This window comes from Vibrio sp. 1727 (assembly GCF_033344415.1).
Lineage (GTDB): Bacteria > Pseudomonadota > Gammaproteobacteria > Enterobacterales > Vibrionaceae > Vibrio > Vibrio alginolyticus.
On record NZ_JAWPOT010000018.1, the window covers coordinates 57,672 to 115,342 of the forward strand.

Below are 57,671 nucleotides of genomic sequence, written 5' to 3' on the forward strand. Positions count from 1 at the left end.
GAAACTAAGAATTGAATGAAAAAGCGATTTTATTTCTTGATAAATCACCTTGATTTCATTTTTTGGAATTATTGAACCCCACGTATTGTATAATCTCAGCAGGTCACTTGCCCATGAAGTGGATCCATAACTTTATCTTTGCTCTTTCTATTTGCACTATCAGTTTGGTTGCCCTTTATAGTGTGCTTGGCGATACGCGAAAGCTGACCATTACACCTGAGCATTTCAATATCTATGCAACTAAAGATGCCAGTGAAGGAGGTGTGAGTGAGGCAGATATCACATACGATCGGCAAAGCCTAGTTCTTAGCTGTGAACTAAAGCAGAGCTCGTATGCTTGGCCTTATTGCGGAATCTCGGTTTATACCGATTCAGCAACGCCAACACAGGGTATTGACCTTTCCAACTACCATACGATTCGATTGAAGGTGCGATATGAAGAGGCAGGAATAGGGGCTAACCCTAGCCACGACCTACGTTTGTATCTTCGCAATTATAATTCTGAGTATTCCAAGCCGGACGACGAGTACACCATTAAATATAATGGCATGCAGTTTTCTCCATCGGGTTCGAGCGATATTGTCGAAATTCCGATTAAAAATCTTCAGGTGATGACCTGGTGGTTAGTAGATAACGGAGTCGCGATTGAACACTCTGCACCTGAATTTTCAAACATCACACGTATTGATATTGCAACTGGGTCTGGTGCGGCACTTGGTAAACATAGAATTGTGATTGATAAAATTGAGTTTGAAGGCGCTTACCTTGCGCAAGAAACATTGTTGTATGCATTATTACTCTCTTGGATGGCGCTTGGACTGGCTTTTTCACTGCATGAGTTACGAAAAAATAGAGTGGCTTATGAAAAAGCGCAAAAGCGTCACCGTCATTTGGAAAAGGTGAATGATACTTTGCGAGCTCAAAACTATGAGTTTGCAGAGCTAGCGCATCGAGATGCTTTGACGGGCGCGATGAACCGATATGCTGTGCAACACTGGCTGGAACAACAATCTCGTCAGGTTCGCTGGGGGCATAACACCTTCAGTATTCTCTATTTGGACTTGGATAAGTTTAAAAAGGTGAACGACAAATTTGGGCACCAAATGGGGGATGACATATTGCGCGAATTTGTCATGGTGGTAGCGACTTCTATTTACTCAGACGATCGACTCGTTCGTTGGGGCGGCGAAGAGTTTGTCGTATTTTGCCCTGATACCAATATTGAACAAGCGTTAGAGAAGGCAGAAATGATTCGCAAAAATGTGGAGGATCATTTGTGGGTGCACGGTGAATCATTAACTTGCAGTATTGGCGTTGCCCAAATGCAGAATGAACGCGTCTCAGAAACCATGGCGAGAGCTGACGAAGTGCTGTATCAGGCGAAGCGCAATGGTCGCAACCGAGTGGAAGCTCATTATGGTTTACTTGCTTGCGAAAAGAAGCAAGCCTGATAGCCGTTCACTAAAAGGAAAGAAAAAAGGTGGCCAACTGGCCACCAAGAGGGAAACTGCTGAACACCACTTAGGGGGGAAGTTTGGGTTATCGATACGATTACCGTGAGCAGCAGTGTAGTGCTAATCGAACTTGCTATTTTTACCAGAACAACCAAGCGAAAAGCGTTAGTGCAGCAATACAGGCAATGTTTAATACGAAACCAATTCGCATCATTTCTTTTTGCTTGATATGACCCGTACCGAACACAATCGCGTTTGGAGGTGTTGCAACAGGTAACATAAATGCACAAGATGCAGCGACGGCAATCAGTGCAGAGAGAATAACCGGAGACATGCCTAAGGCTTCTGCAATGGTCGCAAATACAGGGACAAGTAGCGCAGCACTGGCGGTGTTACTCGCAAACTCAGTTAAGAAGACAACAAAAGCAACCACTGCAAGAATCGTTAAGAGAATACCGGCTTGCTCAAGGAAGCCTGACAAGCTATGAGCCAAAAATACGCTTGTTCCGGTTGCTTTTAGGACGTTACTCAGACAGATACCACCACCAAATAGGATTAACACACCCCAGTCGGTTGTTTTCTCAATATCTTTCCACTCGACGGCGCGAGAAGCACCAAGTAGAAGGATGGCGCCAATGGCTACAAGAGTATCGAACTTCGCGAAGCCACCCAGCATAGCGTTAATAGGCTTACTGAATATCCACAAAGTTACGGTCAGTAAGAAAATCGCCAACGTAATCATTTTGCCGTTTGTCCATTCGACTGGTTGATGGTCAAGGTCAAACTTGTGGCTAAGGTCAGGCTTAGTCATCGTGTACAATACGAGGATAGCGATTGGCATTAATACTAGGGAAATAGGTACACCAAACTTCATCCATTCAGTGAAGCTAAGGCCAACTTCAGCTGCTGCAATTGCGTTTGGTGGGCTACCAACCAGTGTTGCAATACCACCAATTGAAGCACTGTAAGCGATACCGAGTAGAACAAACAAAAAGGTGTTGTGGTTTTTCTTGGCGTCTAGCTTTGTCATCACACCCAGCACAAGCGGTAACATCATCGCGGCGGTGGCGGTGTTTGAAATCCACATTGACAGGCCAGCACTCACACCAAATAGCATGAATACAGCGACAGACATTTTTCCTCTTGCCAGCAATAGTACTTTATCTGCAATAGCTTGATCTAACTTTTGTTTATGTAGAGCCGCAGCTAGTGCAAAACCACCCAAAAATAGAAAAATGATGGAGTTGGAAAAGTTATTCAGTGCGGCTTGAGTGTTGAACACACCCAAAAATACCGCAAGTAGTGGTATGAGCAGCGCAGTAATGCTGACGTGAATCGCTTCGGTTAGCCACAAAATAGCAACAAAAACTAAGATGCTCAGGCCGGTTACTACTTGTGGTTCAAAGGGTAAGGTATTAAACAAGATAATGAACAATAGGATATTCGCGTTCAAAATCATGCTGTTGCGAGTGAAGAACCAATTCTTCAATGTCACAGCGAGTGCGGTCATGGGTAGTGCTCCTTTTGCATTGCCTTTTGTCGGTTTTTTTATGGCAAAGTAACTGACTTGTAGTTATTTATTGATGAAATGTTACTTTGAATGCGAAAAAGAGTTTTGCCTGAATCGTAGAGCAAATTAGAAAGTGTGATGTTGAGAATTGGAAATGGGTAGAAAACTACCCATTTGTTTTATAGAAATGTTACTAGGCTTGTGAGCCACGTTATTCCTCTATTCGACGGGGACTTGAAGAGGCTCGTTAGCTGCTTTATTTGGCTCTTTTACTGCGACGATAGGTTCTTGAGGGCCAAGAAACTTAGGCTGCGTATTGATAATGTACAGGTCTAAAAACGCTTTCACACGGGCTAGCAGTTCTCGAACACGCATCGATGTTTTTTGCTTGTTGGCCGTCGGCCCTGCTACCGCGAGACACTGCGCATCAATGCTGTAAGCATCAGCGATGAACAGTGCGCGTTCACAGTGAAAGCGCTGAGTCACAATCAGAAATCGCTCCGAAGCAAAAATTTTTTTTGCTCGTACAATCGAATCTAAGGTACGAAAGCCAGCATAATCAAGGTGAATCACTTCTTCAGGCACGCCTGCTTTAAGTAAGTCGCGTTTCATTGTCCACGGTTCGTTGTATGAACGGTGGGCGTTATCGCCACTCAATAAAAACTGTTTTACTTTGCCTTGGTTGTAAAGCTCAATCGCCGCATTAATGCGATGAGTGTAGTAAGTGTTGAGGATCTTTCCGATGTACTTACTGGTACCAAGAACTACGGCAACCTCATGTTGAGGGATTTGCTCGTATTCAGTGAAAATGCTCTCTTTGGCTTGTAAAACCACCCACCGGTCGATGGCAATAACAGAAACAAGCAGACTAAGTGCAGAGATCGACAAAATCAAAGCAAATCGCTTCCAGGAAAATTTCAGCTTCCACTTTGATCTTATGCGAGAAAACAACAAAACGTTTTATATCCTTAACTAAAAATGTAGTTCTCATCATATCTGATAGAAACAAAAAGAGAGAAGCCCATTTATGCCAAAATCTGGTTAGGATGATAAAAAAATAAAAGCCCCTACATGGTAGGGGCTAATTATTAAACGAATTGTCTCAAGCTTAGAACGCAGTGCGTTTGTAACGGCGGTAAACAGGTTGCCAGAACGACTGTTCAATTGCCACGTTCAATGCTTCATCAGTAATTTCTAATGCGACACCTTGTTCAATTGCCTTTTTACCAACGGCAAATGCGATTTTTTTCGATACTAAGTGGATCTCTTCTAGTGGTGGAAGTAGAGCCCCACGACCGTTGATTGCTAGAGGAGAACATGTTGCGAGCGCGCGGCTTGATTCCATTAGCATCTCGTCAGTGACACGTTTTGCATTGACAGCAAGTACACCAAGGCCAATGCCTGGGAAGATGTAGCTGTTGTTACATTGTGCAATAGGGTAAGTGCGACCTTCATGAACCACTGGCTCAAATGGGCTACCTGTTGCAACCAGTGCTTCACCATTTGTCCAACGAATGATGTCGTTCGGTGTCGCTTCCACGCGGCTTGTTGGGTTCGACAGTGGGAAGACAATCGGACGCTTACAGTGTTTATGCATTTCTTCGATGACTTCTTGGCTAAATAGGCCAGGAGCACCAGAAACACCAATTAGTACCGTTGGCTTGGCGTTACGCATAACATCGAGTAGTGAGAAGCCATTTCCTTCATTTTCCCACTCTTTCGTATTGGTATGCTTTTGCACCAAGCGTTGTTGGAAATCAAGAAGGTTAGGCATGCCTTCTTGTAACAGACCCCAACGGTCAACCATGTAAACTTGTGAGCGAGCTTGCTCGTCAGAAATTCCTTCCGATACCATTTGTGCGATGATCGCTTCTGCGATACCACAACCAGCAGACCCTGCGCCTAGGAAGGTAATACGTTGTTTAGAAAGCTGAGTTCCTGCTGCTTTACAAGCTGCAAGTAGAGAGCCAACAGTAACAGCTGCAGTACCCTGAATATCATCATTGAAGCAACACACGCGGTCTTTGTAACGCTCTAGAAGAGGCATCGCATTTTTCTGAGCAAAGTCTTCGAACTGGATCAAAGCATCAGGCCAACGGCGCTGTACCGCTTGGATAAACTCTTCTACAAATGCATCGTATTCTGCACCCGTAATACGAGGATGACGCCAACCCATGTACATCGGATCAGCTAAGCGTTGCGGGTTATTGGTACCCACATCAAGCACGATTGGTAGCGTGTAAGCAGGGCTGATACCACCACACGCGGTATATAGTGACAGTTTACCGATAGGAATACCCATGCCGCCGATACCTTGGTCACCCAAGCCAAGGATACGTTCGCCATCTGTCACAACAATCACTTTAACGTTGTGGTTTGCTGCGTTGTTCAGCAAGTCGTCAATACGGTCACGGTTCGGGTATGAAATGAACAGACCGCGACCACGACGGTAAATGTTAGAGAAGTTTTCACATGCTGCGCCAACAGTCGGCGTGTAGATGATAGGCATCATCTCAGAAATGTGATTTTGCACTAGGCGGTAATACAATGTTTCGTTGGTGTCTTGGATGTTACGCAGATAAATGTGCTTATCCATATCGCTTTCGAAACTTTTGTATTGCTGGTAGGCACGTTCCACCTGCTCTTGGATAGTTTCGGTCGACTCTGGAAGCAGACCTTCTAAGTTGAATGAACTACGTTCTTCAGCAGAGAATGCACTGCCTTTGTTCAAAAGAGGGGTTGCTAAAAGAGCCGGACCCGCATATGGAATATATAGTGGGCGTTTATCGTTGTTCATTGGGTGCCTTATGTAGGGTTGAAGGATGCGCATCAAATTTTAACGGGTTCACTATTTAGTTGTAAACATGCGTTGATGCACATCAATGTAATGTCGCAAAAAAATTCAGATACCGACGAAAATATCGGCAATATTGGTTGTTTAGAGATACCTAAAGCAGGATTTTTTTACTTGGGTATAATGTTTTGCATCATCAAATCAAATCCAATTTCTATGTTTCAACTACCTATCGACAGCCTGCAAGCCGAGTTTGACCATCATGTAAGCCTTAACCATCTTGTGGTGGAAGCCGAAACCGGGTCGGGTAAATCTACCCGCTTGCCCATGTGGGCGGCAAAACACGGACGCGTTCTGGTTATTGAACCACGTCGAATTGCTTGTACCTCGCTGGCTGAATTTCTTGCGGAGCAATCTGGAGGGCCAATAGGTCGCAAAGTCGGTTACGCGATCAAGCTTCATGCCTACTTTGATGAAAAAACCGAAGTTGTATTTGTGACTCCGGGGGTTGCACTGCGTTGGTTTTCGGAAAACAAGCTAGCAGACTTTGATGTCGTGATAGTGGACGAATTTCACGAGCGACGCTGGGATATTGATCTATTAACCGCCATTTTGAAGCAAGAAAATCAACATCGATTGATCGTCACTTCCGCTACCTTAGAAGGCGAAAAGCTTGCTCGTTACCTGAATGCTAAGCGCCTGAGTTCGGAGGGACGTTGCTTTCCAGTCACGGTGACACATCGTTCCACAGACAGCCGCTATTTACCGAACAAAAAGGGATGTGAACAGGAAGTTGTCGGAGCGGTAAAAGAAGCACTGGAAGATGAAGATGGCGATATTCTTGTTTTTCTCCCAGGACGTAAAGAGATCGCCCAATGCGCGCAGATGCTACAAAGCAGCAGTGATGTCATGGTGGTTAAACTTCATGCCTCGGTCAGTGATGAAGAACGACATCGTGCGCTGACGGTACAAAAGCAACGGAAAGTCGTATTGGCAACCAACGTCGCGGAAACCTCTCTGACCATTCCTAATATCCGTGTGGTAATCGATAGTGGTTTAGAGCGCAGAACTGTACAACGAAATGGACGTACAGCACTGACATTAACCAACATTTCTAAGGCCAGTGCCGCGCAGCGAATGGGGCGAGCAGGTCGCGTTACCGAAGGGGCTTGTATTCGTCTATATGGTGAGCACGCGCCTTTAGAGTTGGTGACACCTCCAGAATTACACAGAGAAGAGCTCGTCGAGCCCATGCTGGCAGCGGCTTGTTGTGGGTACCGTCTTTCAACACTCGATTTTCTCGACTCAATTCCTCCAAAGTCGCTAGAGGCATCTCATTCGACGTTGTTATCTATGGAAGCGATTGATGAGGATGGCAATGTCACGCAGCATGGTAGAAAAGTATATCCACTACCCATTGATGCACTGTTTGCCGATCTCGTTACCAGAATTCAAGCGAAGCCAGAGAAGGAAGCAATGATTGATTTGGCTGCCGCCTTATCTGTGCCTGCGCAGCTCTATCAGCGACAAAGAGGTGAAGTTGCTGAGCTTCTATCTCAAGAGGAGCCATACGGATGTGATGTCTCTTTGTTGATCCGTTTGGTTCGGGGGGAGCGACTTCCGGGCATTGTCATTGATGCCAGCGCACTCGAAGAGGCACAAGGTTTAGCGAAACAAATGCGAGAAGTATTTGAATTACCGGAACTTGACGTTGCCTCTCGATATAAACGTGAAGCGCTCTTTTTCTCCATCGCCTCATTGCACCCTGAGCTTGTGTTTGTCCGACGAGCTCGTCGAAGGGATGCTCTAGGAAATGGCGTAGTCGAGATGCTGGTTGGGCGTAACAGCCGCTTTCCTGACAAAGAAGAAGCGGCAATCGTGCTAGATAGCCATAGCGTGCCAGGACGAGGTGTTAAGCAAACACTAAACCTCGCATCGGTCATGATGCCTATCCCGCTGACATTATTACGCGAACTTGAATTTGGGGAGTGGCAACAAGGTGAGACGAATTATGAAGAAGAGACGCCAAGAGCAACAATGCATTTGGTCTACGCCGGGCGAACAATCTGTTCTGAACATCAAGCGTTACAAGGTGATGTTGCTGTTCAGTCTATTGTCGAAATGATAGAAGACGAGACACTGTTACCAGGATTTGCTTCTCAAAGAAAACAACAAATCCAACACTGGAAACTCTACAACGCATTGGGCCTTAATGTCGAAGGAGAAGAGGTTAACGACTTGGCCTCCTTGACATTTTCTAGCTGGTTAAAGGATCAGTTGGAAACATTAGGCGTTGAAAATGTCGATGATATGGCGTTGTTTGAACCGGAAGACTTAACATTTAACGGTGTTCCAGAATGGGAATACGACGATTTCACGGAGCAGTACCCTTTAGAACTTTCGCTGCCAGAACTCCAACTGGATGTTGAGTATTACGCGTCTCGCAAGCTAGTACAGGTCGTTTATCGAGAGGGAAACCGTAAGGGAGACCCGAAGCGTTGGGAGTTGCCACGCTGGGCTGGTTGGAAGATACAGTATAAAAAGGCCAGTCGAGTGATTGATGTGAAGTAGGTAGGCGGATGACGTTGTGACAAGAATTGATATTTTCTTGGTGAATCTATAATGATTTCATATTGATATCGTTACTTACGTGTTGTTTTTAGTTTCTTAATTGAAATATTAATCAATTGAATGCTTATATATGGCGAAGCTGTACATCAGTTGTTACAAAGCTGGTTTTAATATTTCCTTTTGCATGTAAATTAGTGCATAAAAGACGAATGTTTTATATCCCATTGCTATATCAAAACAGTTGAACGATATTTGGTATATCTCATTTTCGAGTGTCGGGGGCATAGAATGGATCAACAAGGAAAGACGTGCATTGAATTCGACTACACTAGCTTTTTAGGAGCGACAGGTAGTAAAAAATGGACCTTTTTAGAGGCATTTGCCACCATCGCGCCTATTTTCGGTTTGATGTGGAAACAGAACATTGCGGAATTGAGCAAGCCTGAAGATCGGTTGTGGGATGCCGCATTAAAATCGATGTCTTCTCGTAAAAGTGATGAATCCAATTTGGTCCGCTTAACCCAGCTAGCTAAACATGAAGGGATCAATGAATTGCGAGTCGTTATGCCATATTCGCTCGACGTTCAGCAAATCGAGTACATAGAATCTCGCAGTCAGTTGAAAGTGGACACGTCAGAACAAGATGTTCTTAACATCAAGTTTTAGGCTGAGTATTTCCACTGCATCGATGTACTACTTAACAATAGTGCAATGAAAAGCGACCTCAAAGTAGGTCGCTTTTTTATTTTGAGGTTTTTGTCACAGGTCTTGGAAATGTGATGAATATAGAGTATTTGCACTTAAATTAACAAAAATGTAACGTTTGGAAATGCAATTGTCATAACTAGCTTCTAACTTTGTGTTTTTAGGACAAATTACCGACTAAGTGGTTGGTACTGTAAGTTCGAATTAACGTCCCTTATTGGCACACAAGGATGATTGAGTCACCACGTCATTTGGGCATAAAAACAAGCACAATAAGAAAGGAAGTCAATATGTCTTTGTCTCGTCGAGACTTTATGAAAGCAGCCTCTTCAACTGCGATTGTTACCGGGCTGGTGGGCTGTGGTAGCGATGCTAGTGAATCTGTTGCGGTTACCTTTGAGCACGGAGTGGCGAGTGGAGATCCTACTCAAACACAAGTAATCATTTGGACTCGTGTTACAACCTCAGCGAGCTACGCAGATGTAAGCTGGCAAGTTTCATCTAACGAAAATTTTACTGATATCGTGCAAAGTGGCACTTTTGCCACAGACACGAGCCGAGATTTCACGGTAAAAGTCGATGTTCAAAATCTCAACGCAAATTCTCGCTACTACTATCGATTCATGGTTGGAGATGTCACTAGCGAAGTCGGGCAAACTCAAACATTACCAGAGGGTGGTGTAGAAAAGGCATCCATGGCCGTTGTTTCTTGCGCAAACTATCCTGCTGGTTATTTCCATGTGTATCGAGAGATTTTAAATCAACATGAGCAAGACCCGTTTGATGTGGTGCTTCATCTCGGTGATTACATTTATGAGTATGGTGCTGGTGGCTACGCTAGTGAAGATGCTGAGGCACTAGGGCGAGAGCCAAGCAAAGGCACTGAATGTATTACCTTAGATGATTACCGAAAACGGTATGCGCAATATCGCCAAGATGCTGATCTGCAAGCGTTACATGCGAGCCTACCAATGATTGCTGTCTGGGATGACCATGAGCTTGCAAATGATACTTGGAAAAATGGTGCGGAAAACCATCAAGAAGAGGAAGGCAGTTTTAATGATCGTCGTGCAGCTGCTGCCGCCGCGTGGACAGAATGGTTGCCCGTTCGTGAAAACACTTTCTCAAACATGCTGATTTACCGTCAGTTTTCGTTTGGAAGTTTAGTCAATTTGATGATGCTCGACACGCGACTTGTGGAGCGTGATAAACCGTTGGATTATTTCTCGCTCAGCTCACCAACGATGGAAGCTATTGGCGGTTTAGTTGCTCAGTCGCGCAGTCAAGACCGAGAGCTGTTAGGCGGTGACCAACTCGCTTGGCTGATGGATGCGTTCAGTACGCACGACGCAACTTGGAATGTGCTAGGGCAACAAGTGTTAATGTCTCGTATGGAGTTGCCAAGTTCGGTTATGACCGCGATGTTTCAATTGTTTACTGCCACTGAAGAACAAAAAACAGAGGCGTTATTAGCGGTAAACTCTGCGATTACGGGTTATCTCTCTGACCCAAGTTTAGATAACATTGCTTTGCCATATAACCTAGATGCATGGGATGGTTACTACGTTGAGCGAGAGAACGTTTATCAACTGGCCAAAGCCAGCAGTGGTAACTTTGTCTGTTTGGCAGGAGATACGCACAATGCATGGGCAAGTGAGCTTAAAGACGTATCTAAGCATCCTATCGGGGTAGAGTTTGCGACTAGCTCTGTGAGTTCCCCTGGGTTAGAGGCCTACCTCGCGTTAGACCCTGTCGCGATCGCTCAAATGGAATACACGCTGCCGCACTTAGTGTCAGAATTACAGTGGGCAGACATCAAACAGCGTGGCTTTATGCGCGTTATTTTTACGCCCGACAAGGCAGAGTCGACCTGGTATTTCGTATCAACGATTAAAGACAGAACATATCAGGTGACGACCAAGTCAGCCTCCACAACAGATGGCACTACGTTAAATATCGGCTAAACTTAGCCTAATACGAAAAAAGTCCGCAGGCTATTGCGGACTTTTTATTGGAAAGCGTTTAGCTAATCTAGCGACAGTGCTAGTCAATCAATCCGTATTCTTTGCTCAGTACTTCGATGATTTCCGCTTTCGGATTCTCACTCAAATGAATCGGCTTTCCTGTAATCTTCTCGGCAATACCAATGTAGGTGCTCGAAATCGCCATCAAAGATTCGACGGGTAAAGCATTATCACGAGCGAGTGCTTCGCGCTCTGGCATACGTTCTTTATTTAGCAAGATATCTGGGTCAGGGAAGTGGTTAAGTAGGAACTGGCGGAAACCTTCTTTTGAGTTCTCTACGATGTGACCTGCTTGGTATTCTTTAGCATCCCATATACGAGACGAGTCTGGTGTACCCACTTCATCCATGTAAATCAGCTTTTCATTGCCAGCAGCATCATGAACATAACCAAATTCGAATTTGGTATCGACAAAGATTTGGTCGATTTCTTCTAACGCTTGGCTGATAACGTTAAAGCCTTCTTTCAGCAGTTTTTCGTAGAGTGCGATATCGTCGGCACTTGAGAAGTTAAATGCTTCGTAGTTGTCTACGATATTTTGACGAGTAATATTAACGTCATCCGCTTCTGGCACACCGGGAATACCTTTTAGAATGCCTTTTGTGGATGGGGTCATTAGCAACTCTGGCAGTGCTTTGTCTTTTCCTAACCCTTCAGGAAGTTGGATTCCACAAAACTCGCGCTCGCCATTTGCGTAAGCGCGCCACATCGAACCCGTGATGTATTTGCGGCAGATGGCTTCGATTTTTACCGGTTTGGCTTTTTGTACAATCCAAACAAAAGGGTGAGGAATGTCTAGAATATGGCTATCTGCTAAGCCATTTTCTTTGAACAGTTTGAACCAGTGATTAGAAATCGCATTAAGCGCAGCCCCTTTACCCGGGACACCATTAAGACCACCTTCAGCATGCCAAATACAATCGAATGCAGAGATTCGGTCGCTAATCACCATGATAGCCAAAGGCGCATCTGGAGCGACATTGTATCCTTTTTCTTTGATCAGTCGGGCGCTGTCTTCTTCAGTTAACCAGTAAACTGAACGAACTTTTCCACTATGAACGGGGTTATGGGTGCGAATTGGCAGGTCGTCATTGACGGCAAGTACTTGATTAGCAAGGCTCATTGCGACATTCCTATCATCTTAATCAAACGTCAGAAAGAGAAGATATTCAGCAAAATGTGGGCGCTGAATAAATCGAATGTGGGCATCATACCAGAACTATTTTAACTCGCCAGAGAAAAAGCAAACGTTTGCTATCGATTGGTGTGATTTCTTATGAAAGAGCGTAGAGTTAAGTCTTTCTTAGTAAGACATTTATTAAATAGTAGAGGACACCTGTAATATCGTAAGTATATATTCAGGGTAACGCAGTAAGTTGAAGGAGACTCAGAATACTTTGACTTTTAGACAAGAAAAGAGCACTAAAGAAAACACTGCATATAATTATAGTTGTATCATAACGAGGATAACTTAGCTTAATCTAATTAATTTAAATCTAAATTATGTTGGCATCACTCTAATTTAAGAATGTTATGCAAAACCATATTGTTTTTTTTGTAAATTAATTCATAAATAAAAACGATTGCGCTCTAAGTTATTAATTTTTTTTGTGTTTTTTTTTACAGTTTTTTGACATTTTGCTTTGTTTTTTTTTGAATTTGTGTAGAATTTTCTGCTTATGTAATTCTTAATTAACACTGAAGTGATTGAATTTTTTGCTAATTTAGTAAGATGGAAAATGAAATTTTAATAGATTCAAGTTGTCAATATACAGTGATAAAGACGAAGTTTCTATCTTTGTATTAGCGTATTTTTAAGCTCTGTTAAGTGAAGTGTCAATAAGTGTGCCTTTATTTAGTCATTAAGGCTTCTTCTGGCATTATTTTATTTTTTATATTAAGAATGCAGGGTGTCCTTTTATTTTAATTATGTTTAAAATTTTGATTTTATAATGAAAAAAGTCCTGGTTTTTACTCTTCTAATCCTACTTGCCCCGACAGTTTACGCAGTTAGTTGGAAGTGGAGTGGTTATGTCTATATACAGAAAATTTACCCAAGTTCCGATGGGTTGAAATTTTTTCCAAATTATAAAGATGATTCTGTTTCCGCCTGTGATGGTGGCTCAAGATTCATTTTACCTCTTTCCACGCCAAATTATGAAGTAAAAGCAAGTGCATTGATTGCAGCTTTTATGGCTAATAAAAAAGTAACAATTGCTTATAATACAAAGCAAACAAAATCTTGTTCCGCCATTGTAGATAGGTTTATGGTTTCTGGTTAGTCTAAAATAACAGAATAAGTTAGAATTTTAATTTATATATAGGATGACTTTTCTAGTCTTATTTTTATACGGAAATAATCATGAGCTTAGATAATTAGTTAGAGTCTCGTTGCTAGAAAAATAAATAAGGTTCCCACATGTTCAAATCAAAGAGGTTTGGAATTTTCTCCATGATATTACCACTTGTTTTATCAACAGGGTCTGCTTATGCGAACATCCGAAAAGATATTGATATTATTGAGGTCGGACTGTCTAAAAACACTGGTAGAGTGTTTGTTAAGAGCTCAGTACAAGCTACAGATACAAACTGTTCAGATAAAGCACTATACGCAATGAAGTCAGGTACTCCCGAGGCTTACGTTTTTTATAGTGCCGCTTTGTCAGCAATGAAAGATAGAAAAAAAATGCGCATCCAATACGAATCGGATCAATGTCTCGAACAAGCCCCCAAGATCGATGTGTTTTGGAATCTAAGCTACTGAAGTGTAATAGCTTTAAAGTTGAATTCTAATGCAAATGATAATTATTGTTTTTTACAGTTGTAGGTATATGAGATATTTCTCGGTTCGCAAATCCGTAAAAATTGCGTTTCTCTCGCTTATTTCAGCGAGCCTATTTACAGGCCATGCGTTGGCATCAAGTTACGGTCTGTCAAGCAGGACTGATACTCAGGTGCGTCAGAGCTCCTCAAGCAACTTTGATGTTCTGGTACCTGCAAAAGCAAAAAATGGCATTTCCTACAATGTATTCAGTAAGTTTGAGTTAAGCGGCAAGCCTCTTACTGTTGTTAATACCGATGATACATCTGGTGGAGTGCGCGGTACGGGCAAAGCGGATTTAATTGTTATTGAGTCCAACAATATCTCCTTAAAAGAGCAGTTCTCGATTCTTGGCTCTCCGGTAGACATTCTATTTATTACACGAAGCGCAAGTGGCAAATTAACTTGTGAACAGTGTAGTTTTGATAATGTTGGTCGCGTGACAATGGCAGCCGCTTCGCCAAGTTACTCATCGAGCGCAAAAACTGTGAATAGCATTGGTGATTTAACCACGGTCGGTGGTGGAAAAGTCACGGTGAAGAGCTTGGTGTCACCGGGCCTTCAATCCTTGGAATTGATTGCAGATACCATTGATACCTCTGGCACAATTGATACTAACTTACGTGCGGAAAATCACCCTGAGTCAGGCATGATAATTGTCGATAGGGGGAGTAAGGTAGTAGGCGCAGGTGGCATCAACATGTTTACCGGTCGCCTTAAAGTCAGCTACGAAGATTTAGCCGTGAAGTCCGCAACATTGAGCTCTGCCTGGTCGACGATTAAAGGTAAATTCCGAGCAGCGACTATTGCGATTGCTAGCCCGAACAATATTGCGATAGATGCAGACATGAGCACCATGTCTGATGCACTAAGTACCAGTCAACATAACGGTAAACTTTATGCTCCGACTGAAGGTGTTTTTGTTCAGAGTTTGGGCAAATATAAGAGTAAGGAATATCAGAATATTCATGTAAAAGCCACTGCTAAATTGTCGTCAGATAATCACCTTTCGTTAAAAAGCTTGAGCAATATACACATACTAAAGCAGGGCAATAAGCAAGCAAAAGTGATTGGTGGTGATATGACTTTGATTGCTCGTCATGATGTGCATCAACAGGGTTATGTTGCTGCGGATGAAGTAAAAATATCTGCAAACCAGTTCATCAATACTGGCTTGGTAGAATCAGCAAACATTGATGTAGAGACGGAAGAATCTATTTACAACAGCTTTGGCGGCAAAGTGTTGGGTAAGAACGTGACACTTTACTCAAAGTCTGGAGCCGTAATTAATGGTTCTCGCGCAGATAAAGCCGTGTTCCTTGACAAGGCATTAACCATTGGCGGCGAAGGTTATGAGGTCAAAAAACAGTTTGGCATTTGGCAGGCGTTACAAGAAGATCCAAAAACAAAATCAAGGATAGATAATGCAAACAGCGCCAGTACTGTTTCCGCTTCAATTCTTGCAGATAATTTAGACATACAAGCGAAGATAATTGAGAATATCAATCCGTATCGCCTTAAAAAAGCCGACAGTGTCAACTGGGATGCGGGTATTCGAGTCAATGGCATCAAAGCTGACCAGGTCGCGATTGAGGCTGAGCGAAGCCTAAGACTGAAAGCCAGTAAATACGTTTTGAACTCATCTGCCATTATGGGGTTGAATGGTGGTGGCGAATTTTTAATTAACTCTCCGATTTTTAGTAACGAGCGTTACGAAATCAGTTTTGAGTCTTATCCTTACCGTGTTGTTGAATACAGTAAAGATGACAACAAAAAGAACGAGAAAAGTTACTACAAGTCTGGTACTGAAACAAAAATATTGACTTACTCACCGCCGGGGCGTGTATTTTCATTTGGTGACTTTCAGTTTAGTCGCGGTGGAACAAGCGACCCGAAAAAAGTGCAAAGCAGTAAGCTGTTTAACGAGGTTTCTTACTTCCAAGCATTTAAAGACGCGCGCTTCTTTAATAGTACGATTAAAAGCATTGGTTTAGAAATAGGTACAGACACAGAGAATACTGATTTTGAAGGTATGACGTCATGTTTGAACTATCGACGTTGTAATAGAGAGTACGTCACAACAAGAACAGAGGCTGAAACATTGCTTGCTTTTGAGGGGAATGTTTACGGTTTAAATGGAGAAATAGAGAACTCTACGGATTTGATCATTGATAATTTAAATTCATTATCAGAAATAGACCAGAAGGCTATTATCCATGATCTAATTGGTAGTTTTATAGAAGACAACAGGACGAGTCTAGATAAATATTACTTTCTCAATTCTTCAAATAAATTTGATACTTTTGTTTATGAATATAGAATTGATGATGTCAAGGTTGTAGGTGATTATATAAAAGGAAGTGTGTCTAATTATGTTGGATACTCAGAAAAACCTACAAATTGGCCGAAAGGTTATACATGGTCTGATGACTATTTAATTTTAACTAAATACAACTTTATTAAACCATATTCTTTTAGTATTAACTGGAAGGAGATTTATGATAAAAAAGAATCGGAAAAAGAGTTGCGTAGTAGTGGATATACATTAAAACAGTTAGATAAAGCCGCAGAAAACTACGCGAAATTACTAGATAATATAGAGGCAGAATATGCATCTTTCTCTAGAAATAACTTGGATAAAATAATTGACTACAAATTGTACCTTAATAAATACACTGCTAAATCATGGCCAGATATAGATGTAAGAAATGTCAATGTTACATTCAAAATTACTGGAAGCTACGACGAAGGGTGGGGGGACGCAGAAGGGGTTTGGACTTTTAACCATCATCTAGAGAGTTCTCTCCCTTTTTCTACTTTAAAAAAATTCATACCTCATGAAATGTTAAGTGATGGACAGCTAAACTTATACGAAACAAAAGTATTGAGTAAATATGAGGTACAGGAAGCAGCTGAAAACCTTATGTATACTAGGCTTTGGATGCCAAAGAGCACTATTAGTGCTCATCATCCATTATACATATGGATAAAGCCTGAATATGTGTCATATAAAATGGAAAATAATTATTACAAGGTAAATTATCAATATGCCTATAAGTATAAAGGTAAATATTACAAATCTGACATTAAAACTATTGCTGTCAGTAAGTTAGAGCTTGCTCACTATTTATAGTGAATAGGGATTATATTAATAACGCATAAATGGCTAATTTTAAGTTGTTCGAATATATTTTATGAAAGATAAAGAAATAAAGGTTAATCTACCACCTCCGTTATGGCAAAAGTGTACGTCATACCTACTAAGTTTTGTTATGGTCGGTCAAATTATATTACCAGGAGTCGCGAATGCGATGGAGGTGATCAATGATGCGACTATTACCGCTAATGTAAATGCGTCTCCTCAGTTTTCTCGCGTTTATAACCGAGAACGCCAATTTGAAAAAGCGTACTATATTGCGAGCAACAAAGTTGAGACTGCTCAAGACTTAGTATCGTTCCACAAAACTCTGTTGAACGATAATAAATCAGGTTTGCCTGAGCCACTTATGATCCCAATAGCTGTAGGTGATATAACTGTTATATTCCCTCATTATCCGGTTGATAAAAGAATCGGTGATAAGTTTGTACAGGCGCGCTTAATTCGTATGCAGATGCAACGCGAAATTGATCGTTTAATCTTACCTAAAATGTCGATTTACCAGTCAGGTTCAAAAGACATTGATCCGAGGACAGAAAAGGAACAGATTAACTACCTTTACCAAAACGCGAAAAGTTTTGCGGCAAAATACTCCGTAAAATATGGTGAAAAAGTAACCCGCCAACAAGTTAACGCCTTTAAGCATGATTTCATTTGGCCAGAGTTGCGCAGTATTAATGGCGAACAAGTATTAGTTCCTGTGTTGCATTTAACCGATGCTACCATTAATGATGCTCGTCCTGGTGGACACACAGTAGAAGTCGCAGGGGACTACGCAAACTTCCGTAATATCACTGTTAACTCGGGGACATTACTTACTCGACGTAGTGCGTTCCTAAATGCAACTGCTAACCTTTCAGTTGGTGAGCATGCAAAGATTATTGCTGACGAAGACCTCAACCTAAACGTAGGGGGGACATTATTTAACACGGGTAAATTAGAAGCCTCTAACGGTAATGTTGACATAATTGCTAAGCAATATGGCCAAAAGACGATGGTTCATCGCTATGCAACTAAGTATGAGCAAGGGACTCGTTTAGGGCAAATCGCTAGAGTCAATGCCGACGGCACGATCTCCATTACAACCTCTGGGGATATCAAAATTCATGGCTCTAATATGTCAGCGAATGTTATCAAGTTGAGTGCCGGCGGGAGTATTCAGATTGCAAGCCAAGATACAACTTATAGTAGAAATGAATGGGTTGGTGGTTATAACGAGAAAGACTCATTCGTTGAACACTATGGCTCTACATTAGAAGCGAAAGACAGCATTTTCTTGATGGCGTCTGGACAAGTAGAAATTGTTGCTTCGGAACTTATTGCTGATGAAGGAGTGTTGTCAATTCTTGCCTCTCAAGGTGTACATATCCTAAACAGCTTCGATCAATACCAATCTTCGAAGAGCGGCAAAGTAGGTGGGACCTCTCTGCAAGAGAGTCAGTTCCAATCTATTGCAATCCGATCTGCTTTAGAGGCGGGTAAGAGCGTTGTGATCGCATCTGAGTTTGGTGATATCAACTTAAAAGCGGTCAAATTGGCGTCACAAGAAGGGGCGAATATATCCGCGCACAGTGGAAAGGTAAATCTTCTTCTTGCTAAGGAACAGGATCACTTCTTCCAGCAGAAGGTTAATAAAAACTTCTGGCGAGTGAAGACGACTACCATCGACCGTCAAAATGAAAATGCCGTTTACAACAGCATAGTTGGAGGTGTCAATATCCAAGCAACCAAGGGTTTAACCCTTGAGCTGGCAATGAAGGACAATCAAACTCTGGACGAGGTTTTAGATAGCTTCCGAAAAGCACCAGATCTTCGTTGGATGGCAGAGTTGTATGATGATCCTGAGTACCGTGACAACGCGGAGTTGGTGTATAAAAAATTAGTTCAGGTAAACAAAAAAAATACATCACGTGCCTTAGGCCCTGGCCCAATGGCAATTATTGCGATCGCAGTGTCTATTGTAATGGGGCCTGGTGGCGGTCTAGCTATTACAGGTGGTCTAACGGGACCCGCTGCAGCGGCGGTGACTGCTATGCAAGTTTCGATTGCTACCTCTGTTATTAGTTCAGTTGCCGCTGGTAATAGTTTAGACGGTGCATTGGAGTCATTGACTGAGAAAGAGTACCTGCGCTCGTTAGCAATAGCAGCGGTTACTGCTGGGGCTATGGATTATTTACAAGCTGAAGGTTTCACTTTCTTTGACCAAGGAGCAACAAATAGTAATTCTTGGGATTCTGCAGTATTGGCTCAGCAAGCTGGTGATGTAGTCATTCAGTCTGCGGTCACCTCAGGTATCCAAACTATTATCAATGGTGGTGGTTCCAAGGATTTCTTTGAAAGTTGGAAAACGTCTGCGATGCACATGGCGACCTCAAAACTTGGAGCAAAAGTCGCAAATAAGATTGGCTCATTAACAAGTGAGGGACGTTTCAACGAGGCGATGCGTTATGTTTCCCACGCCGCATTAGGTTGTACGCTAGGTGTAGCCACCAACGAGATCAACGAAGCAGATGATCGCAAAGGGGCTTGTACCAGTGGTGCGGTTGGCGCTGTTGTAGCTGAAGGAACAGCGGCGATTTACACTGAAGCGATGTTAACTGTTCAACAAAAAGAGTTGAGGGATGCCCTTGAGGAGCTTGGGTTATCTTACAGCCCTGACTTAGATAGTTCGGAGCAACTTGCTGCTATTCAAGAAAAATTTGAAGAACTGAGTTTTAACCCAAGCCAAAAAACTTTAGATGCCATTCGAGTTATTACTGACTCTGGAGTTGATGTTGCAAAACTCACCGCGGGCTTAACTGCAATGTTAGCAGGTTTAGACGTTAATATTGCCTCCAGCACAGGTGAGAATGCAGTTGAAAATAATTATGCTTGGTTTTTTGCTAGGTTGTTGGCTAGGGTAGTTGCAGTTGCAACGTTACCAATACACCTAAATGAAGCGACTGATGCACTTATCGTGACAGCAATACACTACGATAGCCTCGATGATGCGCAAAAAAGAGAGTTTCTGGAAAATCAGCTCTTGGAGTTTGCAACGGAACAGGTCGCTGAAGCTGTAGTAAATAGAGCGACAAGACTATTACCGATCAAAGCATTAGAAGAAAAGCTATATGTAGCGATCAAATCACACCCTCGCTCAGCAGCAATTCTTGCTAAAGTGGATAAAAACAATCCGTTTGTTCAGCAGACACTCATTGCGGACACTAAGAAAAGCCAAAATGCAGTATATTTGGCGAATCTACAGGAGAAAATAGAGACCAAGAAGAGTTACCGACTTTATCTTGAGAGAAACCCTGGTACCAGCATTACCTACAGAGATGTTGTTAATGCAAGGAAAAACGGTAAACGTCTGACTGAAAACGGTCGATGGGCAAACATAGATCAGTCCAAAATTAAGTTGGGTGATGGTGATAATTACAGGCGAACTGCTAGTAAAGAGAACATTGCAGATAGGATTGAAGGCTATGATGACAGTGACTTCAATGACTTCGCTGCCAAAAACCCCCTCACTGGAGAGAACTCATCAGTTGGAGAATTAACAGCGGAACGCTTGAAGTTGGTTGAAGCTAAGAGGACTGTCAACGTTGGTGCCGGCGGCGTACATGGAGAAAGAATTGAAAATGAATACAACGCCAAAATCAAAAAATACAGTGAGGCTATTGGCTTAGCGAGGGCTGACCATGTAGCTCAAAACTATTGTGATGGCTGTACTGCCAAAATACTCAAAGCTGATTACCTCGATAATAGCTCTAATAAGCAATATGATCGCATATATGAGATAACGCGTCCTAATGGAACAACTGAGGTGTTAAAGTTTGAGGCTAAAGGTGGGCAACAACCAAGTTACGGAACTTCGCAAGTCGGACAGGATCGAGATGGTAGTATTATTAGTGCTCAACAAGGCAGTATTGAGTATCAAAAGCACATTGATAAACAAATGAAAGAAAAATATGAATATTACGAACGTAACTATCGCGAGCTGACAACCGAACAGCAGGCTGAGTTTAGAAGGCTGACAGAAACCAGAAACTCTATACGACGTGCAGATAAAGTTACATATATTGGTGTTGAGCAGATTATCGATAAAAGTTCGGGTAATCTTAAACAAAGCGCGATCAGCTTTTTTGAGTAGGAGGAAAAATGACTCATACAGAACACTTTAAACCAATACCATGTCATGCAGACTACCTAAAAAGACTTTCTAACCCATATGGGATGAAATGTAATCGACTGCTTGATGACTTTGATTTTTACTATAAAAGTGGCAAAGTCGATTTATATGATGTGAGCCTTGCAGGTCTTTCTCTAACAAGCTGTCTATACCACAAGGTTGGTGATATTGAATCCAGTCTTAGAGCGTTGGATATGCATCAGTACTTTGATGTTAAATTAGTACAGTCAGAGCTATTGAGTGATGGAGAGACGATTTCGGTGGTGCTTCCCAAAGCTGAGGTGACTCTAGTAGCGAAGAAAGAACAACAGAGTGCCCTCAGTGGGGCACATCTTATAGATTTAGCTTGGCTATCTTTATTCTGTGAGCAAGTGAGCGACATAGAATACCTTGCTAACTTAGCCGATCACCCAAACACTAAGTGGTATAATGTTCGGTCTCGTACCTTCTTAGAGCTGCAGATGGTCATGCTGGGAATAAAATCTAGTGACGTTAGGCCGTTAATTCAAAAGTTTATTGATGTGAGTACGCCGGAGCATCTTGAGGGCTTAGCCTTTGAGCACGCAAACCTTATTAATTTACCAACGATTAATGTGATGACAAAGGTCTTAAATCAATCAGGTTGTGGTGAAGCGGAATATCAACAAGCGATGTATGAAGCGGTCAAAGGGCACCACAAGTATTGGAGTCAAAAAAAGTTAAAGGAAGAGGTAATAGGCTATTTTTCAATGCCGTTATTAGCACTGGCAAAGCTTGCTTACCAGAAATACGGGTTTCGCTTGGGGTTTGAAACGGATTATGTTCCAGAAGCCTTCTACACCCGTAATATGCCAGAGCCGAGCTATAGCTTTTTAGAGAAATACAAAGACTAGTTCCTATAATCCATTGCTCACCCTGTACAAAGAAGTTTGTAACTAGGGTGAGCGATCATACCTGTGATTTTTAATATGAAAAAATGGCTATTAACTTCGTTATTGCTACTGTCTGGGCAAAGCTTTGCTGATTGTAGTGGTGTCCACTGTACAAATGTAAAAATTACTCGTTTAGTGATTACTGAGTCGGGTATTTCTGTTGGGACGTCTGGTGATGAGAAAAAGTTAGATTGTGATGCCGGAACCTATGACTATTTAAAACTAGATCTAGGAAATAAAAACTATGATTCAATTTATAGTTTGATATTAACCTCACATACAACGGAACACCCAATTTGGCTGCGCGTATCAGATAAAGGTTCATGCAAAATATCGTATGTAGTTTCAGATAAATAAAAACCATAAATTTTTATTGCGACGTAAAAAGTAAAAGCGTCCTTATATAGATAGCTTTTATTACAAGTCTCAAATGCGTTTAATTATACTCTAAAGAGTTGAACTCTTTGGATGGGCTTTCTCAACCAAAAAACGAAATTTACAATGAAAAAAATATTACTATTTTCTTTTTTTATCTATAGCTCTATCGCGTACTCGGCAGGAATAGGGGAGTTTAAACTACAAGAGATCAGGGCGGAAAAAGGCTCGGTATATTTAATACCTAAAACCACCATTCAAAATCCACTTAATTGCAGTAATGGACAGGTGGTTAAGTTGTCTCCCGATACACCTAGTTTCGAGCAAATGTATTCACAGGCCTTAACAGCGGTTGCTTCTGGAAAAAGAATCCGAGTATGGGCGACTCAGTGCAGCCCCAGCCCTTGGGGGAGTACGGTACCTAAAGCTGTTGTATTAGGTTTATTGGCTGACTGAACGTTTAAATGACTTACGGAAAAGGAATCGCAAATATGCGTAGAATTATAAGTTTTTTTGTTATTGGGGTACTGCTTTGGTCTCCAGTGTCTTTTGGCGCGTCGACCTATTTGTCAGGGAATATCAAAAATCTAACAACAACGACGCAAGGCTTATTGATTATGCTTGATACTGGCCTACCAGATAACTGCGAGGGTTCTCCGTATGGTTGGATGTTAGTTAAACAAGAATTTAGTGCAATGACATCAACCACTCTTGCTTTATGGCTTGCAGGTAAACGTAGCGTGACCGTTTATACCTCTGGTATCCAAAGTGGTTCTTCGTTTTGTGTGATTAACCAAGTTGATCCTGCAGGATAATGGGAAATACTGATGAAAAAATATTTGCTATTGATGATTACGCTTTGCTCATTCCACGCTTACGCTGAGATAAAAACAGGCCCACAAATTGAAAAGTTATACCCTGTTTCTTTTTACCATGACGCAAGGGACGGACTTTACATTGAGTTCCAGCAAGGCGCTATGCCTGGTTGTAGTCATGAAAAAGGAGGAAGACTCAGTAAATCTAACCCTAACTACAAGGAGCTTTATTCACTTTTACTTACGATGATGACTACCAAAAACTTTAAAGGGAATATCCGTTACCAAGAAACCAATCACACAGGTTGGTGGCATTGTTCCATCGAAGGGATTTTTGCATTCCCACTTTAGCGTAGAGCCTAGTATGAAAATTTTAAATTACCTAATCATCCCTCTTTGTTTGTGCTCAAACTTTGTGTTAGCAGACGCGAAAGATATCGCACACGGGCGTCTTAAAGGCATAAAAGTGTACGATCAAGCAACTTTTAAAGCGACAAAAATCTATTTTGACGATCAAGCGAAAATTTTTAATAGTGATTGTGACGGAGTGGCAATAATTACGCACTCAAAACACTCAGATAAAGGTTTGGAGCAAATTACTTCTCTAGCACTTTCAGCTTATATGGCTGGGAAAAAAGTGCGAGCTTTCTCTTTGAAGGGGACATGTGAACTGGACTTCTTAGCTATTCAGGAAAGCTATTTTTAAATTAAAGGAACAACATGAAAACAAAGTTCTTATTCTTATTGTGTCTTTTCTCTGCTTCCGCCATGACGGCAGAGTCAATTCATTGTGAAGGCCTTGTCAATGATGTATGGATACAGAGCGATGGTGCTCTAATCTTGAGCACTTCATGGGCGTCATCTGTTGGATTATGTAATGTTAATACATCTAGAAATGGGGTTGCTCCTGAAACGTGTAAATCTTGGGCATCAATGGCCCTGACTGCAGTGACAACACGAAAGCCTTTAATGATGCAATATTACAATCTTAAAAAGTGCAGTGATATCAAACGTTACACCGCTTCTGAAAAGCCACATTATGTCATGATCAGAGAGTCTCTTGACTAAATAAGAGATTCCAAATTAAAAGTTGGTCGACGTATTTTGGGTCTTAACTTCCAGATTACCAAGAGAGTTCAAATAAGCAAACTCCGCATTATTATTCAGGTGTGCTAAAGCATGCACCCTCTTTCTTCACTTTGAGTAAAAAGCTGGGGTATTTAAGGATTAAATAAATGAAAAAACTACTCACACTATTTTTTATCGGATTAATCTCATTCAATGTCTACGCAGAGTCCCACACTGGTAAGGTAAGTAAAATAAATCTATATGGAGGCAGTTGGAAAAATAGTCATGCAGGTGGCATATTATTCACATTGGAAAACATGCCAAGCAATGCTAGCTACTTTCGCATAAATAAAAGTGATATCGCATTTGATACATTTTTGTCTACTTTGTTGTCAGTAAAGCACACGAAAAGTAGTATCACAGTACATTACAATATTGATGATTCTAAATACAAATATGCGCCTGTTACGGCAATAACTTTCCAATAGTGCATACATCATCGTCAAAGGCTCTTTTTAGAGCCTTTTTATGTTTGATTTATACAAAACATAGCTCTGTTAAGGTGTGTTCACTATTCAAACGTTTTCCTTAATTTGTTAAAGCACAAAAAAAGCCCCCTTAAAAAGGAGGCGAGATGCAGGATGGATAACGTCGATCTTGTTAGTGGTACTTGTTCACTCTGCCTTCGACGAAAAAGACTTCACACTGATAACGTTGAGCAATATCGCGAAGCATTGATTGATTCATTAGGGCAATCTTGTTCGATGCGATGACAGCACTAGCGTTACCAGACTGAATAGCTTTAATCACGATTTCCACTTCAGAAAGCTGTTGAGAGGGCTTCATTTGAATAACGTTTTTACAGCAAATATTAGAAGCAGTGAGTTGTTCAAAGTCTGGACGAGGGCAGTCTGCTGTAAACAAAATCCATTGTTTCTGCTGCGATAAAACAGCCAGCTTAGATAGAAGCTGATCCGAAACGGCCATGGGCTTAGTTGCTTGTGCCAATACGTTGTAACGAGAGTATGTATGAGATTGACTTTGTAACTGCATCTTACTGTTCCTTTATACATGCTGTATGTGTATACAGTAATTTGTTTTGGTGACCTGATCAACCAGTTTCTCAAAAGTTATTTGCGGTTTTTTGAGAAGGAAATAAAAGGATTTGATTCTAAGTAATTGAATTTATGTGGTTGTTTTTCATTTTTGATATGTCTAACATCAATTTAAAAATGTGAGGTGAGTAGAAAACTGGACGAGAGACATACAGGGGTTTACTACTGTATATACAGGTGTTTTTTCACGGACAGTGGTTTGTATACAGTGGAAGAGGGCTGATAACCGATGCGACATGCTATGTAGGATAGGAGGGAATACGAGATAGAGATTGGAAATAGGCTTGGGCGATCAAAAAAGCGCCTTATAAAAGGCGCTTTTGAAAATCAGTTCCATTGATTCCGTCTTGCTTAGCTCGCTCGTTGCAAACGTTCGCGCATTTGCAATTCGCCTTGGTTAAATAGGCGCACGTCGATTTTCGCCATATCGTAACAAGCTTTACATGAGTAGTGGTGCTTGCCATCTAAATAATCGTGACGAGTTACAAGACTAGGTTTTTTACACCAATCACAGGTGCCTTCTTCAGTGAACATTGATTTTCTCCCCACCTAGATTAATTTGAGTCGTTAGGTGTTATTTTGCGCTGAGCATTATGGCATAAAAGCGAGACTTAAGTTAAATGTCTGTTAATTTGTTTGAGAGGGAGATCGATTGCGGCGCTTGATTATATGGGTCTAAAAGCATGCTAGCCAAAGTTTCTTGACCTGTTTTTACTGTTTTGTAACATTTTGTGAAACGAGCTTAAAGGCATGATTGAGTCGCTTCATTTCTTCTTCACTGCCCCTTGTGTCAGGATGATAAAGCTTTGATAACTGTCTATAGCGTAGCTTGATTGCCTGTAAATCAGGGATGGTTTGTGGTGTGTAGCCAAACATAGCACACGCGACGCTTAGCTTATGGTTTTCTGCCTGAGTTTTGGATTTCTTAAATTCTCTGAATAGTTTCTCTAACTGACGCTTCAGTTGCTTGTTCGTAAACTCTAGCTCTTTTATTTTTTCCGCCATTCGTTGATTTTGGCTTTCCTCTTTGACTTCACACGCTTTTCTATTCTGCTTAAGTTTCTTGATTACGAGAAAACTTAAGCCGCTGATGATGAGTATCGCCGCTAGCCAAATCAGCCATAGAAACGGCGAGTGTTCTACTTTGGGGGTTGCAACTGTGCTTTTCTCTTCTTGTGTTTGCTCCGCCTTTTTATCGAGCGACTTTATTTGCGAGACTTGTTTAGCTCGCAGTTGGTTGAAGCGCAGCTCTAGCAGTTGATTATAAGCTTGTTCTGCTGCTGGATTATGCTGAGAAGCCATTTGATACAAGGCTTCAGTCAATTGAGCAGTTGTGACCTTATCTGGATTGCGCTGAATAAAATCGGCGAGAAGAAAGCCACGATCGGTTGGGTCATTGAGTGCGATAGAGGTTAGCCAATATAACGCTTGTGTTTCATTTTTTTCGCCATTTATCCCTTTAGCAAAGTCGTTCGCGAGCTGTTTTTGTGCAGGGAGGTAACCTTGGTTGGCGGATTGCTCTAGCCAGTAGCGCGTTTCTGGTGAGGCTTCAGCTTCGTTTGATGCCAATAATTGTTGTGCGTACTCGTATTGTTCGATGGGGTCATTTGGAGCTCGAGAGGCAAGTGAGTAGCCAGAAAAGCTGAGGCTAAATAAGCAGAGTAGGGCAGATGTTTTGACAGACATTAATATGTCAGGCCTAACGATAATGGTTAGGCCTGCTCCGGTAATTTTTTATTATTACCGTTATGGTGCAACCAAATTACTTCAGTGGCAAGATCTGGATTTCAACACGACGGTTGCACGCACGACCTTCAGAAGTTTGGTTTGAGCAAATTGGGTTACGTTCGCCGTAGCCGCGTGCAATTGCACGACCAGGTGCAACGTTTTGAGATACTAGGAATTGACGTACGGACTCTGCACGGCGCTCTGACAACGTTTGGTTGTATGACTCACTACCTGTGCTATCCGTGTAACCGTCAATAACGAGACTGGTATCTGGGTACTCAACTAGGATGCGAGCAACACCGCGTAGAGTGTTATGGATACTAGCATCAAGCTGGTAAGAGCTTGAAGAGAAGCCGATACCGTTTTCCATACGCAGTAAAAGCTGATTTTCACCAACACGCTGAACTTGTACGCCAGAGTTTAGCAAAGCGCGACGTAATTCCGCTTCTTGTTGGTCAAAGTAGTAACCAACGCCAGCGCCAGTCGCTCCGCCTGCGGCTGCACCAATGAGTGCATGCTGACGACGTTCTTTAGCATCATCACCCGTTGCTAGGCCGATTGCTGCGCCAGCGATCGCACCAATAAGCGCGCCTTGCGTGGTGGAGTTAGTTTCGTATTCACCCGTTGTTGCATTTTGGCGTTGAGTGGCTTGACAGCCAGTAAGAGCTAGCACTAGAGCTAGTGCAATAGGCATCTTTTTCAAGGGAAAATCTCCGTATAAAACTGAGGCGAAACCATGCCTCATAATGGGATGCGAATTATGAATAAACAAGCATTGATATTTGTTATGAGAAAGTAAGATTGATAAGAGTTTCTGTAAGAAAATTCCTATCAATACTGCCAAAGCTCTCAAAGTAAGCCCCATCGACATCGAAGTCATTGCTGCTTATGTGAATCCTTTACTATTCTGGCTATTTCGATGAATCGCCCAACATTTTGCGTGCTTGTTCGCCGCCCACTCCACGGTTAACTGAAACCTTTCTACCTTTCTTTAAGCCTACTTCGTAGTCTTCAGTTAGGTTTTTCATCGCTTCTTTCAATTGCTTCTTGAACGTTTCGCGGTCAATGTTTTGGAATTCTTTATCAATATAGTCATTAATTTTATTGGCCGACTCTTCATCTGGAGAAATAATTGGCAATTTTTCAATCGCGCCTTCCACCCAGCCAGATACAAATGAGTTCACACGGCGAGTCACTTCCTGAGAAGAGGTGCCGGTGCCAGCAAAGCTGTTTCGGAATTGTCCGGTACTTTCGTTCATCTCGCGATAAACAATATCGAAAGCAAATGCAGCAAAAATAGCGCGATCTGCTTCACCGATAAATTCGACACGTTTGAGCCCTTTGTGATTCAACAATACTGCTTCGACACCGAATTTTGTGTTAATGCCGCGAATCACTCGCAATATGGTAGAACTGATGTTCGCTGGTAGCAGATGAGAAGATTGTGTTTTTCCCATTCTGATGAACTCAATATCGTCTTTATCGAGACCATATTTAAGCATGAGGCGATGTGCCATTTTGATAGCATTGGCAGCCTCATTAACATTAGCGGAATTGCCCAGTTCTAAGCACTTGGCGATTTTTTTCAGAGCTTTTTGTTTATCCATCGACAACCAGTAACGAAAGCAGAAAATTTATGAAGTCAGACATATTACCTTTTTTGACATAAAAACGAAATACAAGGTGGGACTGAAGATAATTTCTGCACATAAAAAGAAGCCTCGCATTAAGCGAGGCTGGCGTTTTAGTTCGTCGTAATCAGTATGAAGCCGTACTTGTGTCTAAGAAGCCATTCTTCATTAAGATTCGTTAGAATTACAACCCGAGCTGGTTGAGCAAGTCATCGGCATCATCGTTTGATCCCGACGATTTAGATTCTTTCTCAGCCAACTGTTTACGTGTTGCCTCTAAAATGTCGTCTGGGTTTTCGTCTTCAGCAACTTCAAACTCTTCCAGTTGGATGAACTCAGTTTTATCCATTGCTAGCTCGAGATAGAAAATATTGTTGTTTTCGGTGGAGAACGTCACTCTGCGCGCTTGAGGGCGGTCAAGGTTGGTATCAACTTGTAAGATAACTTGCTTATTCAGCGCCAGCATTTTTGGTTGGTTTTGTGTGATGTTCGTTTGCAGGTCTTTACGAATTTTATTAGTGAAGTCTCCGACCAGTTGATTCATGAGTTCACCCAGAACATCGCCTACCTCGTCAGAAGTATGAGATATTGCCAGTTCTTCTTCTGGCATGCCCATATTACGCATGTAGTTAGTGTAGATCTCCAGTGCGGCTTTTGCCGTAAAATTAATCACAACTAGCCCGGTAAATCCGCCATCAAACAGAACAAAACAGCCAAAATCTGGTTTGAGGCTAGTCTTGTGGATTTTTTGCACCATTGCTGAATAATTTACTTGAGAAGATGTCGCCGAAGTAAGTACGCCAGAAACAGACTGGCAAAGTTTGAGAAGGATATCTTCAGTGGTCACAATTTTATTTTTTTTCATTCTGAAAACTCATCTAGAAACGCGATTCGTTCCCCAATGTAAGGCATCAAGCGTGAAAAAATAAAGCATAAGTTTAATTATTGTATCGAGATTCTGATTTGCTCGTCTTTTTAAATGTTGTAAAGTGACGAAATTCAAAGAATATTACTTCACTAACTCTTTTGTGGTGTTTTTTTCGCTTAGCGCCAATTTGTATGAGAAGTGAGCAAATAATTACACAACCCGCAGCTGATCGGATCAGCGTCGTAGGGGCAGGAAGCAAATGTTACCAAGATTACACTCGCAAACTGATGTCGATCCTCTTGTTCTTAGTTTTCTGAAAGAGCTTGAGCATGCCGGATTCACTGGTGATATCGAAAGCCAATATTCAAGCCGACTAGCGGTTGCCACTGACAACAGTGTTTACCAGCAACTTCCTCAGTCTGTCGTTCATCCCAAAACGACAGAAGATGTTTCTCTCCTCGGGAAACTGAGCAATAAAGAAAAGTACGAACGAATTACCTTTTCACCTCGTGGTGGCGGCACAGGGACCAATGGTCAGTCGCTAACCAAAGGTATTGTGGTGGATATGTCTCGCCACATGAACAAAGTGCTTGAGATTAATGAGAAAGAAGGCTGGGTTCGTGTACAAACTGGTGTAGTGAAAGACCAGTTAAATGACGCTGTTCGCCCTTATGGCTACTTCTTCTCTCCAGACTTATCTACCAGTAACCGTGCAACGATTGGCGGCATGGTCAACACCGATGCTTCTGGTCAAGGTTCTCTGAAATACGGAAAAACATCCGAGCATGTTTTGTCGCTACAAGCGGTGTTTGCTGATGGTTCAATTTTAGAGTCGGACTTGTCTCATGGTTACCCAAAAGAAGGCGAGTTTGCTGCCAAGGCGCTACGTGTAACGGAATCCGTATGTCGTGAAAAACGCCAGCAGATCGTAGATAAGTTTCCTCCTCTTAACCGATTTTTAACGGGCTACGATTTAAAAAATGCCTTGAATGAAGACGGTGACCGTTTCGATATCACACGAGTACTTTGCGGCGCGGAAGGTTCATTGGCATTTATTACCGAAGCGAAGCTAAATCTAACGCCAATTCCGAAAGCACGTACTTTGGTTAACGTTAAATACAACAGCTTTGACTCTGCGCTGCGTAATGCACCGTTGATGGTAGAAGCGAAAGCGCTATCTGTAGAAACCGTTGACTCGAAAGTGCTTAATCTCGCGAAGCAAGATATCGTTTGGCACACCGTGAGCGATTTACTTACCGATGTTCCAAATAAAGAGATGCTTGGCATCAATATGGTGGAATACGCAGGTCAGGACGAAGAGGAAGTTGCTGCTCAGGTTGCAGCATTGACCGCCAAGCTCGATACCATGTTGGAAACAGAAGAAGCGGGCATTATCGGCTACCAAGTTTGTAACGATGTAGCTAGCATTGGGCGTATTTACAACATGCGTAAAAAAGCGGTGGGTTTGTTAGGCGCAGCAAAAGGTCGTGCTAAACCGGTCGCATTCGCTGAAGATACCTGTGTGCCACCAGAAAACCTGGCGGACTTCATTGTAGAGTTTCGAGAACTGTTAGACAGCAAGTCTCTGAATTACGGCATGTTTGGTCACGTCGATGCTGGGGTGCTTCACGTACGTCCTGCGTTGGATTTGTGTGACCCGCACCAAGAAGCATTGATGCACGAAGTTTCTGATGAAGTGGTCAAGCTGGTGGCGAAATACGGCGGTTTGATGTGGGGTGAACACGGCAAAGGTTTCCGTTCAGAATATGGCCCTGAGTTTTTCGGCGACGAGTTGTTTACTGAACTGAGACGTGTGAAAGCGGCATTCGATCCACACAACAAAATGAACCCGGGCAAAATCTGTACACCGCTGGATAGTGATGCAGAGCTTGTCAAAGTTACCGATACCAAACGTGGTTACTATGACCGTCAGATTGACGTTCAAGTACGTGACAGCTTTAAACAAGCGATGGAATGTAACGGTAACGGTTTGTGTTTTAACTATGATACCAGCTCGCCAATGTGTCCATCGATGAAAGTAACAGCCGATCGTCGTCATTCACCGAAAGGTCGTGCGGGTTTGGTTCGCGAGTGGTTGCGTCAGCTTACTGAGCAAGGCATTGATATTCTTGACTTAGAAAAGCAAACACTAGAAAACAAAACATCAATCAAAACCATGATTGACCGCGTACGTCATTCTATCAATCGTCGTCACGAGTATGACTTCTCTCACGAAGTGTATGAAGCGATGAATGGTTGTTTGGCGTGTAAAGCGTGTGCGAGTCAGTGTCCGATTAAAGTCGATGTTCCGAGCTTTCGCTCACGTTTTTTAAACATCTATCACTCTCGTTATCAACGTCCTGCAAAAGACTATCTGGTTGCGAACATTGAGACTATGCTGCCGATGATGGCAAAAGCGCCAGGTGTCGTAAATGGTGTTTTGAAGCAGTCGTGGGTGAAAAGTTTAACGGCATCTACGGTCGGGTATGTCGATGCGCCGTTGTTATCAGTACCCACCTTGAAACAACGAGTAGAGTCGCTGACAACGCCTTATGATCTGCAAGCGCTCAGTGGTTTGTCTTCGTCTGAAAAGAGCAAGCATGTTTTAATTGTTCAAGACCCATTCACTAGCTACTACGACGCTGATGTCGTTGAAGACTTCGTTAAGTTATTGAAAAAGCTGGGCATGAATCCGGTGCTTCTGCCGTTTAAGCCGAATGGTAAAGCACAACACATTAAAGGGTTTTTACGTCAGTTTAAGGACACAGCAGCCGACACAGCGAAGTTCTTGGCGATGGTAGCGGATTTGGATATCCCATTAGTTGGCGTCGATCCTGCTTTGGTGCTGTGTTATCGAGATGAATACGCTGAAGTGCTTGGCAGTAAGCGAGGTAATTTCGATGTACTAACAGCCCACGAATGGCTTTACCCAAGACTAGAAGCGTTTGAAAGCGGAGAGCATAAGGCGCAGGAACCTTGGTATCTGTTTGCGCACTGTACTGAAAAAACCAAAATGCCAAATGCGGAAAAAGAGTGGGGCGCTATTTTTGCTCACTTTGGTGCAGTTTTGAATACGGTACCTGTTGGTTGTTGTGGTATGGCGGGTACGTTTGGTCATGAGGTTGATAAGTTGTCGATGTCGAAAGATATTTACAATTTAAGCTGGAAGCCAAGCTTAGATAAGTTGGATAACGAGAGATGTTTGATTACAGGCTATTCTTGCCGCAGCCAAGTTAAACGCTTTGAAGGAACGAAGCCCAAGCATCCCGTTCAGGCATTGTTAACTTTGTTGTAATCGGACTAAATCAAGCCCAGTTTTACTGGGCTTTTTAGAAACCGTATTTAGACCCTTTCAAAGGATATGAATCTTGAGAAAACTTGAACTCAAAGTCCCACCTGTTGTGGTGTTTTTGCTAGTCATACTTTTGATGTACGGACTTAAAGTTTTGACGCCGAGCATGAACATTCGAGTACCCTTTGTTGAATTTGTAGTAGGTGTATTAACTTTGTTGTCTGGCTACATGGGCATTGCTGGCGTGTATGAATTTCGCAAAGTAAAAACCACAGTGAACCCAGTAAAACCTGAAGCGGCATCTTCTGTTGTAAGAACTGGTGTGTTTGCCTTTTCACGCAACCCTATGTACACGGCATTATTGCTTCTAATCATAGCAACTGGTTTGTGGTGGCAGCACTTGAGTGTGGTGCTTTGTGGCGTGATATTTGTCAGTTATATGAATCGGTTTCAAATCAAGCCTGAGGAACGCGTTTTAGAGCGATTGTTTGGTGAAGAGTATGTGGATTATAAAAACCATGTTCGTCGTTGGCTCTAAGCATTGCGTTTAGTTTTGTTTGGATGAGACATAAAAAGAAAGCCCAACGGTCGATGTTGGGCTTTCTTTTAGTAAACACGTTTTTTGTGCGCTTCTGATAGGGCAGTCGACTAGGCTGCCTTAACGAACTTTGCTAGGAATGCATCCTTACGTTCATTAAAGCGGCGTACAAGGTCGTCAACCGCTTCTTGGTCATATGGTTTCAAGCCACTTGCAACCATGCGCTTAATACCTTTGCCAACGACTTCACCGTCTTCTTTGAACGCAAAGTTTAAGGTGACTACACCTCGTTTTCCTTCTACGTCGAATGTTGCGCCAGTGAAATCCACCTCTGGATGCGTAAGGTCTAAGCGTGAAAATTCGACTTCCATACTTTCATAAATAACTAATGGACGCTGGCAGTTGATCATCATTTGCTTCTCTTCCATAAGAGGAACCATGATGTGAGGGAAGTTCATACCAGAAAATTGCACGTAATTTGTCACTACATGCTCAATAAATGCCGGATCGTGGTTAGTTTCACCTTCACGGGACATGTGTAAGTATTCTTTACCTGCCTCGTCAACAACAGCGCTTTCTTTGTCACACTTATTTTCAATATGAAGTGCTACACCATCGTTTACCATGCCAGAGAAGTTAAAACGCATCTTTTGGCTAACGCCTTCTTTACTAAGGAGCACTGCGAAAAGTAAATCCCCAGGGACACAAAAGCGTTTGTTGTCTTCATCATGAATTGGGTTGTAGTCACCTGCGACACGTTTTGCAAAGTGGCTTGCTTGTTCGCGAGTGAACTGAAACTGGTGATTAGTGTTTGAAAAATAAGGTGTTAGAAACATAATTTTTACGTAGTAACCAAAACTGTGTGGGATTATATGCGAATATCTGCGTAGCAATGGTCCATCCAGTGATAACTTCACCGTATCCTAACAATAAGACACTATTTCGGCGGATAAACCGTTAAAAACGCATACTTTAGCAACGCTTTTATTTGTGAAAACAATAAACAACGACCTTTTCGCTCGCCTATCTTTTAAAGTATAGCCATCAAAGTAGACTGGCGTTCATAAATAGTGCCATAAACATGTTTAATCGTATGTAAAAAGGCTCCACGCTGAACGTAGAGCCTTCAAGTCATTATCTGTTTATTCGATGAAATGCCAGTTATGCTTGGTTATTGAACACTTGGTAACAAGCTCTCTGGCATGAGCGTGTTGTGGATAGCCAGCTTAAGCAGAGTATTTGTCTGTTCAATGTCTGGAGCAAAGTAGCGATCTTTATCGTAGAACGATACTTTTTCACGCAACATTTGTTTCGCAATCTCAATACGCTCAGAGGACTTGTTTGGTGCTCTAAAGTCTAGGCCTTGTGCTGCTGAGAGGTATTCTACCGCCAGAATACCGCGAGTGTTTTCGCCCATTTCTTTCAATCTGCGAGCCGCGAATGTTGCCATTGACACGTGATCTTCTTGGTTTGCAGATGTTGGCAAGCTGTCTACTGACGCTGGGTGAGCGAGTGTTTTGTTTTCACTTGCTAACGCAGCAGAGGTAACCTGAGCAATCATGAAACCAGAGTTCACACCACCATTGTCGACTAAGAACGGTGGCAGTTTTGATAGCGCGCTATCGATAAGTAATGCCATACGACGTTCAGACAAGCTGCCAATCTCGGCAATCGCAAGTGCTAGGTTGTCGGCTGCCATTGCAACAGGCTCAGCGTGGAAGTTACCGCCAGAGATGATGTCACCATCTTCAGCAAACACCAATGGATTATCTGATACGGAGTTCGCTTCTACTTGTAATACTTCCGCCGCATTGCGGATTTGCTGTAAACACGCGCCCATCACTTGAGGCTGACAGCGCAAAGAATACGGGTCTTGTACTTTTTCACAGTTAGTGTGCGAATCACCTATTTCACTCGATGTGTCTAACAAATGACGGTATGCGAGTGCTGCGTCCATCTGGCTGCGATGACCACGTACACGGTGAATGCGCGGATCGAATGGACGTCGGCTGCCGAGAGCGGCTTCAACAGACATTGCACCACAAACGGTTGCTGACGCGAAAAGGTCTTCCGCGATAAACAGGCCTTCCAATGCGAACGCTGTGGATGCCTGAGTCCCATTTAGTAGCGCTAAGCCTTCTTTTGGCGCCAGAGTGATAGGCTCTAGACCTGCGATTTTTAATGCTTCTTGCCCGGAAATGATTTTACCGTTGTGGCGAGCTTGTCCTTCTCCCAGTAATACAGTGCTCATATGGGCTAGAGGAGCTAAGTCACCTGATGCGCCAACAGAGCCCTTTTTAGGTACGCAAGGGTAAACTTGTGCGTTGACTAGGTCGGTCAGCATATTAATGACTTTTAGGCGAATCCCAGAAAAGCCACGAGACAGACTATTGATTTTTAATACCATCATCAGACGAACCGTTTCATCTGACATAAACTCACCGATACCTGCCGCATGAGAAAGAACGATACTGCGTTGAAGTGTTTCTAAATCTTCTGGTGCTATTCGTGTGTTAGCCAATAGCCCAAAACCAGTGTTAATTCCGTAAACCGTTCTATCTTCCGCGATGACTCGGTCTACGACTTGCGTGCTTTCTTCAATGGCCGGAATGGCTTCAGGATCCAAAGTAAGGTTGACTGGTGAACGGCTCACTTGGCGTAGTTCGTTTAAGCTAATATGACCTGGCTTTAGCGTTAAATTTAACATCTCTTTCATCCTTACTTGAGCTTCTTCAGTTCTTCGTTGAGCATTGGCAAATCTAGCCCTTGCTCTGCTGCACATTGTTTAGCGATATCGTATCCCGCATCAGCATGACGCATCACGCCTGTTGCTGGGTCGTTATGCAGCACGCGGGCAATACGTTCTGAGGCATCTTCACTGCCGTCACAGCAGATAACCATACCTGAGTGTTGCGAGAAGCCCATACCTACGCCACCACCGTGGTGTAGTGAAACCCAAGTTGCGCCGCCCGCCGTGTTGAGTAGCGCGTTTAATAATGGCCAGTCTGATACGGCGTCAGAACCGTCCATCATACCTTCGGTTTCACGGTTCGGGCTTGCTACAGAGCCAGAGTCTAAGTGGTCTCGACCAATGACAACGGGCGCCTTAAGTTCGCCATTTTTCACCATTTCGTTGAATGCTTGACCAAGACGCTCACGATCTTTAAGACCAACCCAGCAAATACGCGCAGGTAAACCTTGGAACTTGATGCGTTCGCGAGCCATATCTAGCCAGTTATGTAAGTGCGGATTATCTGGAATTAGCTCTTTTACTTTTTGGTCGGTTTTATAAATGTCCTCAGGATCGCCAGAGAGAGCAGCCCAACGGAAAGGACCGATACCTTCACAGAATAGAGGACGAATGTAGGCTGGAACGAAGCCAGGGAAATCGAATGCGTTTTCTACGCCTTCTTCCAAGGCCATCTGGCGGATGTTGTTACCGTAGTCGAGTGTTGCGGCGCCGCGATTTTGCAGCTCTAACATCGCTTGAACTTGCACAGCCATGGATTTTTTCGCTGCTTTTACGACCATTGCTTCATCTTGCAAACGCATTTCTGCTGCGTGAGACATGCTCCAGCCTTGTGGTAAATAGCCATTGAGCGGGTCGTGTGCAGACGTTTGGTCTGTTACGACATCAGGCGTGATATTACGTTCTACCAGCTCAGAGAAAACGTCTGCTGCATTACCTAGTAGACCAACCGATACTGGTGTGTCTGACTCTTTAATGATAGCTAGCGCTTCATCTAAAGAAGCCGCTTTCTTATCGACATAGCCTGTACGTAGGCGGTAATCGATACGTGATTCATCACACTCTACTGCAATCATGGAGAAGCCCGCCATTGTACCAGCGAGAGGTTGAGCACCACCCATGCCACCGAGACCACCTGTTAGAATCCAACGGCCCTTTGCTTCACCATCAAAGTGTTTTTTTGCAACAGATACGAACGTTTCGTATGTGCCTTGTACGATACCTTGCGATCCAATGTATATCCAGCTGCCAGCGGTCATTTGGCCGTACATCATCAAGCCTTGTTTATCTAGCTCGTTGAAGTGTTCCCAGTTTGCCCAATGAGGAACGAGGTTTGAGTTTGCGATAAGCACGCGTGGGGCGTTTTTATGGGTAGGGAAAACACCAACAGGCTTGCCTGATTGAACTAAAAGCGTTTGGTCATCTTCGAGTCTTTCAAGTACTTCAACAATCTTGTCGTAACACTCCCAGTTTCGCGCTGCTCGGCCAATGCCGCCATATACAACCAGTGAATGTGGATGTTCTGCAACATCAGGATCAAGGTTGTTCATCAGCATACGAAGAGGGGCTTCGGTTAGCCAAGATTTTGCGCGCAGTTTATCTCCGTGAGGTGCACGAATTGTTCTGCTTGTATCAAGTCGTGGATCTTGTCCCTGGCGCTGTGTCATTTCAGACTCCTTTAGTTTCTCGTGATGACCAAGTACTTGCTTGGTCGTAATAATCAGTGGCATCTGGGATGCATTATGGTTTGTGCTGTTTTTCCGCCATTGCGTTGGCGATATCCCAACACAAACGGGCAGCTAATCGTGCAGTTTGACTATCGACGTCATAATTTGGGTTGTATTCGGCGATATCAGCCAGCATTAGCTTATTTTTGTAATGAAGAATTCGCTCTAAAAAGGGTGCAATAGTGTCGTAACTCACTCCCCGAGCTGCTGGTGCGCTGACTCCAGGTGCGGTTGCGGCAGGAAATACATCCAGATCAATGGTCAAATAGAGGTGGTCACAGTCGTCAATAAAATGCTGAAGCTGAGTTAAGTGATAACTGTGGTTTAAGTAGCAGAGCTGATTGTCCTCTACATACCAAACATTTAACGCATCTGCTTTTTCAAATAGCGCTTTAGTGTTGCTACTGCGGCTTACACCAATACAAGCGTAATGAAAGTCCCAATCGTTACGTTGACAAAAATGATGAATTTGGTTGAAGGGTGTACCAGAACTCGGTCTTATGTCGGCGAGGTTACTCTCGAATGCGCGCAAATCGAAATGCGCATCGAAATTGATAATGCCGATTTTAGGCTTCTTCTCTGGATGGTGCGCTTTAAAATATTCCGCTAAGCCGGAAAACGAGGCCCACGCAATCTCATGCCCACCACCCAGCACGATGACTGGCGTATGGGGCAGTGCGCTTGAAATGGTTGCTGCACATAGAGCTTGGCTCTCTTCCAGTAAGTCGTCTTCACACACCACAGTACCTAAGTCATATAGTGGGGCGTCTTGGTGCCATGCTAAATTAGCGAGTGCTCGTCGGATTAAGTCTGGCGCTTTTTTCGCGCCAATGCGTCCTTTGTTTCTCGCAACGCCAGCGTCGGTAGCAAAACCGAGTAATGAGACGCCATGCGCAACGGCACTCAACTCATCTGCTTTTTGGCGTTGAACAACGTGATGAATTCGCTGACCAAGCTTGCCGTCCTCGGCATCATGACGGCCTTGCCAATGAAATAGGGGAGAGTGTAGGTCGAATTGAGACATATTATTGGCCTCCGTGTGAAATGTATTCACCATTTACTATACGACCTACCAGACGTTTTGCTCCGACTTGATAGCTTAAATCCGCAGGGCTTTCGATATCCCATATAGAGAAGTCCGCATCAAACCCTACTTTGATTTCGCCACGTGAGTTTTGATAACCCAGAGCTTTGGCTGCATGTTGCGTTACACCACGCAGTGCTTCTTGCGGTGTAAGGCGAAATAGCGTGCACGCCATATTCAGCATGAGTGTGAGATCAGAAAATGGTGATGTACCTGGGTTGACGTCCGTAGCAATTGCCATCGGCACGTTATGCTCTCTCAACAACTCAATCGGTGGTAACTGAGTTTCTCTTAGAAAATAAAAAGCGCCAGGCAATAGAGTGGCGACGGTGTTTGATCGAGCAAGTGCTTTAACACCTTGCTCATCTAAAAACTCGATGTGATCCGCTGACAGACCGTTGTATTGCGCAGTGAGGGCTGTACCACCGAGATTAGAAAGTTGCTCAGTATGCCCTTTAACCTTTAAGCCGTGGCGTTTTGCAGCTACAAACACTTTTTCTGTTTGTTCAAGATTGAAACCAATCGATTCACAAAAAACATCGACACTCGTAGCTAATTCTTCCTTTGCGACAACAGGGATTATGTCCTGACAAATGTGCTCAATATAATCATCTGCACGACCTTGGAACTCTGGCGGAATGGCGTGAGCGGCGAGAAGTGTAGTGGTGATTTTAACTTTGCGCTCTTGTTCAAGCATTTTGGCTGCACGGAGCATTTTTACTTCATCATTCAGTGTCAATCCGTAGCCTGATTTCACTTCGACAGAAGTGACGCCGCTCGCGAGTAGCCCGTCTAAACGTGGCAACGCTAACTCAACTAATTGCGCTTCGGTTGCTGAACGCGTCGCATGCACCGTTGAAAGTATCCCACCGCCTTGTTTGGAAATTTCTTGATATGGCACGCCGTTTAAGCGCATTTCAAATTCGTTGGCACGATTGCCCGCGTAAATAAGATGAGTGTGGCAGTCGATCAAACCTGGCAGAACTAACTTGCCTTGAAGGTCGATACTCTGAGCGTAATGTTGGGCAGACAGCAGAGACTCGGTTTGCGGTGCGTCTTCACCAATGGCACAAGTACTGATCGCAACGATTTTTCCAGATTTAATACCAATGCGCGCTGGAGGCGTTGGAAGGTATCCGCATTCTCCCGATTGCATGGTAACTAGACGTGCGTTTTCAATCAGCAAATCCATGTTTGTGTCCCTGTGTTTATTTGTATCATTAAATGTATATACAAATAAATAGAGCAAAATAAGAACACTGACAAGATTGATGTTGCTAAAATGTGATCAAAACGTAGATCTAGAGGATAAATCTTGTCCTTAAATGAGCACTTTTGAGCTCAGCTTATATTTGTTACCAGGGTGATAAAGTAGGGCGGTACTGACTAACTTATCTTGGCTCCACGTTCTGCGATTCAAGAGAAGGCAAGGTTCATTGGCTTGCATTTTTAAGTCTTGCTTAATACGGCTTTCAGGCACAATTGCCTCTACAGTATGTTCTATCGCGCTGAGTGGGCAATTATCTGACAGGTATTGATTTGGAGTGATTTGTGTGAAGTCTTGATTTAAATAACTCGGGGCATATTGGCTATTCACCCAGCGGAGCTCCAGTTGAATCGGCGTTTGGTCTTCATAGTGAATAATTTCACTGTAAAACACTGTCGTGCCTAGCATAACGCCGAGTTTTGTCGCAATGTTGTCATCTGCTTTTATGGCAATCTGTTTGAGCACTTTACTGCCATACTTTCGCCCTCTATCGCTGACTTCTTCGGCAATGTTTCGAATGTCTAGCAGGGGAGATTCTGACTTTTCACCAGGATCACACACGAACGTGCCTAAGCGTGGGCGACGTTGTAATCGGCCCTCATTTACTAAATCCCGAATTGCTTTGTTCACTGTCATTCTACTGACACCAAATTGCTCGGTAAGCTCAATCTCGGTGGCGATGCGATGACCAACTACCCACTCTCCAGCATCAATTTTATCCAGGATAAATTGTTTAATTTGAATGTAGAGTGGTGCAGACATAATGATCTCCCTTTATTTGACTATACAAATACTGCTTAATTTAGGTACAAATTGCAAACATTTCTCGACGAATGTACCGCTTAGTGACCGAGCAATCCTATTGCAGAGCTGAATGACTCTTGCTGCTGAGCATTATTTGGATTGATGATTGAATTCAAACATTTTCTTGTGGTCTATTGCTTGCACAGCAGAAAACAATTGTGTAAACAAACGATTATTAGAAGAAAAATCGCTAAAAAAGGAAAAGTATGTTTAAAAAATTGAAAGCATCACTGGGGATCGGCTCTGCAAAAGTAGATACCATTTTGGACGAAATGAGCGTGTTTCAAGGAGCGACGCTGAAAGGGCATGTTCATATCAAAGGCGGAGACGTCGAACAACAAATTGATGCTATTACGATTAAATTGAACACGGAAATGAAAGTCGAAGTGGATGATAGCGTAAGTTACCAAACCTTCACTATTGATCAATTGAAAGCAGTTGACCCTTTTGTGATTCGACCTAATGAAGAAAAGCAGGTTCCGTTTGAGCTAAAATTGCATGATGAAACGCCAATTACTGCGGTTAGCGCACTTAAGAATCAATGTCATGTTTGGGTCGAGACGACGTTAGATATTGATTTTGCAATTGATCCGCGTGACCGTGATTATATTGAAGTGAAACCACTACCAGTAGCATCTCGGGTTATTCAAGCGATCGAGCAAGCTGGTTTCACAATGGTTAAAGCCGATGTTGAAAAAGGCTTTTTGCGCGGTGGCTCGTTTGCCTCTCGCTCTGGTATTTATCAAGAGCTAGAGTTCCGTAACAACGGCTTTATCTCATCAAAAGAAATTGAGCTCTCTTTTATTCTGGAAGGGCAGGTCGTGCATTGTTTGGCAGAGATTGACCGTTCGCTCAGTTTGGCTGGTGACCAATATCGCTCGTTTACGTTGCCGATCAATGCAACCGATGCTCAAGTCGCAGCCGCAGTTGCACCAACGCTAAATCTATAGCTCTCATCAACTTGATGAAAATATGTACCGATATCCTATTGTGAAAGCGATATCGGTACTGTTATCCATGTTTCTTGCGTTCTCTACGGCTAAAAACTCAAGCGCTGAATTTTCCATTAGATATCGATAGCCTAATACCAGTTCATTAGAGGCATCAGCAAACTCTGTGGGCCCTTCTGTTGAGCCTTGATACCAATGATATTCCAACATCAGGTGATGGTTATCTTCTAAGGCATAACGGTACCCACCCGCAATGGCAATCGTATTATGTCGATAGGGCAGATCGAGCAAGGCACGGTCATCCGAGCGAAAAGTCATGCCAATCATCGAATAAAATGCATGAGCATCACTTAAGTAGCTGTAGTTTAATTGGAAGCCTTGCTCGAAACTGCTACCTTGAAAAGTGCCGTGAGCCACATCGTTAAAATACAAACTGCCGCCAATCGATAGGCCGTGATGTTCATTTTGGAACACTTGATACTGTAAGTAAGTAGATAGGTTATTGGCCAGTGTTTGTCCTTCGAAATCATCTTCAAGCACATCATATTGCGGCATTGAAATGTAAAAACGATCTCTGTCTACTTTATCCCGCCCATTTTGTCCGATACCGAAAAGTTTATGGAAGCTTTTCGTCAGTCCATCTAAATGGTTGTCAGCGGCAAAGACCCATCGATAGTTGAGCTCCCACTGCCAACGGTTGCTGACTTGCCATTTGCTGCCTAATTCGATTTGATTGTGGTAATAGTCCAGTGCGTATTCATCAGTATGAGCCCAAACACTTGCCACGGTTCCCGAACCATAAGCTTCGACAAACCCAGAGGGCAGACTGTGTCCTGAACGTAGTATGTTGGTGTGACTAACCACTTGCATTGGGGATTGTGCGTAAGAACGCAGCGGGCCATATAAGTCACTTGATGCGAAGGCTTGCAAAGAACATATCGAGGTGCTTAGAAGCACCATAAAGCGCGATTTGAAATAGACCATGATGAATACCTACATACAAACTACTCTATAAAACAACTATATACCTAAATCGCACGTTGAGCTCTCGCCCAGCGTGTTAGGCTTTGTATCGGTTCACACGTAATAGGGGATATTGTAATTTGTTGTGTAAGTTCATCGAGGGGCAATTCCATTCATCAGCTATGCGGTCTCTTAAAAAAGCATGATCAGATTGTCGTGACGGGTCTGCGGTTAAGTTCTTATGACAAAACAAAATCGCGCTTTGCATTCTAAATGTGAGCTAGGTACAATCCCATTTTCGATAACGGTCCGGTATTCGTGTTACCGAGAGGCCTTTATTGACTCTCAACTATTTTCTACAAATAGCTTCTAATTTGAATAACATGTGTTGCTTGGTGTGCAACACCACTGTAAAGGACATAGCATGCCTATTATTACTCTTCCTGACGGCAGTCAGCGTCAATTTGACAACCCAGTTTCTACTATGGAAGTTGCGCAATCGATCGGTCCTGGTCTTGCAAAAGCAACTATCGCTGGTCGTGTAAACGGTAACCGCGTTGATGCGTGTGATCTAATTGAAGAAGACGCAAGCCTTGAAATCATCACAGTTAAAGATGAAGTAGACGGTCTAGAAATCGTTCGTCACTCTTGTGCTCACCTTCTTGGTCACGCTCTTAAGCAGCTTTACCCTCAAGCTAAAATGGCGATCGGTCCAACCATCGACAATGGCTTCTACTACGATATCGACCTAGACGAATCTCTAACGCAAGAAGATCTTGAAAAGATTGAAAAGCGTATGAAAGAGCTAGCGAAAACCAAGTACGAAGTGGTTAAGAAAAAAGTAAGCTGGCAGGAAGCGCGTGATACGTTTGAATCACGTGGCGAACCATACAAAGTTGAAATCCTAGACGAAAACGTATCTCGTGATGATCGTCCAGGCCTTTACCACCATGAAGAATACATCGACATGTGTCGTGGTCCTCACGTTCCTAATATGAGCTTCTGTCAACACTTCACTTTGCTGAATGTTGCAGGTGCTTACTGGCGTGGTAACAGCGACAACAAAATGCTTCAACGTATCTACGGTACGGCTTTCCACGACAAGAAAGCACTGAAAGCGCACCTAACTCGCCTAGAAGAAGCGGCGAAGCGTGATCACCGTAAGATTGGTAAGCAACTAGACCTATTCCACATGCAGCAAGAAGCACCGGGTATGGTGTTCTGGCATCACAATGGTTGGTCTATCTTCCGTGATCTAGAAGTATTCATCCGCGCTAAGCTAGATGAGTACGGTTACCAAGAAGTGAAAGGTCCACTTATGATGGACCGTGTTCTTTGGGAACGCTCTGGGCACTGGGACAAATACGCTGATGCAATGTTCACAACTTCTTCTGAGAACCGTGAATACGCGATTAAGCCAATGAACTGTCCAGGTCACGTACAGATCTTCAACCAAGGTCTAAAATCGTACCGCGACCTACCGCTACGTATGGCTGAGTTTGGCTCATGTCACCGTAACGAACCATCTGGTGCACTACACGGTATTATGCGTGTACGTGGCTTTACTCAGGATGACGCTCACATTTTCTGTACTGAGAGCCAAATTCAAGAAGAAGTAACAAACTGTATCAAGATGGTGTACGATACGTACCAAACATTTGGTTTCGACAACATCGTAGTGAAACTGTCTACTCGTCCAGAGAAACGTGTAGGTTCAGATGAAATCTGGGATCAATCTGAAGAAGCATTGAAGCAGTCTCTTGAATCGATGGATATCCCATACGAAATTCAAGAAGGCGAGGGTGCGTTCTACGGTCCTAAGATTGAATTCACACTATACGATTGTCTAGACCGTGCGTGGCAGTGTGGTACTGTCCAGCTAGACTTCAACCTACCAGGTCGCTTAGGTGCAACTTATGTAGGTGAAAACAATGAACGTCTTGTACCGGTAATGATTCACCGTGCGATTCTAGGTTCACTAGAGCGCTTCATCGGTATCCTTATCGAAGAATATGCTGGTTTCTTCCCAACTTGGTTGGCGCCAGAACAAGCAGTTCTTATGAACATTACTGATAAACAGTCAGGTTATGTTCAAGAAATAGTACAAAAACTACAAAAAAGTGGAATTAGAGCTAAAGCGGACTTGAGAAATGAGAAGATTGGCTTTAAAATCCGCGAACATACTTTGAAGCGTGTACCGTATATGCTTGTTGTTGGTGACCAAGAAATGGAAGCTGGCGAAATTGCAGTGCGTACTCGTAAAGGTAAAGATCTTGGTAAATTTAAAGTGGATGATTTTATTGCATACATCCAAGACGAGATCTCTAGCCGTAAGCTCAATCTGGAGGAATAAGCTATTAAAGGCGGAAGACGTGGCCAACAGCCGGTAAAACAAAACCCGCACCGTATCAACGGTGAAATTCGTGGTATTCGTGAAGTTCGACTAACAGGCGCTGACGGTGAATCAGTTGGTGTTGTATCGATTCAAGAAGCCATTGCAGCTGCTGAAGAAGCTGGTATGGATCTCGTTGAGATCAGTCCTAACGCCGAGCCACCTGTTTGTCGTGTGATGGACTATGGTAAGTTCCTCTTCGAGAAGAGCAAAACTGCTAAAGAGCAGAAGAAGAAGCAAAAGCAGGTCCAGATCAAGGAAGTAAAATTCCGTCCTGGAACTGATATTGGAGACTATCAGGTAAAACTACGCAACCTGACGCGTTTCCTTGAAGAAGGCAACAAAGTGAAAGTAACAATTCGCTTCCGTGGCCGAGAGATGGCACACCAAGACATCGGTGTTGACGTTCTAAATCGTCTTAAGGAAGATACTGCAGAAATTGCTGTAGTTGAATCTTTCCCTAAGAAGATTGAAGGTCGCCAGATGATCATGGTGCTAGCCCCTAAAAAGAAGTAATTAACGGCTCATCAAGTAATTAAAACCTAGCCGCTTTCCTTTCGATAAAGGCATAACGGCTCGGTTTTGTTCGCCCTAATTACGTTGTTTATTAAACCTACTCAATGCGGAGTTATTCATCATGCCTAAGATGAAAACCAACAAAGGTGCTGCTAAGCGTTTTAAGAAAACTGCTGGTGGTATTAAGTACAAGCACGCTACAAAACGTCACATCCTGACTAAGCGTACTACTAAGAACAAGCGTCAACTACGTCCAAATGCAATCCTTCCAAAATGTGAAGTGGCTGCAGTAATCCGTATGTTGCCATACGCTTAATTCTTTTTAGTTATCAATCGTTTAGTTTAGGAGAAGCATAATGCCTCGCGTAAAACGTGGTGTACAAGCTCGTGCACGTCATAAGAAAGTTCTAAAACAAGCTAAAGGTTACTACGGTGCGCGTTCACGCGTTTACCGCGTAGCTTTCCAAGCAGTTACTAAAGCTGGTCAATACGCTTACCGTGACCGTCGCGCTAAGAAACGTCAATTCCGTCAACTATGGATTGCACGTATCAATGCGGCATCTCGTCAAAATGGTCTATCTTACAGCCGTTTCATCAACGGTCTTAAGAAAGCATCTATCGAGATCGACCGTAAGATCCTTGCGGACATCGCAGTATTCGACAAAGCTGCATTTGCAGTTCTAGTTGAAAAAGCGAAAGCTGCTCTTTAATTAGCAGTTTAGGATTAAGAGAAGGAGAGCATTAGCTCTCCTTTTTTATTGCTAAAATTTATACCCAAATGACTTTTAGCTTGGCTATTTAGAGTATTGTTTATCAGTCTTCTCAATTTATTGGTTAGCATCTTATGTTAGTTATAAGGTAGCTTGGGTATAAATTTTTACGTTTATAAGGGATTAAAAATGATCTACACAACGACCGAAAGCATTCCTGGCCAGCAGATCTCTGAAATCAGAGGGGTTGTAACTGGTAATGTTGTTCAATCAAAGCATATTGGCCGTGACCTCATGGCGGGTATCAAGAGCATTGTTGGCGGCGAAATTCGTGGTTACACGGAAATGATGACCGACGCGCGTGATATTGCTATACAGCGCATGGTGGCGGACGCTGAATCTAAAGGTGCCGATGCAATTGTAGGGATTCGATTTACCACAAGCTCAATCGTAGATGGTTCTTCGGAAATTTTGGCATTTGGTACTGCAGTGAAACTAGCGGACTAGTCTACTTGAATAGCATTGCAAAAATGCTAATAGAGAGCGGTGAATTATTATGCATTTACCGTTCTGTTCCTTTTAGGTTAATTATTCTAGATTTTTGCAGAGCGAATAGATTTATATTCTCAACTTTACGTTACTATTAAAATTAATCACGATAATTTAGAGTGATTGCTTTACTTTTATTTTGCATATTATTTTATATCTATAATGAAATTGAATTCATATTGAATTTTTCATTTGTTGTGTGAATTCTACTTTCAGTATATTAATTCATGTTTTTCTTATAAAAATATGAACTTATACCTTGCCAAGCGGTTCTAAATTGTTACAAATACTATACAGCTGTAACATTGCCAAAAGGAATTGTAGATGAGAGATCTGACTCCCGAATACTTGCTAGCCGCATTACGCCAAGCGATTAAAACAAAAGGGCTAACATATCGAGAGCTATCTGAGAAAATGGGTATGCCACTATCTACCTTTAAGAGACATCTTACAAGCACGAATCTCGCTTTAGATAAGTTGCTGGAATATTGTAGAGCGGTTGATTGCACGTTAGATGAACTACAAAAGCTCGCAAATCAATTGCAAGGTGAAGACGAGGATTACTTTAGTCGTACGCAGGATGAGGTATTCTTTCAATTCCCTCACCTTTACGACTTTTATCGTGAATTGAGAATGCTTCGAGGTAAAGACGGTTATTCTATTTTAAAGAAAAAGTATGACTTGTCTGAGCAGAGCATGTCTGATTACTTAAAAGCATTAGAGTTGTTGGATCTCGTTTACGTTGATGAAGATAAAAATATAACGCTGCACGGGCCTTTATATTATAGCTATGCAGAGAACTCCAAGCTCAACGACAAATATACAGAAATCATAAAAGAGCAGACGACTACCCACGATAAGTGTGTTCGCGTTGCTTTGGCGCGTATGAAAATTACCGAAGAACAGCTTTTGTTACTGGAAGATCAAGTCGCAAAGACCGTCATCGATTTTCATTCCAAAAATGTTGTAGCAGAGAACTTTAATGTCTCTGATTTTACTAATATTGTTCTACTTGCTGGGCCACATCAGCCAGTCACATTCTCTGACGGCATTATTGAGACAGAGGGGCGATTTATTGATGATATTCGTTATGCCATCGCAGCTGCAGGTGATAAGCCAAGCCTATCTATATAGATTTTGAGCCTTTTTTGAAGAGAGTTTCTGAAAGGGCGTTGCAAAAGAAAAAGCCTAAGACAGCAAATACTTTGTAAGTAGGGCATTCAGCGGTGTTTGCTCTTAATTCAGACTTAAAGTGTTTTGGGCTTATTTCGAATAATACCTGTTCAGCATCTACTTTCGTTATTTTTAACATGCTGATTTCCTTCGTTGTTCCTCCCAAAGCCTCTCTCGCTTCCTCTACAAAGAAACCATTCTCGTTGAACCAAGCATCCTGTAGCTACTTGGGTATGCATAATTGGTAGCTATTTATCTTCTAATTATAAATTCATACTTGAAATGTTTGTTTTTTGATCTATTATGACGAAGTGTCATTTATGACGGTTCGTCAACTTTAGTTGCGTTCCTGTATTAAAGAATCGTGTTACAATTATTGGGAGTGTGTTGGTATACGGATCAAAGGATTATGTTTAACTTTCGCTGTAAAAAATATAGCAAGCAAGACGGATGTCGTGTGTCTTCAGGGCTAACAAAAAAGCAACAGGCGATTGCTGATCGTGAGATAGAGCTTATTCAATTGGCTAAGTCTTTAGTTCAAGAGCAAGGCTTTGCCAACTTAACGATGGACAAGCTTACAGCGTCAAGCCCTTATTCTAAAGGGACGATCTACAATCATTTTTGCAGCAAAGAAGATGTGATTCTTGCGCTTTGTATTCATTCGCTGAAAAGCGAAGCAATATTTTTCGAACGTACCGCCAAATTTAATGGCAATACCAGAGAAAAAATCATTGCGATGCATGTAGGTTATCGTATTTACGCTCGTATGGAGCCAGTACTATCAACCTGTGCGATTGTTGCAAAGACGCCTTGGGTTCTAGAGAAGGCTTCGCCTAAACGTGTGAATGAACTGAATAACTTGGAAGAACAAGTAATAGATGGTGCTGATGCGCTAGTGAACAATGCGGTAGAATGTGGTGATCTTAAGTTTTCTCCCGCAATTGGTTCAGATGCTATTGTATTCGCCAACTGGTCTATTGCCTTCGGTTCAAACGCTTTGGCGCAAAATGCATCGAACAGTCGATGTATTCAGCGAATTCAAGACCCATTCTCAGTACTGCACAACGCGAATATGTTACTTGATGGTTTAGGTTGGTCGCCTTTATCTACAGAATGGGACTACCGTAAAACCTGGCGTCGAGTGGAGCAGGAGTTATTTAGTGAAGAGCTTGCTTATTTAGAGTCAGTGAATCGCTGATAAACTGGAAAGGCCAATCTGACGTTATGGTTGGCTTTTTTATCGCACTATTGTGACGAATCGTCATTAAATCTCGAAGGTTGGCGTTCAGCCAATGATCACGAGAAGCATAGGAAGTTACTAAAAACTAACTTATGTAGCCAAATTCATTCGATCTAAAGTTTGCATGTCGAGTTTGTCTGGTTATTTACAGCATTTGCTGTTTTTTTAGTTTTTAAATTTGACGAAACGTCACAAAAGGAGAGTGTGATGCCACATCACAACGTTCAACAATACGCCCGTTCAGGGTGGGGTAAGCTACCAACGAATTACAGTGTATTGGTGATGCTTGCTACCGTTTTATTGATTGTCATAGCAACCATTGGAGGAAAAAATCTTTACTTTAGAGGAGATTACGACATCTTCTTTGATGGAACAAATGAGCAGTTACTTGCGTTTGATGAAATTCAAACCACCTTTGCAAAATCTGACAGTCTTGCTTTGGTTATAGCGCCAAAGAGCGGCACTGTTTTTACTCCTAGCACATTATCTCTTATTCAGCAGATCACTGACGAGGCGTGGCAAGTTCCATACTCGACCCGCGTTGATTCCCTCGCCAACTACCAGCATACCGAAGCGTTTGAAGATGATCTTCTTGTCGAAGATTTACTGTATAGCGAATATGAATTGACACCTCAACGAGTAGAGAAAGTCAAAAGTATTGCGTTGAGTGAGCCGGTTTTGAAAAGTTCACTGATTTCTGAAAAAGGAGATGTCACGGTCGTAAACATTACGGTCCAACTCCCTGAAATAGATAAAACTGCTGAAGTACAAGAGGTGGTTGCTTACATAAACGGAATGATTGAGCGTTATCAGCAAGTGTACCCAGACACGGAATTCCATAAGGCTGGTATTATTGCAATGAACTACGCGTTTATGACCGCAGCCCAAGATGATAGCGCAACATTAGTGCCTACTATGTTACTAGTGATATTGGTGTTTCTGACCATCATGTTGCGCTCATTGCTTAGCGTCATCGCGACACTCATCGTTATTATCGGCTCGGTTATGGTTACAATGGGCTTGTCAGGATGGGCTGGTATGTTCTTAAGCACGGCGACCGTTAATGTGCCTACCTTGGTGATGACGCTTGCCGTCGCAGACTGTGTACACATCATCGCGACAATGCGTCAGTCTATGCAAAACGGCTTTAGTAAAGCCCACTCTATTGAGCGAAGTATTGCGCTCAATTTCATGCCTATCTTGATTACCTCCATTACCACCGCGATCGGCTTTTTAATGATGAATATGTCGGATTCTCCAATCCTGAGAGATTTCGGCAACCTATCAGCCCTTGGCGTCATGGTTGCTTGTTTCCTTTCCATCACGTTACTTCCCTCCTTGCTTAATATCCTTCCGGTTACGGTGAAGTCGGATACTTCTGATGAAAGAAAGCACTTTATGGATCATTTAGGAGATTTCGTGGTGTCAAAGCGACATGCGTTATTGCCGTTGTCGGTGCTTGTTATTGTCGCGAGTGCGAGCTTGATTCCGCTGAACAAAGTCAATGATGAATCCGTCGAGTACTTTGGCCATAGCAATGAATTTCGCCGAGCGGCTGATTTTATGGAAGAGCGAATCAGTGGCATGGCGAACATCAGTATCGCGATAAAAACCAACGAATCGCAGGGCATTGCCGATCCTAATTTTCTCAATTCCGTGGGTAAATTTACTGACTGGCTAAGGTTGCAGTCAGAAACGGACCATGTTGCGACCTTGAGCGATGTTTATAAGCGCCTAAACAAGAACATGCATGGAGATGATCAGGCTTATTACTCGCTCCCTCAAGACAGAGAATTAGCGGCTCAATATCTGCTGCTTTATGAAATGTCACTACCGTATGGTTTAGATTTGAACAACCAAATCAATGTAGATAAGTCGTCGATCAAGATGGTTCTCACCGTGGAGAACTTGGGCAGCGTCGAGCTTGTTGATTTGGAAAATCGCATTTACCAATGGTTTAACGAAAACGCGCCTCAATATGATGTTGTTGCGTCTAGTCCTTCACTGATGTTTGCGCATATTGGTGAAACGAATATGGCCAGCATGCTGTCAACCTTGCCCATTACTCTTGTCTTAATCTCTGCATTACTGATCTTTGCCTTGCGTTCGTTCAAGCTTGGCTTAATTAGTCTTGTCCCGAATATTGCTCCTGCGCTTATTGGTTTTGGTATTTGGGCGCTGGTTTCTGGCGAGATTAACTTGGGATTGTCTGTCGTTGTGACATTAACGCTTGGTGTTGTTGTCGATGACGCCGTTCACTTTCTTTCTAAATATCAACACGCTCGTAAAGATGGCCACAGTGCGGAGCAAGCGGTTCGCTACGCCTTTCGTACCGTGGGGCGCGCACTCTGGATTACGACGGTCGTGCTTGTTGCTGGTTTCTCTGTTCTGGCGATGTCGAGCTTCCGTTTAAATGCCGATATGGGACAGCTGAGTGCCATTGTCATCTTTATTGCCCTTGTTGTGGATTTCATCTTCCTACCGACTCTACTGATGTTGTTTGACAAAGGCGTTTACGACGAGGTGGAGCGCCGAAATAAGCTTAAATCAACTGACTCTCAAACCAAGACTGTTACTCAGTCATAACGAATTAAAGGATTGAACATGAATTTAGTAAAAAATGCCTTAAAAGTATCAGTACTTTCTGTCTCGCTTATTATGAGTCATGCGGTGTTGGCGGATGAAGCCAAAGGACTAGAAATTGCCCAAGAGCGCAAAGCCCGTGATGAAGGGTGGGGGGATTCTGTTGCTACGATGCAAATGATTCTGCGAAACGCGCAAGGAGAAAGCAGCACACGTTTAATGCGCTTACAATCACTTGAAGTTGATGGCGATGGGGACAAAGGGCTCACGATATTTGATGAACCGAGAGATGTAAAAGGCACGGCGTTTCTCAACCATTCTCATACGGTGGGTGCAGATGACCAATGGCTTTACCTTCCTGCACTGAAACGTGTGAAACGTATTTCCTCGCGTAACAAATCAGGTCCTTTTATGGGCAGTGAATTCGCGTATGAGGATCTCAGTTCCTTTGAGATTGAAAAATACCGTTTCAACTACCTAAAAGATGACAGCATAAACGGGCAAGATGTTTTCGTCGTAGAGCAAATTCCGACCGATAAGAACTCAGGTTATACCAAGCAAACGGTGTGGTTAGATAAAGCGCATTATCGTCCACTTAAAGTTGAGTTTTACGACCGCAAAGGCTCTTTGTTAAAAACGCTTTCTTTTTCCGATTACAAGCAATATCTCAACCAATATTGGCGAGCGCACACTATGGCGATGACAAACCATCAAACAGGAAAAAGTACTGAGCTAACGACTAGCGAAATGCGTTTTAACACTGGATTACAAGAAAATGACTTTCATAAGAATGTGTTGAAGCGAGTGAGGTAGTGGAGGAAAAATGAAGCGATTAAATGTTGGGTTGTTGCTTAGTGCAGCAGCCTTTTTTTACTCGATGCCTCTGACTGCCGTCGAGCTCGCAGGACAAGTCAATATTGAGCATCGTCAGTTTTTTAAAACGGGCTCTCAGGGTCAGAGCAAAGCGCAAACGTCATTGGTTTTGCAGCCAGAATTTTACTGGGAGATGCAAAATGGTGATGCAAACTTTACTTTCACACCTTTCTATCGTCTGGATGGTCTAGACGATGAGCGAAGTCATGGCGACATACGAGAGGCACTTTATCTGACTTATTGGGATGATTATGAGCTTCGAGTTGGGATTAGTAAGGTCTTTTGGGGAGTGACTGAATCAGCCCATTTAGTTGATGTAGTAAACCAAACAGATGCCATTGAAGCCGTCGATGGTGAAGATAAACTCGGTCAGCCGATGTTACATTTTACCTCTTTCAAAGACTGGGGCACCGTCCACGCAATGTTGTTACCTTACTTTAGGGAACGAACGTTTGCGGGTACAGATGGCCGCTTGCGAACCGAACCCGTTGTCTCTGGTGATGCTATCTATGAATCAAGCAGAGAAGAGAAGCACGTAGATGTGGCTTTTCGATATTCGAAAATGCTTGGCGATTGGGACGTAGGCCTAAGCTATTTATATGGAACAAACCGGGATCCTTACTTTCGTTTTGAATACGGAGAATTAAAGCCTTACTACGCTCTGATGAGTCATGTCGGTCTGGATGTGCAAGGAATCGTTGGCGATTGGTTATGGAAACTGGAAAGTATTTATCGAGATAGTGCTGATAATCATGTCGGTCTTGTGACGGGTTTTGAGTATACCTTCGTCGGTGCATTTGACACGGTTTGGGATGTGGGGGTTATTGGTGAGTACCTCTATGACAGTCGTGGGAACAACGCACAAACTATCGGTCAAAATGATGTGTTTGCAGGTATTCGTTGGGCGCTCAATGATGAGGACGGAACGGAAGTATTGACGGGAATCACGAAGGATTTAGATAACGCTGATGTTTACAATGCTAAGTTAGAGGCGTCGAGCCGAATATCGAATCACGTTAAGTGGCAAATTGATCCTTGGTTGTTTAAAAATGAAACACCAAATGATTTGCTCTACTTCGCTAGAGATGACGATTTTATCGAGCTATCTATTCAATACTATTTCTAAAACAAAAGGGCACAACTAAACGGCAGATTAACTAAAGATGACATTTTTGACGTTTTTGTGCTCTTTTTATTCAATAACCTCTTCTTTTCGTAATTCAATTTGGCATTGGTGCCCGGTTTGGCTACTATGTACAGCTATCAAAAAAACCAATCACTCCCTTATGGACACTACCTACAGGTAGATGAGGAAACGATGCAACATCTAGAAGAGATCATTGCTAGCGCGAGCACTGCAATTGAAGCTGCCGAATCGCTAGTCGCACTTGATGAAGTGCGTGTTCAGTATCTGGGTAAAAAAGGTGAGCTAACTGCTCAACTTCAAAGCCTAGGCAAACTACCACCAGAAGAACGCCGTGAAGCTGGTCAAGAGATCAACAAAGCGAAAGGCGTCGTTCAGCAAGCTATCGCAGCTCGTAAAGATGCACTACAACGTGCTGAGCTTGAAGCGAAACTAGCAGCAGAAACAATCGACGTAACACTACCAGGTCGTCGTATTGAAAACGGTGGTTTACACCCAGTAACTCGTACTGTAGAGCGTATTGAGAAGTTCTTTGGCGAACTTGGTTTTAACACCGAGGCTGGCCCAGAGATCGAAGATGCATTCCACAACTTCGATGCGCTAAACATCGCAGCTGATCACCCAGCGCGTACTGACCACGATACTTTCTTCTTCAACCCAGACTTGATGCTTCGTACTCATACGTCAGGCGTACAGATCCGTACGATGGAAAATGGTAAACCACCATTCCGTTTCATCGCACCAGGCCGTGTATACCGTAACGACTACGACCAAACGCACACGCCAATGTTCCACCAAGTGGAAGGCATGCTGGTTGATGAGAACGTAAACTTTGCTCAGCTGAAAGGCATCCTGCACGATTTCCTATGTAACTTCTTCGAAGAAGAAGTAGAAGTACGTTTCCGTCCATCTTACTTCCCATTCACTGAGCCTTCAGCTGAAGTAGACGTGAAAGGCAAAAACGGTAAATGGTTAGAAGTACTAGGCTGCGGTATGGTTCACCCGAACGTGCTACGTAGCGTAGGTATCGATCCTGAAAAATACTCTGGTTTCGCATTCGGTATGGGTGTTGAGCGTCTAACAATGCTTCGTTACGGCGTGAACGATCTACGTGCGTTCTTCGAGAACGATCTTCGTTTCCTAAAACAGTTCAAGTAATCCAGAGGGTTCATCAACATGAAATTCAGCGAATCATGGCTTCGTGAGTGGGTAAACCCTGCGGTTACTACTGACGAGCTAACTCACCAAATTACAATGGCCGGTCTAGAGGTAGACGACGTTCTTCCTGTTGCTGGTTCTTTTACTGGCGTTAAAGTCGGTCACGTTGTTGAATGTGGTCAACACCCAGATGCAGACAAACTGCGCGTAACTAAAGTTGACGTGGGTGAAGAAGAGCTTCTAGACATTGTTTGTGGCGCACCTAACTGTCGCCAAGGTCTGAAAGTAGCAGTAGCAACAGTTGGTGCTGTTCTTCCAGGTGATTTCAAAATCAAAAAAGCGAAACTACGTGGCCAGCCATCTCACGGCATGCTTTGTTCATTCACTGAACTAGGTATCGACGTTGAGTCAGACGGTATCATGGAACTAGCAGAAGACGCAGTAGTCGGTACTGATTTCCGTGAATTCCTAGGTCTAGACGACGTAACAGTAGACGTAGACTTAACAGCAAACCGCGCTGACTGTTTCAGCATTCGTGGTCTAGCTCGTGAAGTTGGCGTACTAAACCGTGCTGACGTGACTGAGCCATCAGTAGAAGCAGTTGCCCCTTCAATCGACGATAAAGTGTCTATCGAAGTGAAAGCTCCTGCTGCGTGTCCTCGTTACCTAGGTCGTGTTATTAAGAACGTAAACGTTCAAGCTGAAACACCACTATGGATGCAAGAGAAACTGCGTCGTTGTGGTATTCGCTCTATCGACCCTGTAGTAGACATCACTAACTACGTTCTTCTAGAGCAAGGCCAACCAATGCACGCATTCGATCTAGCGAAGATCGAAGGTGGCATCGTAGTTCGTATGGCTGAGCAAGGTGAGAAGCTAACGCTTCTTGACGGCAACGAAGCAGAACTAAACGCAGATACACTAGTAGTTGCTGACCACAACAAAGCACTTGCAATCGCAGGTATCTTTGGTGGTGAAGAGTCTGGTGTAACAACTGAGACTAAAGACGTTCTACTAGAGTGTGCATTCTTTGCACCTGATCACATCCGTGGTCGCGCTCGTAGCTACGGTCTGCACACTGACTCTTCAATGCGTTTCGAGCGTGGTGTGGATTACGCACTGCAAGTGAGCGCAATGGAGCGTGCAACTCAGCTTCTTGTTGAAATCTGTGGCGGTGAAGTAGCACCTGTTGTTGCAGTAGAGTCTGAAGCAGACCTACCTAAGCCAAACAAAGTTGCTCTACGTCGCACTAAACTAGACAACCTACTAGGTCACCACATCGCTGATGCTGACGTAGTAGAAATCCTAGAGCGCCTAGGTCTGACTGTAGAAGCTTCAGAAGAAGGTTGGATGGCAGTAGCGCCAACATGGCGTTTCGATATCGCTATCGAGCAAGACCTGATTGAAGAAGTTGGCCGTATCTACGGTTATGACAACATTCCTAACCAACACCCAGCAGCAGCACTTAAGATGCACAACCACGTTGAAGCGGATCTTCCACTGAAACGCGTTCGTGATCTTCTTGTTGATCGTGGTTACCACGAAGCAATTACATACAGCTTCGTTGAGCCTGAGCAACAAAAGCTAGTTGTACCTGGTGTTGAGCCTCTAGTGCTTCCAAACCCAATTTCTGCAGACATGTCAGCAATGCGTCTTGGTCTTATCCAAGGTCTGCTGAACACGGTTGTTCACAACCAGAAGCGTCAACAGCCACGCGTTCGTCTATTCGAATACGGCCTACGTTTCATCCCATGTGAAACTGCAGAAAACGGCATGCGCCAAGAGCCTATGCTTGCAGGTGTTATTGCTGGTACTCGCGGTGAAGAACATTGGGATATCGAAACTAACACGGTTGATTTCTTCGACCTTAAGGGCGATCTAGAAGCGATTCTAGAGCTATCTGCGAACGAAAAAGCGTACTCTTTCGCTGCACTGTCACCTGAAAGCAAAAAAGCTAACCCAGCTCTTCACCCAGGTCAATCTGCGGCAATCATCGTAGACGGCAAAGAAGTAGGCGTGATCGGTACCGTTCACCCTGAGCTTGAGCGTAAGTTCGGTCTAAATGGTCGCACTATCGTATTCGAAATCGAATGGTCTGCAATCAACAGCAAAGTGATCCCAGAAGCGGTAGCACTTTCTAAATTCCCTTCAAACCGTCGTGATATCGCGGTAGTAGTGGATGAAGCTGTTGCATCTGGTGACATCGTTAACGCTTGTCTAGAGCAAGGTGGCGAGTTCCTT

At 43.1% G+C, this 57,671-nt stretch carries 49 protein-coding genes (1 of these 49 only partly in view); 31 read left to right on the top strand and 18 right to left on the bottom strand.

The window, feature by feature from the left end; all coding sequences use genetic code 11:
* Positions 1-113 precede the first annotated feature (113 nt).
* Positions 114-1,451, top strand: a complete 1,338-nt coding sequence (locus tag R8O10_RS17140; protein WP_154204672.1) for a GGDEF domain-containing protein — start codon at positions 114-116, stop codon at positions 1,449-1,451.
* Positions 1,452-1,593: 142 nt separating this feature from the next.
* Here the strand turns inward: R8O10_RS17140 and R8O10_RS17145 are convergent, their stop codons facing one another.
* From R8O10_RS17145 to R8O10_RS17155, 3 genes are all read right to left on the bottom strand, one after another.
* Positions 1,594-2,964: an SLC13 family permease gene (locus R8O10_RS17145; protein WP_017634863.1), complete on the bottom strand. Its 1,371-nt coding sequence runs from the start codon at positions 2,962-2,964 to the stop codon at positions 1,594-1,596.
* A gap of 219 nt (positions 2,965-3,183) precedes the next feature.
* Positions 3,184-3,918: a vancomycin high temperature exclusion protein gene (locus R8O10_RS17150; RefSeq protein ID WP_005388862.1), complete on the bottom strand. Its 735-nt coding sequence runs from the start codon at positions 3,916-3,918 to the stop codon at positions 3,184-3,186.
* 154 nt (positions 3,919-4,072) lie between these two features.
* Positions 4,073-5,761 carry an NAD-dependent malic enzyme gene (locus R8O10_RS17155; protein ID WP_005377977.1) on the bottom strand — a complete coding sequence of 563 codons (1,689 nt, stop codon included), beginning with the start codon at positions 5,759-5,761 and terminating at the stop codon, positions 4,073-4,075.
* Positions 5,762-5,974: 213 nt separating this feature from the next.
* Here R8O10_RS17155 and R8O10_RS17160 point away from each other — a divergent pair, with 213 nt between their 5' ends.
* The 3 genes from R8O10_RS17160 to R8O10_RS17170 all read left to right on the top strand — a co-directional run bounded on the left by R8O10_RS17160 (position 5,975) and on the right by R8O10_RS17170 (position 10,998).
* Positions 5,975-8,329: a helicase-related protein gene (locus tag R8O10_RS17160; RefSeq protein WP_318191561.1), complete on the top strand. Its 2,355-nt coding sequence runs from the start codon at positions 5,975-5,977 to the stop codon at positions 8,327-8,329.
* A gap of 288 nt (positions 8,330-8,617) precedes the next feature.
* Entirely contained in the window at positions 8,618-8,995 is a 378-nt protein-coding gene (locus tag R8O10_RS17165; RefSeq protein WP_005377965.1) for a hypothetical protein, read from the top strand.
* A 329-nt stretch (positions 8,996-9,324) separates the two neighbouring features.
* On the top strand, positions 9,325-10,998 hold the full coding sequence (locus R8O10_RS17170) for an alkaline phosphatase D family protein (RefSeq protein ID WP_213965332.1): 1,674 nt from the start codon (positions 9,325-9,327) through the stop codon (positions 10,996-10,998).
* A gap of 79 nt (positions 10,999-11,077) precedes the next feature.
* Here R8O10_RS17170 and R8O10_RS17175 read toward each other — a convergent pair whose 3' ends face one another.
* Positions 11,078-12,181 (bottom strand): phosphoribosylaminoimidazolesuccinocarboxamide synthase, encoded by a 1,104-nt coding sequence (locus tag R8O10_RS17175; RefSeq protein WP_318191562.1) that lies wholly within the window; start codon positions 12,179-12,181, stop codon positions 11,078-11,080.
* Positions 12,182-13,010: 829 nt separating this feature from the next.
* Here R8O10_RS17175 and R8O10_RS17180 point away from each other — a divergent pair.
* The 12 genes from R8O10_RS17180 (at position 13,011) to R8O10_RS17235 (ending at position 24,864) form a co-directional block, all read left to right on the top strand.
* The gene (locus R8O10_RS17180) at positions 13,011-13,340 is read left to right on the top strand and encodes a hypothetical protein (protein WP_318191563.1); all 330 of its coding nucleotides are present in this window, start codon (positions 13,011-13,013) and stop codon (positions 13,338-13,340) included.
* 170 nt (positions 13,341-13,510) lie between these two features.
* Positions 13,511-13,822, top strand: coding sequence for a hypothetical protein (locus R8O10_RS17185; RefSeq protein WP_318191564.1), 312 nt, complete (start codon positions 13,511-13,513; stop codon positions 13,820-13,822).
* Between the two features lie 28 nt (positions 13,823-13,850).
* Positions 13,851-17,012: an FhaB protein gene (locus R8O10_RS17190; RefSeq protein ID WP_318191565.1), complete on the top strand. Its 3,162-nt coding sequence runs from the start codon at positions 13,851-13,853 to the stop codon at positions 17,010-17,012.
* A gap of 61 nt (positions 17,013-17,073) precedes the next feature.
* Positions 17,074-21,168, top strand: a complete 4,095-nt coding sequence (locus R8O10_RS17195) for a DUF637 domain-containing protein (protein WP_318191566.1) — start codon at positions 17,074-17,076, stop codon at positions 21,166-21,168.
* A gap of 8 nt (positions 21,169-21,176) precedes the next feature.
* The gene (locus tag R8O10_RS17200) at positions 21,177-22,079 is read left to right on the top strand and encodes an Imm49 family immunity protein (RefSeq protein ID WP_079877216.1); all 903 of its coding nucleotides are present in this window, start codon (positions 21,177-21,179) and stop codon (positions 22,077-22,079) included.
* 75 nt (positions 22,080-22,154) lie between these two features.
* Positions 22,155-22,475, top strand: coding sequence for a hypothetical protein (locus tag R8O10_RS17205; protein ID WP_318191567.1), 321 nt, complete (start codon positions 22,155-22,157; stop codon positions 22,473-22,475).
* A 144-nt stretch (positions 22,476-22,619) separates the two neighbouring features.
* Entirely contained in the window at positions 22,620-22,949 is a 330-nt protein-coding gene (locus R8O10_RS17210) for a hypothetical protein (protein ID WP_031854117.1), read from the top strand.
* Between the two features lie 35 nt (positions 22,950-22,984).
* Positions 22,985-23,308 (top strand): hypothetical protein, encoded by a 324-nt coding sequence (locus tag R8O10_RS17215; protein WP_031854116.1) that lies wholly within the window; start codon positions 22,985-22,987, stop codon positions 23,306-23,308.
* 12 nt (positions 23,309-23,320) lie between these two features.
* Positions 23,321-23,659 carry a hypothetical protein gene (locus R8O10_RS17220; RefSeq protein WP_318191568.1) on the top strand — a complete coding sequence of 113 codons (339 nt, stop codon included), beginning with the start codon at positions 23,321-23,323 and terminating at the stop codon, positions 23,657-23,659.
* A 13-nt stretch (positions 23,660-23,672) separates the two neighbouring features.
* On the top strand, positions 23,673-24,014 hold the full coding sequence (locus R8O10_RS17225) for a hypothetical protein (RefSeq protein WP_140326368.1): 342 nt from the start codon (positions 23,673-23,675) through the stop codon (positions 24,012-24,014).
* Between the two features lie 14 nt (positions 24,015-24,028).
* Positions 24,029-24,376: a hypothetical protein gene (locus R8O10_RS17230; protein WP_031854114.1), complete on the top strand. Its 348-nt coding sequence runs from the start codon at positions 24,029-24,031 to the stop codon at positions 24,374-24,376.
* A 167-nt stretch (positions 24,377-24,543) separates the two neighbouring features.
* Entirely contained in the window at positions 24,544-24,864 is a 321-nt protein-coding gene (locus R8O10_RS17235) for a hypothetical protein (protein WP_318191569.1), read from the top strand.
* Positions 24,865-25,036: 172 nt separating this feature from the next.
* Here the strand turns inward: R8O10_RS17235 and R8O10_RS17240 are convergent, their stop codons facing one another.
* From R8O10_RS17240 to R8O10_RS17265, 6 genes are all read right to left on the bottom strand, one after another.
* Complete coding sequence (locus R8O10_RS17240; RefSeq protein WP_318191570.1) at positions 25,037-25,429, bottom strand: SulA-like leucine-rich domain-containing protein; 393 nt, start codon at positions 25,427-25,429, stop codon at positions 25,037-25,039.
* Positions 25,430-25,842: 413 nt separating this feature from the next.
* A complete protein-coding gene (locus R8O10_RS17245) occupies positions 25,843-26,025 on the bottom strand; it encodes a hypothetical protein (protein WP_005377960.1) in 183 nt (60 codons plus the stop codon).
* A gap of 177 nt (positions 26,026-26,202) precedes the next feature.
* Positions 26,203-27,177, bottom strand: a complete 975-nt coding sequence (locus R8O10_RS17250; RefSeq protein WP_318191571.1) for a J domain-containing protein — start codon at positions 27,175-27,177, stop codon at positions 26,203-26,205.
* Between the two features lie 76 nt (positions 27,178-27,253).
* Positions 27,254-27,913, bottom strand: coding sequence for an OmpA family protein (locus R8O10_RS17255; protein WP_005377956.1), 660 nt, complete (start codon positions 27,911-27,913; stop codon positions 27,254-27,256).
* A gap of 217 nt (positions 27,914-28,130) precedes the next feature.
* A complete protein-coding gene (locus R8O10_RS17260; protein ID WP_005377954.1) occupies positions 28,131-28,826 on the bottom strand; it encodes a DUF2786 domain-containing protein in 696 nt (231 codons plus the stop codon).
* A 208-nt stretch (positions 28,827-29,034) separates the two neighbouring features.
* Positions 29,035-29,715, bottom strand: a complete 681-nt coding sequence (locus R8O10_RS17265; RefSeq protein WP_005388843.1) for a DUF3334 family protein — start codon at positions 29,713-29,715, stop codon at positions 29,035-29,037.
* Between the two features lie 262 nt (positions 29,716-29,977).
* Here R8O10_RS17265 and R8O10_RS17270 point away from each other — a divergent pair, with 262 nt between their 5' ends.
* Together R8O10_RS17270 and R8O10_RS17275 are read left to right on the top strand one after the other, a co-directional pair.
* On the top strand, positions 29,978-33,013 hold the full coding sequence (locus R8O10_RS17270) for an FAD-binding and (Fe-S)-binding domain-containing protein (RefSeq protein WP_318191572.1): 3,036 nt from the start codon (positions 29,978-29,980) through the stop codon (positions 33,011-33,013).
* Positions 33,014-33,086: 73 nt separating this feature from the next.
* On the top strand, positions 33,087-33,548 hold the full coding sequence (locus R8O10_RS17275) for a methyltransferase family protein (RefSeq protein ID WP_005377951.1): 462 nt from the start codon (positions 33,087-33,089) through the stop codon (positions 33,546-33,548).
* A 110-nt stretch (positions 33,549-33,658) separates the two neighbouring features.
* Here the strand turns inward: R8O10_RS17275 and R8O10_RS17280 are convergent, their stop codons facing one another.
* The 6 genes from R8O10_RS17280 to hutC form a co-directional block, all read right to left on the bottom strand.
* A complete protein-coding gene (locus R8O10_RS17280; RefSeq protein WP_017821813.1) occupies positions 33,659-34,384 on the bottom strand; it encodes a DUF3581 domain-containing protein in 726 nt (241 codons plus the stop codon).
* Positions 34,385-34,719: 335 nt separating this feature from the next.
* The gene (gene hutH / locus R8O10_RS17285) at positions 34,720-36,255 is read right to left on the bottom strand and encodes a histidine ammonia-lyase (RefSeq protein WP_213960443.1); all 1,536 of its coding nucleotides are present in this window, start codon (positions 36,253-36,255) and stop codon (positions 34,720-34,722) included.
* Between the two features lie 11 nt (positions 36,256-36,266).
* Complete coding sequence (gene hutU / locus R8O10_RS17290; RefSeq protein WP_318191573.1) at positions 36,267-37,964, bottom strand: urocanate hydratase; 1,698 nt, start codon at positions 37,962-37,964, stop codon at positions 36,267-36,269.
* Between the two features lie 73 nt (positions 37,965-38,037).
* Positions 38,038-39,048 carry a formimidoylglutamase gene (hutG, locus tag R8O10_RS17295; RefSeq protein WP_213889998.1) on the bottom strand — a complete coding sequence of 337 codons (1,011 nt, stop codon included), beginning with the start codon at positions 39,046-39,048 and terminating at the stop codon, positions 38,038-38,040.
* Position 39,049: 1 nt separating this feature from the next.
* Entirely contained in the window at positions 39,050-40,300 is a 1,251-nt protein-coding gene (gene hutI / locus R8O10_RS17300; RefSeq protein WP_086046655.1) for an imidazolonepropionase, read from the bottom strand.
* Between the two features lie 129 nt (positions 40,301-40,429).
* Positions 40,430-41,137, bottom strand: coding sequence for a histidine utilization repressor (hutC, locus tag R8O10_RS17305; protein WP_005385493.1), 708 nt, complete (start codon positions 41,135-41,137; stop codon positions 40,430-40,432).
* A gap of 248 nt (positions 41,138-41,385) precedes the next feature.
* On the opposite strand from hutC, the gene R8O10_RS17310 reads away from it, so the two are divergent.
* Entirely contained in the window at positions 41,386-42,129 is a 744-nt protein-coding gene (locus R8O10_RS17310; RefSeq protein ID WP_065274406.1) for a sporulation protein, read from the top strand.
* 6 nt (positions 42,130-42,135) lie between these two features.
* Here R8O10_RS17310 and R8O10_RS17315 read toward each other — a convergent pair whose 3' ends face one another.
* Positions 42,136-43,113: a DUF3187 family protein gene (locus R8O10_RS17315; protein WP_054576442.1), complete on the bottom strand. Its 978-nt coding sequence runs from the start codon at positions 43,111-43,113 to the stop codon at positions 42,136-42,138.
* A gap of 403 nt (positions 43,114-43,516) precedes the next feature.
* Here R8O10_RS17315 and thrS point away from each other — a divergent pair, with 403 nt between their 5' ends.
* The 6 genes from thrS to R8O10_RS17345 all read left to right on the top strand — a co-directional run bounded on the left by thrS (position 43,517) and on the right by R8O10_RS17345 (position 48,393).
* Positions 43,517-45,445, top strand: coding sequence for a threonine--tRNA ligase (gene thrS / locus R8O10_RS17320; protein ID WP_005395892.1), 1,929 nt, complete (start codon positions 43,517-43,519; stop codon positions 45,443-45,445).
* A gap of 3 nt (positions 45,446-45,448) precedes the next feature.
* Positions 45,449-46,000 (top strand): translation initiation factor IF-3, encoded by a 552-nt coding sequence (gene infC / locus R8O10_RS17325; RefSeq protein WP_080276913.1) that lies wholly within the window; start codon positions 45,449-45,451, stop codon positions 45,998-46,000.
* A 121-nt stretch (positions 46,001-46,121) separates the two neighbouring features.
* Entirely contained in the window at positions 46,122-46,316 is a 195-nt protein-coding gene (gene rpmI / locus R8O10_RS17330) for a 50S ribosomal protein L35 (RefSeq protein WP_005377932.1), read from the top strand.
* 40 nt (positions 46,317-46,356) lie between these two features.
* Complete coding sequence (gene rplT, locus R8O10_RS17335; RefSeq protein ID WP_004727974.1) at positions 46,357-46,710, top strand: 50S ribosomal protein L20; 354 nt, start codon at positions 46,357-46,359, stop codon at positions 46,708-46,710.
* Between the two features lie 189 nt (positions 46,711-46,899).
* Positions 46,900-47,217 (top strand): heavy metal-binding domain-containing protein, encoded by a 318-nt coding sequence (locus R8O10_RS17340; protein ID WP_033905144.1) that lies wholly within the window; start codon positions 46,900-46,902, stop codon positions 47,215-47,217.
* 366 nt (positions 47,218-47,583) lie between these two features.
* Positions 47,584-48,393 (top strand): helix-turn-helix domain-containing protein, encoded by an 810-nt coding sequence (locus R8O10_RS17345; RefSeq protein WP_005385480.1) that lies wholly within the window; start codon positions 47,584-47,586, stop codon positions 48,391-48,393.
* Here the strand turns inward: R8O10_RS17345 and R8O10_RS17350 are convergent.
* Entirely contained in the window at positions 48,386-48,571 is a 186-nt protein-coding gene (locus R8O10_RS17350) for a hypothetical protein (protein WP_005377915.1), read from the bottom strand. The genes R8O10_RS17345 and R8O10_RS17350 overlap by 8 nt on opposite strands.
* A 270-nt stretch (positions 48,572-48,841) precedes the next feature.
* On the opposite strand from R8O10_RS17350, the gene R8O10_RS17355 reads away from it, so the two are divergent.
* The 6 genes from R8O10_RS17355 to pheT form a co-directional block, all read left to right on the top strand.
* Positions 48,842-49,630, top strand: coding sequence for a TetR/AcrR family transcriptional regulator (locus R8O10_RS17355; protein ID WP_005377913.1), 789 nt, complete (start codon positions 48,842-48,844; stop codon positions 49,628-49,630).
* 249 nt (positions 49,631-49,879) lie between these two features.
* A complete protein-coding gene (locus tag R8O10_RS17360) occupies positions 49,880-52,258 on the top strand; it encodes an efflux RND transporter permease subunit (RefSeq protein ID WP_054574058.1) in 2,379 nt (792 codons plus the stop codon).
* An 18-nt stretch (positions 52,259-52,276) separates the two neighbouring features.
* The gene (locus R8O10_RS17365; RefSeq protein ID WP_005377908.1) at positions 52,277-53,068 is read left to right on the top strand and encodes an outer membrane lipoprotein-sorting protein; all 792 of its coding nucleotides are present in this window, start codon (positions 52,277-52,279) and stop codon (positions 53,066-53,068) included.
* A gap of 10 nt (positions 53,069-53,078) precedes the next feature.
* On the top strand, positions 53,079-54,254 hold the full coding sequence (locus R8O10_RS17370) for a hypothetical protein (protein ID WP_412035167.1): 1,176 nt from the start codon (positions 53,079-53,081) through the stop codon (positions 54,252-54,254).
* A gap of 192 nt (positions 54,255-54,446) precedes the next feature.
* Positions 54,447-55,430 (top strand): phenylalanine--tRNA ligase subunit alpha, encoded by a 984-nt coding sequence (gene pheS / locus R8O10_RS17375; protein ID WP_005385470.1) that lies wholly within the window; start codon positions 54,447-54,449, stop codon positions 55,428-55,430.
* Between the two features lie 18 nt (positions 55,431-55,448).
* Positions 55,449-57,671: the 5' portion of a phenylalanine--tRNA ligase subunit beta gene (gene pheT / locus R8O10_RS17380; RefSeq protein WP_238952282.1), read on the top strand. Its footprint extends 183 nt past the window's final position; 2,223 of the gene's 2,406 nt are visible here — the first part of the coding sequence; the start codon lies at positions 55,449-55,451; its stop codon lies off the right edge, out of view.

Bases quoted from the DNA above. Each gene is read 5' to 3' on its own strand.
- R8O10_RS17140 (WP_154204672.1), top strand. From the start codon at position 114: ATGAAGTGGATCCATAACTTTATCTTTGCTCTTTCTATTTGCACTATC.
- R8O10_RS17145 (WP_017634863.1), bottom strand. From the start codon at position 2,964: ATGACCGCACTCGCTGTGACATTGAAGAATTGGTTCTTCACTCGCAAC.
- R8O10_RS17155 (WP_005377977.1), bottom strand. From the start codon at position 5,761: ATGAACAACGATAAACGCCCACTATATATTCCATATGCGGGTCCGGCT.
- R8O10_RS17160 (WP_318191561.1), top strand. From the start codon at position 5,975: ATGTTTCAACTACCTATCGACAGCCTGCAAGCCGAGTTTGACCATCAT.
- R8O10_RS17165 (WP_005377965.1), top strand. From the start codon at position 8,618: ATGGATCAACAAGGAAAGACGTGCATTGAATTCGACTACACTAGCTTT.
- R8O10_RS17170 (WP_213965332.1), top strand. From the start codon at position 9,325: ATGTCTTTGTCTCGTCGAGACTTTATGAAAGCAGCCTCTTCAACTGCG.
- R8O10_RS17175 (WP_318191562.1), bottom strand. From the start codon at position 12,181: ATGAGCCTTGCTAATCAAGTACTTGCCGTCAATGACGACCTGCCAATT.
- R8O10_RS17180 (WP_318191563.1), top strand. From the start codon at position 13,011: ATGAAAAAAGTCCTGGTTTTTACTCTTCTAATCCTACTTGCCCCGACA.
- R8O10_RS17185 (WP_318191564.1), top strand. From the start codon at position 13,511: ATGATATTACCACTTGTTTTATCAACAGGGTCTGCTTATGCGAACATC.
- R8O10_RS17190 (WP_318191565.1), top strand. From the start codon at position 13,851: ATGCAAATGATAATTATTGTTTTTTACAGTTGTAGGTATATGAGATAT.
- R8O10_RS17195 (WP_318191566.1), top strand. From the start codon at position 17,074: ATGAAAGATAAAGAAATAAAGGTTAATCTACCACCTCCGTTATGGCAA.
- R8O10_RS17200 (WP_079877216.1), top strand. From the start codon at position 21,177: ATGACTCATACAGAACACTTTAAACCAATACCATGTCATGCAGACTAC.
- R8O10_RS17205 (WP_318191567.1), top strand. From the start codon at position 22,155: ATGAAAAAATGGCTATTAACTTCGTTATTGCTACTGTCTGGGCAAAGC.
- R8O10_RS17210 (WP_031854117.1), top strand. From the start codon at position 22,620: ATGAAAAAAATATTACTATTTTCTTTTTTTATCTATAGCTCTATCGCG.
- R8O10_RS17215 (WP_031854116.1), top strand. From the start codon at position 22,985: ATGCGTAGAATTATAAGTTTTTTTGTTATTGGGGTACTGCTTTGGTCT.
- R8O10_RS17220 (WP_318191568.1), top strand. From the start codon at position 23,321: ATGAAAAAATATTTGCTATTGATGATTACGCTTTGCTCATTCCACGCT.
- R8O10_RS17225 (WP_140326368.1), top strand. From the start codon at position 23,673: ATGAAAATTTTAAATTACCTAATCATCCCTCTTTGTTTGTGCTCAAAC.
- R8O10_RS17230 (WP_031854114.1), top strand. From the start codon at position 24,029: ATGAAAACAAAGTTCTTATTCTTATTGTGTCTTTTCTCTGCTTCCGCC.
- R8O10_RS17235 (WP_318191569.1), top strand. From the start codon at position 24,544: ATGAAAAAACTACTCACACTATTTTTTATCGGATTAATCTCATTCAAT.
- R8O10_RS17240 (WP_318191570.1), bottom strand. From the start codon at position 25,429: ATGCAGTTACAAAGTCAATCTCATACATACTCTCGTTACAACGTATTG.
- R8O10_RS17245 (WP_005377960.1), bottom strand. From the start codon at position 26,025: ATGTTCACTGAAGAAGGCACCTGTGATTGGTGTAAAAAACCTAGTCTT.
- R8O10_RS17250 (WP_318191571.1), bottom strand. From the start codon at position 27,177: ATGTCTGTCAAAACATCTGCCCTACTCTGCTTATTTAGCCTCAGCTTT.
- R8O10_RS17255 (WP_005377956.1), bottom strand. From the start codon at position 27,913: ATGCCTATTGCACTAGCTCTAGTGCTAGCTCTTACTGGCTGTCAAGCC.
- R8O10_RS17260 (WP_005377954.1), bottom strand. From the start codon at position 28,826: ATGGATAAACAAAAAGCTCTGAAAAAAATCGCCAAGTGCTTAGAACTG.
- R8O10_RS17265 (WP_005388843.1), bottom strand. From the start codon at position 29,715: ATGAAAAAAAATAAAATTGTGACCACTGAAGATATCCTTCTCAAACTT.
- R8O10_RS17270 (WP_318191572.1), top strand. From the start codon at position 29,978: ATGTTACCAAGATTACACTCGCAAACTGATGTCGATCCTCTTGTTCTT.
- R8O10_RS17280 (WP_017821813.1), bottom strand. From the start codon at position 34,384: ATGTTTCTAACACCTTATTTTTCAAACACTAATCACCAGTTTCAGTTC.
- hutH (WP_213960443.1), bottom strand. From the start codon at position 36,255: ATGTTAAATTTAACGCTAAAGCCAGGTCATATTAGCTTAAACGAACTA.
- hutU (WP_318191573.1), bottom strand. From the start codon at position 37,964: ATGACACAGCGCCAGGGACAAGATCCACGACTTGATACAAGCAGAACA.
- hutG (WP_213889998.1), bottom strand. From the start codon at position 39,048: ATGTCTCAATTCGACCTACACTCTCCCCTATTTCATTGGCAAGGCCGT.
- hutI (WP_086046655.1), bottom strand. From the start codon at position 40,300: ATGGATTTGCTGATTGAAAACGCACGTCTAGTTACCATGCAATCGGGA.
- hutC (WP_005385493.1), bottom strand. From the start codon at position 41,137: ATGTCTGCACCACTCTACATTCAAATTAAACAATTTATCCTGGATAAA.
- R8O10_RS17310 (WP_065274406.1), top strand. From the start codon at position 41,386: ATGTTTAAAAAATTGAAAGCATCACTGGGGATCGGCTCTGCAAAAGTA.
- R8O10_RS17315 (WP_054576442.1), bottom strand. From the start codon at position 43,113: ATGGTCTATTTCAAATCGCGCTTTATGGTGCTTCTAAGCACCTCGATA.
- thrS (WP_005395892.1), top strand. From the start codon at position 43,517: ATGCCTATTATTACTCTTCCTGACGGCAGTCAGCGTCAATTTGACAAC.
- rpmI (WP_005377932.1), top strand. From the start codon at position 46,122: ATGCCTAAGATGAAAACCAACAAAGGTGCTGCTAAGCGTTTTAAGAAA.
- rplT (WP_004727974.1), top strand. From the start codon at position 46,357: ATGCCTCGCGTAAAACGTGGTGTACAAGCTCGTGCACGTCATAAGAAA.
- R8O10_RS17340 (WP_033905144.1), top strand. From the start codon at position 46,900: ATGATCTACACAACGACCGAAAGCATTCCTGGCCAGCAGATCTCTGAA.
- R8O10_RS17345 (WP_005385480.1), top strand. From the start codon at position 47,584: ATGAGAGATCTGACTCCCGAATACTTGCTAGCCGCATTACGCCAAGCG.
- R8O10_RS17350 (WP_005377915.1), bottom strand. From the start codon at position 48,571: ATGTTAAAAATAACGAAAGTAGATGCTGAACAGGTATTATTCGAAATA.
- R8O10_RS17355 (WP_005377913.1), top strand. From the start codon at position 48,842: ATGTTTAACTTTCGCTGTAAAAAATATAGCAAGCAAGACGGATGTCGT.
- R8O10_RS17360 (WP_054574058.1), top strand. From the start codon at position 49,880: ATGCCACATCACAACGTTCAACAATACGCCCGTTCAGGGTGGGGTAAG.
- R8O10_RS17365 (WP_005377908.1), top strand. From the start codon at position 52,277: ATGAATTTAGTAAAAAATGCCTTAAAAGTATCAGTACTTTCTGTCTCG.
- R8O10_RS17370 (WP_412035167.1), top strand. From the start codon at position 53,079: ATGAAGCGATTAAATGTTGGGTTGTTGCTTAGTGCAGCAGCCTTTTTT.
- pheS (WP_005385470.1), top strand. From the start codon at position 54,447: ATGCAACATCTAGAAGAGATCATTGCTAGCGCGAGCACTGCAATTGAA.